This window comes from Paenibacillus pseudetheri, assembly GCF_924513355.1.
GTDB lineage: Bacteria > Bacillota > Bacilli > Paenibacillales > Paenibacillaceae > Paenibacillus_AQ > Paenibacillus_AQ pseudetheri.
In genome coordinates this window covers 115,344-172,825 of sequence record NZ_CAKMAB010000011.1, presented here as the reverse complement: position 1 = coordinate 172,825, position 57,482 = coordinate 115,344, and the positions used below count along the sequence as shown (strand labels likewise).

58 protein-coding genes and 2 riboswitches (2 of these 60 cut by a window edge) are annotated in these 57,482 nt (G+C 45.5%); of the genes, 42 read left to right on the top strand and 16 right to left on the bottom strand.

What is annotated here, in order from left to right:
- Both L1028_RS13005 and L1028_RS13000 read right to left on the bottom strand, forming a co-directional pair.
- Positions 1-1,156, bottom strand: the 5' portion of a protein-coding gene (locus tag L1028_RS13005; RefSeq protein ID WP_234534418.1) for an FAD-dependent oxidoreductase. Its footprint begins 725 nt before the window's first position; 1,156 of the gene's 1,881 nt are visible here — the first part of the coding sequence; the start codon lies at positions 1,154-1,156; its stop codon lies off the left edge, out of view.
- 48 nt (positions 1,157-1,204) lie between these two features.
- Positions 1,205-2,095 carry an FMN-binding protein gene (locus L1028_RS13000; protein ID WP_234534416.1) on the bottom strand — a complete coding sequence of 297 codons (891 nt, stop codon included), beginning with the start codon at positions 2,093-2,095 and terminating at the stop codon, positions 1,205-1,207.
- Between the two features lie 447 nt (positions 2,096-2,542).
- Between L1028_RS13000 and L1028_RS12995 the strand changes: the two genes are divergently transcribed.
- From L1028_RS12995 to L1028_RS12975, 5 genes are all read left to right on the top strand, one after another.
- Positions 2,543-2,746, top strand: coding sequence for a CsbD family protein (locus L1028_RS12995; RefSeq protein WP_234534413.1), 204 nt, complete (start codon positions 2,543-2,545; stop codon positions 2,744-2,746).
- A 169-nt stretch (positions 2,747-2,915) separates the two neighbouring features.
- A complete protein-coding gene (locus tag L1028_RS12990) occupies positions 2,916-4,328 on the top strand; it encodes an ATP-binding protein (RefSeq protein WP_234534411.1) in 1,413 nt (470 codons plus the stop codon).
- 95 nt (positions 4,329-4,423) lie between these two features.
- Positions 4,424-5,698, top strand: a complete 1,275-nt coding sequence (locus L1028_RS12985) for an MFS transporter (RefSeq protein ID WP_341482537.1) — start codon at positions 4,424-4,426, stop codon at positions 5,696-5,698.
- 19 nt (positions 5,699-5,717) lie between these two features.
- Positions 5,718-6,383 (top strand): oxidoreductase, encoded by a 666-nt coding sequence (locus L1028_RS12980; RefSeq protein ID WP_234534409.1) that lies wholly within the window; start codon positions 5,718-5,720, stop codon positions 6,381-6,383.
- 93 nt (positions 6,384-6,476) lie between these two features.
- Positions 6,477-6,857, top strand: a complete 381-nt coding sequence (locus tag L1028_RS12975) for a RidA family protein (protein WP_076285938.1) — start codon at positions 6,477-6,479, stop codon at positions 6,855-6,857.
- Positions 6,858-6,942: 85 nt separating this feature from the next.
- Here the strand turns inward: L1028_RS12975 and L1028_RS12970 are convergent, their stop codons facing one another.
- Positions 6,943-7,719 (bottom strand): TspO/MBR family protein, encoded by a 777-nt coding sequence (locus L1028_RS12970; protein WP_234534407.1) that lies wholly within the window; start codon positions 7,717-7,719, stop codon positions 6,943-6,945.
- Positions 7,720-8,315: 596 nt separating this feature from the next.
- Here L1028_RS12970 and L1028_RS12965 point away from each other — a divergent pair.
- Both L1028_RS12965 and L1028_RS12960 read left to right on the top strand, forming a co-directional pair.
- Positions 8,316-11,402: a DEAD/DEAH box helicase gene (locus L1028_RS12965; RefSeq protein ID WP_234534405.1), complete on the top strand. Its 3,087-nt coding sequence runs from the start codon at positions 8,316-8,318 to the stop codon at positions 11,400-11,402.
- Between the two features lie 32 nt (positions 11,403-11,434).
- Positions 11,435-12,238, top strand: a complete 804-nt coding sequence (locus L1028_RS12960; RefSeq protein ID WP_234534403.1) for a hypothetical protein — start codon at positions 11,435-11,437, stop codon at positions 12,236-12,238.
- 100 nt (positions 12,239-12,338) lie between these two features.
- Here L1028_RS12960 and L1028_RS12955 read toward each other — a convergent pair whose 3' ends face one another.
- On the bottom strand, positions 12,339-13,013 hold the full coding sequence (locus L1028_RS12955) for a GTP pyrophosphokinase (RefSeq protein ID WP_234534437.1): 675 nt from the start codon (positions 13,011-13,013) through the stop codon (positions 12,339-12,341).
- A 305-nt stretch (positions 13,014-13,318) separates the two neighbouring features.
- Here L1028_RS12955 and L1028_RS12950 point away from each other — a divergent pair, with 305 nt between their 5' ends.
- The 4 genes from L1028_RS12950 to L1028_RS12935 are packed head-to-tail and all read left to right on the top strand — an operon-like array spanning position 13,319 to position 15,914.
- Complete coding sequence (locus L1028_RS12950) at positions 13,319-14,101, top strand: zinc ribbon domain-containing protein (protein WP_234534401.1); 783 nt, start codon at positions 13,319-13,321, stop codon at positions 14,099-14,101.
- A gap of 33 nt (positions 14,102-14,134) precedes the next feature.
- The gene (locus L1028_RS12945; RefSeq protein WP_234534400.1) at positions 14,135-14,953 is read left to right on the top strand and encodes a TrmB family transcriptional regulator; all 819 of its coding nucleotides are present in this window, start codon (positions 14,135-14,137) and stop codon (positions 14,951-14,953) included.
- A 22-nt stretch (positions 14,954-14,975) separates the two neighbouring features.
- Positions 14,976-15,278 (top strand): hypothetical protein, encoded by a 303-nt coding sequence (locus L1028_RS12940; protein WP_234534397.1) that lies wholly within the window; start codon positions 14,976-14,978, stop codon positions 15,276-15,278.
- A 42-nt stretch (positions 15,279-15,320) separates the two neighbouring features.
- On the top strand, positions 15,321-15,914 hold the full coding sequence (locus L1028_RS12935) for a xanthine phosphoribosyltransferase (RefSeq protein ID WP_042123794.1): 594 nt from the start codon (positions 15,321-15,323) through the stop codon (positions 15,912-15,914).
- Between the two features lie 100 nt (positions 15,915-16,014).
- On the opposite strand, the gene L1028_RS12930 is transcribed toward L1028_RS12935, so the two are convergent.
- The 3 genes from L1028_RS12930 to L1028_RS12920 all read right to left on the bottom strand — a co-directional run bounded on the left by L1028_RS12930 (position 16,015) and on the right by L1028_RS12920 (position 18,530).
- Positions 16,015-16,971, bottom strand: a complete 957-nt coding sequence (locus L1028_RS12930; protein WP_234534395.1) for a diacylglycerol/lipid kinase family protein — start codon at positions 16,969-16,971, stop codon at positions 16,015-16,017.
- Positions 16,972-17,082: 111 nt separating this feature from the next.
- Positions 17,083-17,421, bottom strand: a complete 339-nt coding sequence (locus L1028_RS12925; protein ID WP_234534393.1) for a DUF4870 domain-containing protein — start codon at positions 17,419-17,421, stop codon at positions 17,083-17,085.
- A gap of 92 nt (positions 17,422-17,513) precedes the next feature.
- Positions 17,514-18,530 carry a serine hydrolase domain-containing protein gene (locus L1028_RS12920; protein WP_234534391.1) on the bottom strand — a complete coding sequence of 339 codons (1,017 nt, stop codon included), beginning with the start codon at positions 18,528-18,530 and terminating at the stop codon, positions 17,514-17,516.
- A 469-nt stretch (positions 18,531-18,999) separates the two neighbouring features.
- Between L1028_RS12920 and L1028_RS12915 the strand changes: the two genes are divergently transcribed.
- The 7 genes from L1028_RS12915 (at position 19,000) to L1028_RS12885 (ending at position 25,055) form a co-directional block, all read left to right on the top strand.
- Entirely contained in the window at positions 19,000-19,188 is a 189-nt protein-coding gene (locus tag L1028_RS12915) for a hypothetical protein (protein ID WP_042123803.1), read from the top strand.
- Positions 19,189-19,586: 398 nt separating this feature from the next.
- Positions 19,587-20,633 carry a cytochrome c oxidase subunit II gene (gene coxB / locus L1028_RS12910; RefSeq protein ID WP_042123804.1) on the top strand — a complete coding sequence of 349 codons (1,047 nt, stop codon included), beginning with the start codon at positions 19,587-19,589 and terminating at the stop codon, positions 20,631-20,633.
- Between the two features lie 127 nt (positions 20,634-20,760).
- Positions 20,761-22,608 (top strand): cytochrome c oxidase subunit I, encoded by a 1,848-nt coding sequence (ctaD, locus tag L1028_RS12905; RefSeq protein ID WP_234534435.1) that lies wholly within the window; start codon positions 20,761-20,763, stop codon positions 22,606-22,608.
- On the top strand, positions 22,605-23,231 hold the full coding sequence (locus L1028_RS12900) for a cytochrome (ubi)quinol oxidase subunit III (RefSeq protein WP_234534389.1): 627 nt from the start codon (positions 22,605-22,607) through the stop codon (positions 23,229-23,231). Before ctaD ends, L1028_RS12900 begins: the two co-directional genes overlap by 4 nt.
- A gap of 5 nt (positions 23,232-23,236) precedes the next feature.
- Positions 23,237-23,563: a cytochrome C oxidase subunit IV family protein gene (locus tag L1028_RS12895; protein WP_234534387.1), complete on the top strand. Its 327-nt coding sequence runs from the start codon at positions 23,237-23,239 to the stop codon at positions 23,561-23,563.
- A gap of 80 nt (positions 23,564-23,643) precedes the next feature.
- A complete protein-coding gene (gene ctaG, locus L1028_RS12890) occupies positions 23,644-24,564 on the top strand; it encodes a cytochrome c oxidase assembly factor CtaG (protein ID WP_234534384.1) in 921 nt (306 codons plus the stop codon).
- 26 nt (positions 24,565-24,590) lie between these two features.
- Positions 24,591-25,055, top strand: coding sequence for a DUF420 domain-containing protein (locus L1028_RS12885; protein WP_060626772.1), 465 nt, complete (start codon positions 24,591-24,593; stop codon positions 25,053-25,055).
- A gap of 429 nt (positions 25,056-25,484) precedes the next feature.
- Here the strand turns inward: L1028_RS12885 and L1028_RS12880 are convergent, their stop codons facing one another.
- Positions 25,485-25,706 (bottom strand): hypothetical protein, encoded by a 222-nt coding sequence (locus L1028_RS12880; RefSeq protein ID WP_234534382.1) that lies wholly within the window; start codon positions 25,704-25,706, stop codon positions 25,485-25,487.
- 260 nt (positions 25,707-25,966) lie between these two features.
- Here L1028_RS12880 and L1028_RS12875 point away from each other — a divergent pair, with 260 nt between their 5' ends.
- The 5 genes from L1028_RS12875 to L1028_RS12855 are packed head-to-tail and all read left to right on the top strand — an operon-like array spanning position 25,967 to position 30,289.
- Positions 25,967-26,695 carry a hypothetical protein gene (locus L1028_RS12875; RefSeq protein WP_234534380.1) on the top strand — a complete coding sequence of 243 codons (729 nt, stop codon included), beginning with the start codon at positions 25,967-25,969 and terminating at the stop codon, positions 26,693-26,695.
- Between the two features lie 60 nt (positions 26,696-26,755).
- Entirely contained in the window at positions 26,756-27,151 is a 396-nt protein-coding gene (locus tag L1028_RS12870) for a GntR family transcriptional regulator (protein ID WP_234534379.1), read from the top strand.
- Between the two features lie 19 nt (positions 27,152-27,170).
- Positions 27,171-28,100 carry an ATP-binding cassette domain-containing protein gene (locus L1028_RS12865; protein WP_234534375.1) on the top strand — a complete coding sequence of 310 codons (930 nt, stop codon included), beginning with the start codon at positions 27,171-27,173 and terminating at the stop codon, positions 28,098-28,100.
- A gap of 4 nt (positions 28,101-28,104) precedes the next feature.
- Positions 28,105-29,007 carry an ABC transporter ATP-binding protein gene (locus L1028_RS12860; RefSeq protein ID WP_234534374.1) on the top strand — a complete coding sequence of 301 codons (903 nt, stop codon included), beginning with the start codon at positions 28,105-28,107 and terminating at the stop codon, positions 29,005-29,007.
- On the top strand, positions 29,000-30,289 hold the full coding sequence (locus tag L1028_RS12855) for an ABC transporter permease (RefSeq protein ID WP_234534372.1): 1,290 nt from the start codon (positions 29,000-29,002) through the stop codon (positions 30,287-30,289). Before L1028_RS12860 ends, L1028_RS12855 begins: the two co-directional genes overlap by 8 nt.
- A 703-nt stretch (positions 30,290-30,992) precedes the next feature.
- Here L1028_RS12855 and L1028_RS12850 read toward each other — a convergent pair.
- Positions 30,993-32,783, bottom strand: a complete 1,791-nt coding sequence (locus tag L1028_RS12850) for a flavocytochrome c (RefSeq protein ID WP_234534369.1) — start codon at positions 32,781-32,783, stop codon at positions 30,993-30,995.
- A 223-nt stretch (positions 32,784-33,006) separates the two neighbouring features.
- Here L1028_RS12850 and L1028_RS12845 point away from each other — a divergent pair, with 223 nt between their 5' ends.
- The 3 genes from L1028_RS12845 to L1028_RS31290 all read left to right on the top strand — a co-directional run bounded on the left by L1028_RS12845 (position 33,007) and on the right by L1028_RS31290 (position 35,626).
- Positions 33,007-34,641, top strand: a complete 1,635-nt coding sequence (locus tag L1028_RS12845) for a histidine kinase (RefSeq protein ID WP_234534367.1) — start codon at positions 33,007-33,009, stop codon at positions 34,639-34,641.
- On the top strand, positions 34,610-35,398 hold the full coding sequence (locus L1028_RS12840) for a response regulator transcription factor (RefSeq protein WP_234534365.1): 789 nt from the start codon (positions 34,610-34,612) through the stop codon (positions 35,396-35,398). Before L1028_RS12845 ends, L1028_RS12840 begins: the two co-directional genes overlap by 32 nt.
- Before the next feature lie 99 nt (positions 35,399-35,497).
- The gene (locus tag L1028_RS31290) at positions 35,498-35,626 is read left to right on the top strand and encodes a hypothetical protein (protein WP_279306861.1); all 129 of its coding nucleotides are present in this window, start codon (positions 35,498-35,500) and stop codon (positions 35,624-35,626) included.
- A gap of 124 nt (positions 35,627-35,750) precedes the next feature.
- On the opposite strand, the gene L1028_RS12835 is transcribed toward L1028_RS31290, so the two are convergent.
- The 3 genes from L1028_RS12835 to L1028_RS12825 are packed head-to-tail and all read right to left on the bottom strand — an operon-like array spanning position 35,751 to position 37,281.
- The gene (locus L1028_RS12835; protein WP_234534364.1) at positions 35,751-36,203 is read right to left on the bottom strand and encodes a hypothetical protein; all 453 of its coding nucleotides are present in this window, start codon (positions 36,201-36,203) and stop codon (positions 35,751-35,753) included.
- A 39-nt stretch (positions 36,204-36,242) separates the two neighbouring features.
- Complete coding sequence (locus L1028_RS12830) at positions 36,243-36,752, bottom strand: hypothetical protein (protein ID WP_234534362.1); 510 nt, start codon at positions 36,750-36,752, stop codon at positions 36,243-36,245.
- A gap of 16 nt (positions 36,753-36,768) precedes the next feature.
- Positions 36,769-37,281 carry a hypothetical protein gene (locus tag L1028_RS12825; RefSeq protein ID WP_234534360.1) on the bottom strand — a complete coding sequence of 171 codons (513 nt, stop codon included), beginning with the start codon at positions 37,279-37,281 and terminating at the stop codon, positions 36,769-36,771.
- Positions 37,282-37,391: 110 nt separating this feature from the next.
- A riboswitch (cyclic di-AMP (ydaO/yuaA leader) is annotated at positions 37,392-37,557 on the bottom strand.
- Positions 37,558-37,977: 420 nt separating this feature from the next.
- A riboswitch (cyclic di-AMP (ydaO/yuaA leader) is annotated at positions 37,978-38,167 on the top strand.
- A 190-nt stretch (positions 38,168-38,357) separates the two neighbouring features.
- On the opposite strand from L1028_RS12825, the gene L1028_RS12820 reads away from it, so the two are divergent.
- From L1028_RS12820 to L1028_RS12800, 6 genes are all read left to right on the top strand, one after another.
- Positions 38,358-38,774 carry a hypothetical protein gene (locus L1028_RS12820; protein ID WP_234534359.1) on the top strand — a complete coding sequence of 139 codons (417 nt, stop codon included), beginning with the start codon at positions 38,358-38,360 and terminating at the stop codon, positions 38,772-38,774.
- Positions 38,775-38,900: 126 nt separating this feature from the next.
- A complete protein-coding gene (gene kdpF / locus L1028_RS31665; RefSeq protein WP_076116927.1) occupies positions 38,901-38,978 on the top strand; it encodes a K(+)-transporting ATPase subunit F in 78 nt (25 codons plus the stop codon).
- 12 nt (positions 38,979-38,990) lie between these two features.
- Entirely contained in the window at positions 38,991-40,667 is a 1,677-nt protein-coding gene (gene kdpA, locus L1028_RS12815; protein ID WP_234534357.1) for a potassium-transporting ATPase subunit KdpA, read from the top strand.
- A 16-nt stretch (positions 40,668-40,683) separates the two neighbouring features.
- A complete protein-coding gene (gene kdpB, locus L1028_RS12810) occupies positions 40,684-42,717 on the top strand; it encodes a potassium-transporting ATPase subunit KdpB (RefSeq protein ID WP_234534355.1) in 2,034 nt (677 codons plus the stop codon).
- A 55-nt stretch (positions 42,718-42,772) separates the two neighbouring features.
- Positions 42,773-43,381 carry a potassium-transporting ATPase subunit KdpC gene (gene kdpC / locus L1028_RS12805; RefSeq protein WP_234534433.1) on the top strand — a complete coding sequence of 203 codons (609 nt, stop codon included), beginning with the start codon at positions 42,773-42,775 and terminating at the stop codon, positions 43,379-43,381.
- A gap of 90 nt (positions 43,382-43,471) precedes the next feature.
- Positions 43,472-45,796 carry a histidine kinase gene (locus tag L1028_RS12800; RefSeq protein WP_234534353.1) on the top strand — a complete coding sequence of 775 codons (2,325 nt, stop codon included), beginning with the start codon at positions 43,472-43,474 and terminating at the stop codon, positions 45,794-45,796.
- 202 nt (positions 45,797-45,998) lie between these two features.
- Here L1028_RS12800 and L1028_RS12795 read toward each other — a convergent pair whose 3' ends face one another.
- A complete protein-coding gene (locus L1028_RS12795) occupies positions 45,999-46,238 on the bottom strand; it encodes a glutaredoxin family protein (protein WP_060626802.1) in 240 nt (79 codons plus the stop codon).
- Entirely contained in the window at positions 46,235-46,561 is a 327-nt protein-coding gene (ytxJ, locus tag L1028_RS12790) for a bacillithiol system redox-active protein YtxJ (RefSeq protein WP_234534351.1), read from the bottom strand. Before ytxJ ends, L1028_RS12795 begins: the two co-directional genes overlap by 4 nt.
- A gap of 324 nt (positions 46,562-46,885) precedes the next feature.
- Between ytxJ and L1028_RS12785 the strand changes: the two genes are divergently transcribed.
- The 9 genes from L1028_RS12785 to L1028_RS12745 all read left to right on the top strand — a co-directional run bounded on the left by L1028_RS12785 (position 46,886) and on the right by L1028_RS12745 (position 55,096).
- Positions 46,886-47,608, top strand: coding sequence for an SDR family NAD(P)-dependent oxidoreductase (locus L1028_RS12785; protein WP_234534349.1), 723 nt, complete (start codon positions 46,886-46,888; stop codon positions 47,606-47,608).
- Positions 47,609-47,650: 42 nt separating this feature from the next.
- Complete coding sequence (locus L1028_RS12780) at positions 47,651-48,286, top strand: ThuA domain-containing protein (protein WP_234534346.1); 636 nt, start codon at positions 47,651-47,653, stop codon at positions 48,284-48,286.
- A gap of 144 nt (positions 48,287-48,430) precedes the next feature.
- Positions 48,431-48,823: a MerR family transcriptional regulator gene (locus L1028_RS12775; protein WP_234534343.1), complete on the top strand. Its 393-nt coding sequence runs from the start codon at positions 48,431-48,433 to the stop codon at positions 48,821-48,823.
- A gap of 38 nt (positions 48,824-48,861) precedes the next feature.
- Positions 48,862-49,197: a thioredoxin family protein gene (locus L1028_RS12770; RefSeq protein ID WP_234534341.1), complete on the top strand. Its 336-nt coding sequence runs from the start codon at positions 48,862-48,864 to the stop codon at positions 49,195-49,197.
- Between the two features lie 206 nt (positions 49,198-49,403).
- A complete protein-coding gene (gene sigJ, locus L1028_RS12765; RefSeq protein WP_234534339.1) occupies positions 49,404-50,279 on the top strand; it encodes an RNA polymerase sigma factor SigJ in 876 nt (291 codons plus the stop codon).
- Between the two features lie 85 nt (positions 50,280-50,364).
- A complete protein-coding gene (locus L1028_RS12760; protein ID WP_234534337.1) occupies positions 50,365-50,802 on the top strand; it encodes a carboxymuconolactone decarboxylase family protein in 438 nt (145 codons plus the stop codon).
- A 227-nt stretch (positions 50,803-51,029) separates the two neighbouring features.
- Complete coding sequence (locus L1028_RS12755) at positions 51,030-52,772, top strand: spore germination protein (RefSeq protein WP_234534335.1); 1,743 nt, start codon at positions 51,030-51,032, stop codon at positions 52,770-52,772.
- 27 nt (positions 52,773-52,799) lie between these two features.
- A complete protein-coding gene (locus L1028_RS12750; protein ID WP_234534333.1) occupies positions 52,800-53,891 on the top strand; it encodes a GerAB/ArcD/ProY family transporter in 1,092 nt (363 codons plus the stop codon).
- Positions 53,888-55,096 (top strand): Ger(x)C family spore germination protein, encoded by a 1,209-nt coding sequence (locus L1028_RS12745; protein WP_234534331.1) that lies wholly within the window; start codon positions 53,888-53,890, stop codon positions 55,094-55,096. Before L1028_RS12750 ends, L1028_RS12745 begins: the two co-directional genes overlap by 4 nt.
- A gap of 22 nt (positions 55,097-55,118) precedes the next feature.
- On the opposite strand, the gene L1028_RS12740 is transcribed toward L1028_RS12745, so the two are convergent.
- Entirely contained in the window at positions 55,119-56,003 is an 885-nt protein-coding gene (locus L1028_RS12740) for a CHAD domain-containing protein (protein WP_234534329.1), read from the bottom strand.
- A gap of 178 nt (positions 56,004-56,181) precedes the next feature.
- Here L1028_RS12740 and L1028_RS12735 point away from each other — a divergent pair, with 178 nt between their 5' ends.
- Complete coding sequence (locus tag L1028_RS12735; RefSeq protein WP_234534327.1) at positions 56,182-57,111, top strand: lipoate--protein ligase family protein; 930 nt, start codon at positions 56,182-56,184, stop codon at positions 57,109-57,111.
- A 71-nt stretch (positions 57,112-57,182) separates the two neighbouring features.
- On the opposite strand, the gene L1028_RS12730 is transcribed toward L1028_RS12735, so the two are convergent.
- Positions 57,183-57,482, bottom strand: partial view of a carbon-nitrogen family hydrolase gene (locus tag L1028_RS12730; protein WP_234534325.1) — the 3' end only. The gene runs 480 nt beyond the window's last position; 300 of the gene's 780 nt are visible here — the last part of the coding sequence; its start codon lies beyond the right edge, outside the window; its stop codon occupies positions 57,183-57,185.

Here is a 57,482-nt window from a genome sequence, read left to right as displayed (position 1 = left end):
ACATATTGATAAAGTGTTTGGATAACATTGCCATAAAACCAGTAAGCATAAAGAACTTGCCTGGCAAACCAACGTTTGCTACACCGTAGCGGCTACCGATAGATACCATGGTACCGTGGAAACCTGGTTTGTAAGCTTTTTTAGCAGTATTCTGAATGTCAGCTGCAATGTTGCCAGCAACGATCGGAGCTGCTTGTTCAGCATTCTCAACCATTTGTGGTACAGGACGAGTTTCACCTTCAGGAATGAAGAAAATGTTGTCCCCTACTACATATACGTTCTTATGATCTACACTTTCAAGGTTCTCATTCGTAACAATACGTTTGCGTCCTTGTTGTTGTACTTCAAGTCCACCCACGATTTCAGAACCTTCAACACCTGCAGTCCAAACGATGGTTTGTGAAGCGACAACGTTTTTCTCACCAAGGGCAACACTACCTTCGCCTACTTCAGTGATCTTGGCGCCTGTAACAATTTCCACGTTCAGCTTGCGAAGGTGAGCTTCAGCTTTTTGAATCAGCTTATCTGGAAGGATAGGCAGAATCTTCGGAGCCATATCAGCCACAATCAATCTTACTTCGGATGGGTCGATATAGAACTCCTTGCATAATTCCTCGCGTTGCTCAGCCATTTCCCCGACAAGCTCGACACCTGTAAAGCCGGCACCAATGATAACGAAAGTTAGCATTGCACGACGTACAGTTGGATTTTTCTCCATAGCGGCTTTGGTATACATGTCGCGGATTTGACGTTTCAATGCTACCGCATCATCGTAAGACCAGAAGGAGAAAGTATTCTCTTCTGCACCTGGAATGCCGAAGAAGGTTGGTTTGCTACCTGTACCGATTACAAGGTAATCGTACGCATAGGTAGTTTTATTGGATTTGAGTTTCTTACCCTTGAAATCAATATTGCTGATTTCGTCAAGAACAACATTCACTTTAAGGCCAGCAAAGATTTTCTTTAGATCGATCTTGATTGAATCCTCTGGAGCACGGTTCGCGGCAACCTCATGCAGCTCAGTCAATAGAGTGTGATATGGATTCCGGTCGATCAGTGTGATTTCAACATCTTTGTTTTTCTTAAATTTCTTTGCCAGTTTCTTAGCCGTGAGTACGCCGCCGTAGCCGCCGCCCAAAATGACTATTTTTTTCAAAAGAAATTCACCTCATTCGTCTGATTAACTGCAGAAGGTTATGCGAAATTATTTCGCGCCTTCGAGTGCTTTTTCAGCAAGTGTAAAATATTCACCAACATGAATACTCACGCCGGAAATTGCATCAGTTTTACCTTCAGCTGTAAGTTCTGGAGCAGTGCCTTTTTCAAGGTAGTATTGCTCAACTTTTGCGATCTCTTCATGCCATTCAGCTTGAGCGCCGCCAGCTTTCATACCGTATTTACCATCAACGGAGAATTGTTTTTTGTCGTCGCCAGCAGCATTTACACCGCTGAATTTAACAGCCACGATATTTCCGTTAGCAACAGTCAAGTCAACAGTGGATTTCCAACCGGATTCTTTATCCATTTCGCCTTCAGCATGGTAGCCTCCGTCTTTGTATTGGCCAGCTTCCACAGGGCCAGCGGCCAGAGCAGCTTCAGCAGCTTTTACAAAGTCAGTAACGTGTACGGATACTCCCGAGATTGCATCAGTTTTCCCCTCAGCGTCTAAAGTTATAGCTGCTGGATCTTGTTTTTCAATCAGGAACGCTTCAGCTTTAGCTGCTTGTTCGTGCCATTCAGAAGAAGCGCCGCCAGCTTTCATGCCATACTTACCATCTTCAGATACTTTTTTCTTCAGGTCGCCTGCACTATTAACGTTAAAAGCATTCCAATCAGCTTTAGTGATTTTTCCGCCTTCTACAGTCAAAAGTGCATAAGTTTGCCAGCCGGTTTTAGCATCGGCTTCAACAGTAGCGTAGTAAGTTCCGTCCTTGTACTTCGCTGCTTCAGTTCCAGTATTACTGGAATTAGCTGCTGCATTGGTTTCAGTTGGAGCGTTAGTAGCCGCCGGGGCGTTGTCTGTGTTGTTGCCACAACCTGCGAGCAAACCACCAAGGATAAGGGCAGTCGACAAGATTACTGTTGTTTTTTTCATTTGTAATGACCTCCAAAAATATAGTTTAAAATATATATATTAAAATGTAAAACATTTTAATAGTAATGCGAAGTGATAAAAATCACTTTATAAATGATATTTGTCACTTTAATCTTGGGGTGAAGTGCCAAACTCTAACAGTATCATGACATATATCGGCATACAATAGAAAAAAATTTAATAATATTGTTTCAGCTCCGAGGGCATTCTAGCACATGGAGCAGATAACTCATGTGAAAAAAATCACTTAAAAAATTAAATGTTTAATTTATACATGGATTATATCAAATTTTAAAGGATTTGAATACCTCTTTTTAAACTATTATTTTACAAATTGTGACTTTCTATAGGTTAGGTAAGATTCATAGGGAATGGTACAGGGTAATTTAACGATAACACAGGATAGTATTCTACCCTACTTAATCTAGCTAAGGAGATGAACATATAATGGACAACAACGTGTTTAAAGGAAAATGGAAGCAGCTCAAAGGCGAGGCCAAAAAGCAATGGGGCAAGCTTACAGATGATGATCTTGATGTGATCGATGGTGAAAAGGATAAATTGGTAGGTAAACTACAAGAGCGTTATGGTCATTCGAAAGACGACGCGGAAAAAGAATATCAAAGCTGGGGACGTTCCTACCGCGATTAATTCAAATTAACTTATACTCTAAACACCCAAATATAAAGTGTATAGGAAGAGCGCAAATCGTATACGATTTGCGCTCTTCCTATACAACAATTAGGTGGACGGAGGTTAAGCTATGGTAATATCGTGAGATGAAATTTGTAATTTATCTTGTGCAGGTAGGGGCGTATCTATGGGGTATCTTAAAATATTTTTCGGGAATACCGCAATTCTTATAGCGGTGGCCTATTTGGCTAATCTGATCTATAAACATACCATTTCAAATGCAACTGTAGGGATAAAGAAGGCGAGCTGGGTGATCCTGGCGATCTTTGCTGGTTGGATCAGTACTCTTTTTGGTTATAATCTGGACGACCATGTGATCTTTGATTTGCGGTTTGTACCCCTAATCATCTCGACACTGGCGTATCCTAGACCCATCACACTTATATTGATCGGTATAGGGACGGGGCTTACAAGGTTAACTTTTGGAGTGACAGAGGCAGCGGTAGCAGGAATGCTTAATCTTTTTATTTTAGGAGTTATTTGCGCGGCGCTTAGCTACTGGGTCAGACGCTCAATCCTCAGTATTGTGAATCAAGGTTTGATCGTTATTCTAATCGTTAATCTAATGAATGCCATAAACATTATGGCGTTAGGCGTTATCCCTGTGGAAGAGTACATAAGAGAGATTATGCCAATTACGTTCCCTGCGGGGCTAATCTTAAGTATTTTGTTCTCCTTAATTATCCGTGATTTTCAACTCGGTCTTCTAAGGAATGAGCAGATCCAGCATGCTAACGAACAGTTGTCTGCTCAGACTGAAGAATTACATAAGAACAAGCTTGATCTTGAAGAGCGTGCTAATCAGTTAATGATGGCGTCTCAATTCAAATCGGAATTTCTAGCCAACATGTCACATGAGCTTAGAACTCCACTGAATAGCATCATTAATTTATCGCAATTAATTGAAGAGAATGATGATTCGCTTGCGGAAGCAGAAATTAGAGAGTATGCAGCCATTATCCATCGTTCGGGTGATGAATTATTGATGATCATCAGCGATATTCTGGATTTATCCAAGGTGGAAGCAGGTCGATTAGATATTATAAATGAAGAATTAAATGTTAGCGAGATCCCAGATTTGCTGGCAATGCAGTTCGCTGTGACCGCCAAACAAAAAGGACTGGATTTTAATATCTCTATGGATGAGAATGTCCCTCCAATGATCCATTCCGATCCACATCGAGTGCAACAGATTCTGCGCAATTTGCTCTCTAACGCTATTAAATTTACAAAGACAGGTTACGTATGGCTGCATATCCACGAGCAGGAATGTGGGGAAGGGGATGCCGTGCAACATTGGCTTGTGTTTGATGTGAAGGACAGTGGCATAGGAATCGCACCGGAGAAGCATGCCATGATCTTTGAAGCCTTTCAACAGGCAGACAGAACGACTACCCGGAAATATGGTGGAACAGGACTAGGGCTTTCTATTAGTAATGACTTGGCCAGATTGCTCGGCGGGTTCATTTCTATGGAGAGTAAGGAAGAGAAGGGGAGTCGATTTTCACTTTATTTGCCCCTTGAAGTGGATAGTGAGTAAAGCTCCAATATTATTTGGCGATTTGGCGTATTGACAGTAGATTGATGCGGAGTAGAATGAAGCCAATGCCGCATCAAAGGAGTGTTACCGCCTCTATGGACAACATGGAAAATAAGCATAAGGTTACGGTTTCAAAACGTGTTCGTAAACCTTCAGTGCATCGTAGAAATTTGCGTATTGCTACGCTGGAAGGTGTGCCATCAACTATTTTTCAGGTACTGCTGCAAGGGCAGTTCCTAACAGGATTCCTGCTATATTTAGGAGCCTCCTCTAGTCAAATTGGATTTGTGCTAGCGCTTACTACATTAGTTAATGTGGCACAGATTGGTGTAGCTTTTCTGATTCAGAAGCTGCCAAGTCGCAAATGGGCCATGGTTACTTTTATCGGTCTGCATAGGATACTTTGGGGTTCTACGGGACTAATCCCGTTTATTTTTCCTAAAGAATATTGGGTCATCGCATTTATTGCTTTATATACTACTGCTTTTATTGCCAATACTGCTGGTGGTGTGCTGTGGAGCTCTGTGATTAGTGATCTAGTTCCCGCACGGGTACGTGGACGTTATTTTGGGATTCGTAACACTGTCCTGAATGCACTTGGAAGTTTGGTTATGTATGGCGGAGGAATTATTCTGGACCGTTATCCCGGGGGTCATGGTTTTCTGATTCTATATATTGTTGTGTGGATCTTCTCGATATCGAATGTCGTAGTATTCTTTTTTTATCCGGATGTACCGTTCGAGAAATCAGAAGAACATAAATTTTTGCCCATGTTTAAGAAACCGCTTAAAGATACATTATTTATGAAGTCAACCTTGTTTCTGGCTGCTTGGCTGTTGTTGCAAAACCTAACGGTTCCGCTATACTCTTATGTCATGCTGCGGTTACTTCATATTAATTATGAAACGTTGTCATTGCTTAATGTGTCCCAGACCGTATTTATGATGGCTAGCTTCTACGTTTGGGGAAATCTAAATGCGAAATACAGCAATAAGCGACTGTTATTCTTTACTTTGCCGATTATTGCGTTGTCCTCATTGATGTGGGGACTCTTGTCTGTGATGCCGATGCTGCTGGTCTTATTTGCGGCCCATATCGTTTTTGGTGTTGGTGTAGGGGGTTTCAACCAGCTGGCCTTTAACTTTATTATTGGAGACACTCCGAAAAAAGAAAGACCGATGTATATGGCCACATATGCGGCGCTTACCGGGTTATCATCCTTTTTTGGTCCGCTTATTGGCGGACAGCTCTATGAAAAAATTGCGCACTGGCCGCAATGGACTCAGGTATACGGTATGCAGCTAGTGGTAGGAACGCTGATGATTGCACTTGCGTTTTTGCTAGGTCGTCGTATTCTAAAGGACGAATAGAAGTAAAGGGGGTTATTCCTTGTTAAGAATAGCGATGGTATTAGGTGCCACCGGATTGGTAGGCAAAGCGGTTACGGAGGAATTGTTAAATCGTGATAGCTGGGAAGAAGTAAGGGTGCTTGTACGGACACCGTTAGCCATAGAACATCCTAAACTTAAACAAATCGTTGTAGATTGGGAGAACTTAAGAAACTATACAGAGTCGTTCGAAGGGGTACATTCCATCTTCTGTTGTTTAGGGACTACGATAAAAAGGGCGGGTTCACAAGAAAAGTTTGAACGAGTCGATCTACACTATCCGCTTGATGCTGCAGCCATAGCGAGAGAACAGGATGTTAAACAGTTTTTGGTCGTCTCTTCAATAGGGGCAAATGCGAAGTCGCGTAATTTCTACAGTCGGACTAAGGGAAGAGCGGAAGAAGGTTTAACCGCTATTGGATTTCAAGGTATGCATATATTTCGCCCCTCCCTGCTACTGGGCCAACGTGAAGAATTCAGATTAGGGGAGAGAATCGGAGCTGGTTTGATGAAAGCGCTGGATTTTGTAATGGTGGGTAAGGCGGCTAAATATCGTGCCATACCTGGTACGACAGTCGCAAGAGCTATGGTTAACATTGCGTCTGCGGATACCCGTGGATTACATATTTACACGAATGAAGTGATACATGTGATTGGGAAACACTAAGCATTCTGGGTCTCTAATAAATTTGCATTAAGATGAGAACAGGACTTACAATGGACAATAAATGATCAGCGCATAATGGAGAGGGGTAGTAAGATGAGCAAAAAACAAGTAGCTACAACAAAAGCACCCGGAGCAATCGGTCCTTATAGTCAAGCTATAACCACGGGTAGTTGGGTATACACTTCAGGACAACTTGGCCTGAATCCGGAAACAGGTAATTTGGCTGAGGGCGTACAAGAACAAGCGCGTCAAGCGCTTAACAATGTGCAAGCCATTCTTGAAGAAGCTGGTGCAACGCTAGACCATGTAGTAAAGACAACCGTATTCTTAAAGGATATGAATGATTTCGCGGCCGTTAATGAGGTTTATAGCACCTTCTTTAAGGAACCTTATCCTGCCCGCAGTGCTATTGAGGTTGCGCGTCTGCCTAAAGACGGACTTGTTGAGATTGAAGCGGTAGCTCGTAAGAAATAAGAAGTTATCCTTTGCACTTTTATTATTTTACCAAAATGGCAGGCTAAGGTGGGCAACCCTAGCCTGCCATTTTTTTATATTAGAATTAGTAACTTCTGTATCTCCGATACCTGCTACGGCGGGGTTTGAACAGTAACCAGATGCTGTAAAGCAGCAGGAGACCTGCTGAAATCAGTCCCGTTAAATAGACGTTGCTGGTCTCTTTGTGTTCCAAGGCAACCGCAATGAAGGCCCACGCGAATACGAGTGGATAAATGCTATCTCGGTAAGGATAGCTGACCACAATTGCAAGCAGAGTTCCCACGCAGAGCATGATAACGCCCCAAGTACTACCGCTAAGCCCCAAACCTTCCCAATGATTCTTTTCTAGAACAACGCTGATATTCACGATAGTAGCCACAGAGATCCAGCCAAGGTATATACTAAAGGGTAGCTTCAGCAGCCATTTCTCGCCTGAGGTAGGGTTTGTGATCAAACGTGTTTTCCGGTAAATGACAATCAGTGTGATTAACATCAGCACCATAGCAACCAGAGAGAGCTCAATGTATAAATATTGCCAAAGGAAGAGCCAACTCATATTAAAAATACAGCTCAGAACAAACCAGAACTGAATCGCCCGCACAGAATCTCTAGAGGCAGTATAGGAGCGGAATTGATAAAAAACGAAGCCGGCTAACAGTAGATAAATCAAAGACCAGATGGAAAACGCGTAACCGGCAGGTGTGATGTAGGTCTGATATTTATCAGAGATTTCTCCAGTGCTGTGCCCGCCTAATGGTAAAGTGACCGAGAGCACATTCACGATAATCACACCTAAAAAGAACAGAAGATTCCACCATTTATAAGGATTATAACGTCTCAAACAATTCACTCCCTAGCTTTTTAATAGGGTGATGCTTACTTAGAATATACCCGCTTTCGGCACAATTAAGACTATAAACAAGAAAAAGCGCCTTCGGCGTCCCTTGAGGACGGTAAGCGTTTATGCGAGAAATAGAAGGATAATGTATAACGTGAAATTTATACTTTCTTATATTTTAGAAAAGAAGTGACTAGTGAGTCATAATGTTCATGGATAGCATGGTGGTGGTGAAGGGTATTTTACGATAGTGGCTAGAACATTTATTAAAAATATGCTGAAATGAATCAAATTCACGGGTGTTTCTATGTACTTCAACTTTATTTGCATAAAAATCTGCAGAAAATATGCAGAAACGTTTTTAAATCAGCGCTTTTTCGTATAAGATGAAGAGATGAAGATTCAAGAGCAGATAAGTTTTATCCTAGTTCTTTATCCTTATATTTCTTACAGGAGTGTATCTCATCTCTAAAAGGATGGAGAGACTACTTCTACTTGTATAGCTTCAAAATTTATTTCTCGCGAAAAAGGTTGCAGTTACCACCTGATGGTGGCGGACTGGTTCTTTTTTTGCTTGCTTAAAAGACAGGAGATCACCGATGACTAAGCATCTTTATGCAATATGGTTGGGGGATGTGTTATTTTGCTTCTCTGGCGAAACTTCGGAGCCGAAGGTTGACGCTTGGACCCGAGTGGTGAAGCGCCTGGAGCTGCAGGGAGGAGTTCGCCCTTTTGCGAGTGCTGCTCTGCGGCTCGCAGAAGTGAAATATCCGGCTCCTCCTGTAGAGGGGAAGCCAGCACGCCGTGGATTGCCTGGAAGAACATTCGAAGGGCTCGCCTTAGTCCCTAGCGATGCATTTGAACTGCTTCTGGCATGGGATGAGACATTATGCCGAGATCAGGGAGTAGAGCCTGGCGGCGAATTGCGCTATTGGGCGGCAGCAGCCCGCTTTGCACTGGAACTTATGGGTACAGGAGGCGTTACGCCAGGAGCCTTGCCCCCACGTCCGGTAGGTTCACGTCGTCGTGGTGGTGAACAGGCAGCAACGGTCTGCTGGTCTCCAGCTTTTCGAAAGCAGGAGGATAAGGAGATCTTTCTGCAACTGGCGGCGTCCATGCCGGTATTGGCCTTAGGAACGCATATAGCTGAAGCGGGGGATTTATCTTCGAGGGATGAGGCTGGCGCCTATGTGCTTTACTCCTTTATGCAGGCGGTAATGACTGCAGAGATAAAGAAAGTGATTGCGGGTATTGAAAGTGAACTTACTCCTTACAAAGCAAGTTATCGCCGGGGTTACTCCCCTTTAACTGAGCTGTGGTGGAATAGTCTTCTTACAGGCAGCCGGGATATACCGGTACAGGGAACTCAAGCAGAGGTGACAGATCTTCTGGCTACCGTGAATGAGACGGCTGGAAGTGATGTGCCCCAATCGGAACCTGAAGAAGCGCGGAGTGGACAGCTGGGTCTTGGGCTACGTCTGGAGCCCCCTGGAGATAATGACGAAATCTGGAGGTTAACCTTCTGGGCGGAGAACAAGGAAGAAGGGGAATTCTGGATTCCGGCAAAATCGATTTGGAGCAGTAAGGAACGAGAGTTTACGTTATGGGGGAAACGCTATCGTAATATACAGCAGCAGCTTCTTATAGCGCTGGGCCGAGCGGCAAGAATCTCTCCAGACATAGAGCGCGCTCTTTCTATGCCTGCACCTAGGGGAGCGGATTTGGAACCAGAGCGTCTTTATTTCTTTTTGAAGGAGACGGTGCAGCAGCTGCGTGAGCGTGGAATAACCGTGCAGATGCCATCGCGCTGGAGCCGAGAGGGACGCCGCCGAATTGGCATGAAGATGAAAATGCAGCCGGTAGTGAGTGGGATTGATAGTCCTGCTCCAGTGGCTCTTGGGATGGAAGAGCTGATTTCATTTCGCATTGAAGCCTCACTTGGGGAGAGTACAATCAGCGAAGAAGAACTAAACGCACTAGTGGAGGCGGGCGTGCCATTTGTACGTTTCCGCGGAGAATGGATTGAGGTAGATCCTAAAGAAATTCGCCAGGTTCTTAGATATATGAAACGCCACGAAAATGGGGAAATGACAGCAGCTGATTGGATGCGTCTAGAGGCTGAGGATGGTGAAGATCGGCTCTGGAAAGGGATGTCGGTCACGGGGATGGAAACATCCGGACTATTGTCATCGCTGATGCGGGGCGACATATTGCGGAATCTTCCAGTGCGTTCCGTACCTGAAGGTCTGCACGGAACCCTGAGACCTTATCAGGAGCGCGGCTATCAATGGCTCTCCGTTCTCAGTGGTCTGGGATTTGGGGTGTGTCTGGCCGATGATATGGGTCTTGGTAAGACGGTGCAGGTCATTACCTGCCTGCTGGACCGCGCTTTAAGTGCTCCACCTGAAGAGAAGCAGGAGCCTGTGCTGATTCTATGTCCAACCTCACTTTTGGGGAACTGGCAGCGGGAATTGCAGCGCTTTGCGCCTTCGCTTAAAGTTCACATTCATCATGGTGGACGCCGCGTGCGGGGGGATAGCTTTTTAGAACTGGCTGCCAGTCATGATATTGTATTGACGACCTATCATTTAGCAGGTCGTGACAGCGAGGATTTAGCGAATGTTCGGTGGTCCACTGTGGTGCTGGATGAAGCTCAGTATATTAAGAATCATCGGACAAAACAGGCGCAGAGTGTGATGAAGTTATCAGCGCCGCATCGCATAGCTATGACGGGGACACCAGTAGAGAACAGATTAGGCGAGTTATGGTCTATTTTTCACTTTTTAAACCCGGGCTATTTAGGGACCTACCATTCCTTCCGGCAGCGTTATGTATCTGGAGAGGGTGGAGAACGGCTGCGGGAATTGCATCGCTTGGTATCGCCATTCTTGTTGCGCCGCTTGAAAAGCGATCCGGATATCTCTAAAGATTTACCGGAGAAGCTGGAGCTGAAGTCTTATTGTCCGCTGACGGAAACACAGGCAGCCCTATATCAGGGTGTCGTGGATGAAATGCTTGGCGTGATCGGAGAGAGTAGCGGGATGGCTCGCAGAGGACTCGTGCTGTCTTCTCTAACGAAATTGAAGCAGATTTGTAATCATCCTCAGCTATTCCGCAAAGAAGAAGGCAGGGGTCCACGAAGTGAACATTCCGGTAAAATGGAGGTCATGTTCGAGATTCTGGATAGCATTGCGGAGGTCGGAGAATCTGTGTTGATCTTTACTCAATATGTAGCGATGGGAGAACTCTTGGTTAGCAAGCTGACTAAGCGTTATGGAACAGCACCGCTGTTCTTGCACGGCGGAATTCCAAAACGAGAGCGCGACGAGATGGTTCATGATTTTCAAGAGGGAAAAGGGCCATCCTTCTTCGTACTTTCTTTAAAAGCGGGTGGCGTAGGGTTGAACCTTACAAGAGCTAATCATGTCATCCATTACGACCGTTGGTGGAATCCAGCAGTTGAGAATCAGGCGACAGACCGGGCATTCCGAATTGGTCAGGATAAAAATGTTCAAGTGCATAAGTTGATTTGCCAAGGAACGTTGGAAGAACGTATTGATGAATTGATTGAGCGTAAGAAAAATCTTTCCGAGCAGGTTGTTGGCTCTGGCGAAACATGGTTGACTGAGATGTCCAATCATGAGCTGAAGGAACTTATTGAACTGCAGGATCAGGACTGGATGTAAGACAGATATGAGTGTTACGGAGGGATCAAACAATGAGTGAACGGTTAGAGATGCGGCTGGAAGTTGTGCCTGGATTAGTAAAAGCAGCATGGACGGTGCTACCCGGGAAAGTGACGGGAGGGTCTCGGTCAAAGGGTGAATGGAACGCCAGCGCGCCTGCTCAGGAACAACAAGCGGATCAACCTCTCTCTCTGAAGGTTCCGGTATGGCATGCTGCCCGAAGAAAAGAAATATTACGAAGTCTGGCACTAAGTCCTGGGGAAGTGTTTGCCTTGCTGCAAGGGCGTTTAACGGGTGAGCTGGCAGAGCTTGAGCTTCTACCTACGGATAATGAGCTGGAGCAAGCCCTTTTTGAGGGTGAGGGTGTGGAGCATAAGGCGGAGACTCTGAAGCTTATTAAAGAACGTCTTGCTGAAGAGCCACTGCTGGCACTTTCGCTGAGAGGATTTACTAAAGGAGAGCTCTTGGACGGGATTTTTGCCCTTTGGGCTGAAGGGGATATTTCTAGCGACGAAGCTGAAACAGACGAAGAAGAAGTCTCGGTTAGTGATCTTTCTACGGAATTGGCTCGACTTGAACGCAAGGGACCGGCCATTTCCTCTGGAGAATGGCTGGCAGAAGCGGCTGCTGAAGGTTCGTTACATCAGCCTGGGCCACAGTTCCATGAGATTGCGGCTAGACCGTTTCCTTCGCCGGTAGTAGTAGCTGAAGTTACAGAAGACTGGGGAACGTTGCTACCGCAGACACCTAAAGCCATTGAGGGATTAACTTTGATTATGCAGCGGGTTGCAGAAGCGTCTGCACGTCGAGCGAATAAGGGTCTGATTAAACGGTAAGTGAAAATACGAAAGAGACTGTCTCAAGAGTAGGGAGTGCTACTCTTGAAACAGCCTCTTTTTTTGCCTAATTATCTGACAGAGTTTCTGGTTAGTTATTCTAATGCTGCCCAGCAGGAGGCGATTCTCCTTCTGAAAGCTCTAGAATTTCGCGGCGAAGACGCAGCATTTTTTGATCTAGTTCGTCAGCGGCGCGCGCGGCTTCTTTCAGTTCGTCAGCGACATGCGAAGGCAACTGTTTATCGAATTTATAATACAGAATATGTTCCATGCTTGCCCAAAAATCCATAGCAAGAGTGCGCAGCTGGATCTCAGCCTTGATCCAGCGTGTTCCTTCCAGCAGGACCAGTGGGATACCGACTATAAGATGAAGGCTTTGATAACCATTTGGTTTAGGATGAGCTATATAATCTTTAATCTCAAGCACGCGGATGTCTTCGCGTGTACTAAGATGATCAACTAAACGGTATATATCTTTAACGAAGGCACATACAATCCGCATTCCGGCAATATCGTGAATGTATTGCTCCATATTTTCCAAGCTGAAACCGTAGCCTTTGCGTTCCATCTTTTGAAGAATGCTCTTTGGTTCTTTGATCCTACATTTGACATGTTCGATGGGACTGAAGCCGTCGCGGGATTGCCATTCCGTCTTGATCACATCAATTTTATTCTGAAGATCATTTAACGCATGGCGATAGAGTGCCGGTAAGGCTTCGAACTCGTTAACCAGTTTGGCGAAATCCTCGTTGCTGTTACCTTGCCACTGTTGCAGATCCTTTACGTGTACCTGTAGCTGACTAAGCGTAAGCTGTGTGCTCTCATGTTCTTCCACTGAAACTCTCCCGATTTCATTATTTGTGATAATTCTATTTTAACCGATGTAGAACCCCTGACGCAAAATTACATTCAAATTCAGGAAATATAATCCATAAGTGTAAGAGTGAAGTGGCTTAAATCAATTAGTATGGATTTTATAGGAACATTCTCCTCTAAATCGCGTATTAAAGCACATTAATGAATCTACTCGATACATTTGGTATGATAGAAACACGTATCGCTGGAGAGGGAGGAACTGTAATGAGTTTTATCAAAAAAATTAAAGATAGCGCGAGCCGGGTTACCGAAAAAGCCCAAAACTCAGTAGAGATCGGCAAGCTGAACGGACTTATTTCCGATGTTGAACAAGAGATGGAAGTTGAATTTACGAAAATGGGCAGACTTTTTTATGAAGGATATCGTTCAAAGGATATGTCGGTAGCTGAAGGTAAAATGGTGGAGCTGTCCCGTAACTGTTCCAAACTTCAGGAAAAAATCGAGGTCCTGCGGACACGAATTGCTGAACTGAAAAATGAGCGTTTATGTTCATGTGGTCATATTGTGGCGCTTGATGCAAACTTTTGTCCGAAATGCGGAAGTAAGCTGGAGCCATTGTCCGCTTCGAGAAGGGTGCCTTCTGCACCGGTATTTGTTCAATCTGTGAATGAAGATGATGAAGATCAATATTATGGCGAAGATGAGCTTACGGATGAAGAGAAAGAAATTGCAATGAAGCTGCACCCGCAGAGTATCGTATATGCTGAAGTTCAGCATCCGGATGATGAGCGGCCACTTGAAGAATATAAGACGAGCGAGCAAGATATTGAGCGGGAACGTAAACAAGCCGAGCAGCTGGAACGGGAAAGAAAAAGACAACTTGAACTAGACCGTCGCTTTGGCGAATGGCATAAGAATGAGCATCAGGAGGAATCTGCAGTCACTGAGGACAATGGTGTACGAGATATGATCCAGTGTCAAATCTGTCGGAACGAACTACCTAAGGGCTCCTTATGGTGTCCGCGATGTGGATCAGAGCAAATATAGAACGGATTTCAGTCAGCTTAGGGGGACAACAAGATGGAACAGCTGCTGCTGCACCTGCGCAATCTGGGCTTCACGGAGATGGAGTCCAAAATTATGGTAGAGCTTGCCACAAAGGGTCAGGCTTCTGGCTATGAGGTTGCCAAACAGCTCGGAGTTTCAAGATCGAATGTGTATGCGGCGTTACAACGCCTTACGCAGCAGGGATATGTACGATGTGGCGAAGGAGAACCTGCGCGGTACAGTGTACTCAATCCAGAGGAGCTTGCGACCATGATCTCGGGACGGGTTCAAGCTTCACTGGCTTATATGGAAAGTGAGATGCCTCGCGGTGGACCTGTTAGCCCTTCGTTTTATAACGTGGAAGGTGACCGCAATGTATTGGGCGCACTTATTCGCCAACTTAATATGGCTGAGCAGGAGATCGTAGTGGATATGTGGCGCGAGGAAGCGTCACTTCTGCGGAGTGAGCTTGAACAGGCGGAGCTGCGTGGCGTTAGACTCCTATGGGCGTTTGACGGTGGCAATGCTGCTCCTGCCACCTATCCGGTATGGCCGCCTCTCGGAAGAGATTCAAAGCGAACAGATGGACGGAAGTTCTCATTTGTGATCGATCGGAGCTGGTGTATGCTCGGGATGCGCTATGAAGATGGATCAGCGCAAGCGGTTGTAACCGAGCACCCGGTGTTAGTAGATCTGCTATTGAATCATTTTGCGCAGGAAATGGTACTGTTCGAGCTGGAGCAGGATATGGGCGCAGAATTAGAAGAACGTTATGGTGAACGTTACAGCAAAATTAACAGTAAATATGTGATGCATGATCCAGTTGATGATGGGGAAGAACAGGCGCAGTAGCTATTACAGGGAGGTGAAAAGCATGGAATGTATCGTACATTTTGAAGTAGTGCATGAGGATGGTCCTAAGAAATTGCGTGGACTGCTGTTTCTGGATAAGGGAGCAATTCCCGGAGAAGCAGAGCTAGTTGAAATGTTCAAGGACATGAAATTTAACGTGAGACTGGAAGATCGCGAGAAATTGATCTTCAAGCCGGTAAATCCGGGCGATTTCTTGGAGATTCGAATTACGGGTTATGATAACGGGCAAGAAAAGAGCAAAGATGATCATAACTTAAAATCTATTGTTGGAAATTTATTACCACAGAAACCGACAGGTCTATAAAGTGGGGAGAAAGGATTCATTGATGGGAGAAGGAGAAGCACAATGGAGCTGTTGAGACAAAAAGTTTTAAAAGAAGGTATTGTACTCGGGCAAGGCGTGCTCAAAGTGGATTCTTTTCTGAATCATCAGATGGACCCCTTTCTAATGCGTGAGGTTGGCCGTGAGTTTACCCGCCGTTTTTCCGGCGAAGAGATTACGAAGGTACTGACGATTGAGTCTTCGGGAATTGCTCCGGGGATTATGACGGCATTAGAGCTGGAGGTTCCGCTGATTTTTGCCCGTAAGCAGAAATCGTTGACGCTGACAGAGGATATTTATGTAGAAAAGGTTTACTCCTTCACGAAGAAAGAAACGAATGAAATTACCGTTTCCAAGAAGTTTATTGCTCCGGGTGAGCGAGTTCTGATTGTCGATGATTTCTTGGCGAATGGCGAAGCCGCCTTCGGACTTGCTCGTATTGTTGAGCAGGCAGGAGGAAGTGTGGTTGGGATTGGTATCGTGATCGAAAAAGCGTTCCAGCCAGGAAATCGGTTACTGCAGGAAGCTGGTTACCGAGTAGAATCACTCGTGCGGATCGCTTCACTGGAGGACGGAAGAATCTCTTTCGTGGAAGAAGAGGAAGGGCTGCTTAGCTAAGACTCTTTAGTGTAGATTCGGACGAAGTTAACATTAAAACAGCAAGAGACAGGTTTATAAGCCTGTCTCTTGCTGTTTTTTTTGTGATGCACAGGTATGCTTACCCGTTGCTACCGCATGCCGCTGCAGGATCGGCGCGGCGCTGCGCGCTAACCGCCGCCAGCGGCGAAAGCACCCGCAGCGACCCTGGCTCGCAGCGCACGGCAAGCGGCCCTTTGCCGAAGCTCTCGCCATCGCCGATCGCCGGCCGGGCCTCTGCGAAGTTGACGGCTACGCTACGTCCACGCAGCATCGACACGAAGGGCAACGCTACATGCTTGCCCTTCAGTACCGTTGGGAACAGCCGCAGCAGTTGCCCGCGGCTGCACTCGTGCACGACGCAGACGTCGAGCTGGCCGTCATCGGCCTTCGCCTGCGGGCAGATCAAGAGCCCGCCGCCGTAGCTGGGCAGGTTGCAGACCGAGACCAGCCATGCCTTCTCAAAGACGTGCTCCGTCCCGTCGCACGCAACACTCACCCGGCATGGCTTAAACGTCATCAGCGTATGCAATATGCCGATGATATAAGCCAGTTGGCCTGCGCCAATGGCATTGCACAGCCGTTTGTAACGGCTGGCATTCACATTCTCGGCCACCTGAGCATCAAAGCCGTTGGCAACGGCTGTTAAAGTCAGTCCGTTTGCGCCTGAGATCAGATCGGCTTCGATATACCGTTCGCTAAGTGCAGCTTCCAGCGCGGCTTCTGTCGAAAGTGGAATGCCGAAGCCGCGTGCAGAGTCGTTACCGGAGCCAGCAGGGATGATTGCCATGGGAATGTCTTTGCCACGAAGGGCACCCAAAATGCTGTGCAGCGTGCCATCACCGCCGATTACAATCGCGGCTTTCCAATCCTCGCGGTGTTTAAGTGTATTTAGAAGGAGGGCTTCTGCACCCTCTGCACTATGCGTAAACAAGGTCATATATGGCAGCATCCGCTCTTTCATGAGCGTCTCTACAGTATGCCAGGTCCGCCCGCCTGCACCCCCGCCGGAACGTGGGTTTATGATGAATAGATACATTTAAATTCCTCCAGCCTGTAGAATTCCGTTGATGCCCGTCTTTCCATTGTAAGGAGTGAATGGGCAAAAGGGAATACTTTTCAGCGATAAGAGGTGTTAGTTCATCGGTGTTTATAGATGCCTAATCTGACTTTCTGCGATATCCCCAACCCAAGGAAGTTTATACCATCTGCTGCTTAAAGCCTGATAGATCATAAGTAGCCATATAGCAAAGCTGCAAAGAGAAAGGATTGCACTCAACAGGGAACCGAGAAAAGGGATAAATCCGGTTAGAACATGGAGAATCATCAGCACGCCGAACGTAAGCAGTGATTGCAACGCGTGGAACAGCACGAAGCGGTTGTGTTTCTCCAGAGCGAGAAAGACCACGCCGCCGATAAAAGGGAAAAAATAGCACAGCGCGCCCGCAATATTATCGGGCAATCCGGTGGATGATTTGAAAGGGGACAAAGGGCTCACTCTCCTTCTACTTGGAGAAGAAGGGGGGTAGTTCGCTACTCCTTCTTCCTTAAAAGCCTATGACTTGTCAGGAAAAAGTATGTTTAGCTCATTGTGGGTATAATATACTTTTCCAACAGCTTGCGGGGGCTCTTCCAATTGTTTGTCTTACTCTCTGCTGTAAAGACCACAACCGCATCTAACTTGGGTAGGAGAAGGATTTGCTGTCCGCCATGACCGTGGGCAAGCTTGTAGGGTTGGCCACTCATCGTACCCATCCAGAACTGATATCCGTAATCTCCAAAAGCCGGATATCCCGTAGTCTGTGCGGTGAGTGCTTCTTGTAGCCAATGCTTCGGAATGATCTGCTGGTTCGCAAATACACCGTTATTAAGCAGACAGATACCGAATTTAGCCATATCTCTTGAGTTCAAGTACAGACCAATATGTCCCATACTGTGTCCTTCGGGACTCGGTAACCAAGCGGTGTGAGCCATTCGGAGGGGGCTAAATAAATGCTCAGCAGCATAGGTGAATGCATCGAAACCTGTAGATTCACTAAGGATCATCGAAATCAGATGTGAGTCGATACTACGGTACTGAAATTGACCGATATGTTCCGGGATAATGTTCATACTAAGGGCAAAGGATCCCCAGCGGCGACTGCGGTGCAGGTTCCGGACGAAAGGCTCACCTAGCTTCTTGCCCGTGATCCAACTAAATCCGGAAGTCATGGTGAGCAGATGACGGAGAGTGATTGTTGATAAATGAGGGGAATGTAAGTATGGAACGTGTTTACGAAGTACCTTGGAAACCGAGACATTAATATCAGGGATATCTCCCCGATCGATAGCGATTCCGGTAATTGCACCGATAAAACTTTTAGTTGCAGATCGAAGATCATTTAATGCCCCGGCATGATGGTTGCCGTAATAACGTTCAAAGATGAGTTTGCCATGCCGAACAATAAGCATACTATGCATCTTTTGGTATTCTTTCTGAATAGCGTAATGAGCTTGTTCAAGACCCTCCCGGCACGTTGCAGTTTCCTCAGGTAGCGCGGTAGTCATTGCGGGAACTACGTTATAAGATGAAGTCAGTAATGGTGTAGGTTGGCCCATAGAGATCTCCTTTTCCTGCTGTGGTAAGTGCTAGGTGTGGCCTGCTATAGAGCATATTGTATTTTAACCCGACACGAGCAATATGACTTACGAAGAGCATAATAAAAAATAAAAATTTTCCAATTAGCACATTTTACAAGGAAAGGTGGAAGTTGGACCCGAATATGATACAATATAACGATAAGGCCCGAAAGGGGTGATTCAGTAAGTGGCTCTTCGGGTAATAAAAGTGTCAAGGAGCTTTCGTTCAACAGGCGTCCTTACTCTCAGCCCAAATCACGACGAACCTGCTTCACCGGCGAACTAGTATCTCAAGGCTTTGAAGCTTTGAATTTTACGTTTTGGCGGATAATGCAAGCCACGTATGTGTAATGGTTACTTCACTTGCATTCGAGGTTACGGCGTACTTTTCATCATGCATTCTCTACAACGGAGCATTCATTTTCAATGTTTTGGGAGGGAACTGATCATGGCAAGTAAAGGTCATAACGAAGTCAAGGAAAGTTTACGGGAAATGACACGCATTTTCCGGCCCAAAGATCCCAAGAAATTCGTAAAGGAGTACGTCCGAAAATATCGGATTACCGGAGGCTATGAAGAAGAACTGACCATGGTCGTGGAGCATGAGCTGGTAAAGATGAACTCATCGGTCTCCTAGCTAACAGATACGAGTGTCACTTACTTTTGACATCATTTTGAGTAATAACATCCACGAGGATTCTTATAAACCGTGCCCGAGCAACGTTTGTTGCAGGAATCGGTTTTTTTTGTATGTACATTTATGAATAAGAAATATTATCTCTCATAAAATAGTCAAATGAATTAATAGACACATTTCACAATGAATGCGCTTTAATGATCATTTTTTATTTGATTGCGTTTTCAAAAAAATCGCATGAATGCAGATGGGACAAGGGATTATTATGTCGAAAATTACAATGTGAACTAGTTGTGAACGATTGACAAAACTTTCCCTTAAACTTATATTAATAGTGATTGTTATAATTGACAGAAAAAAACAGGAACCTACGAAATCGGGAAAAGCGGGGTAGATCAATGATGAAAACGTGGCAGGCTGTAAAGCGACTCCTTCCCATGACCGCTATGTTTGGACTCTTTCTTGCCGGGTGCGGCCGTGAGGACTTGTCAGTGCTCAGACCGCAGGGACCTCAGGCGGAAATGTCTTACGGATTAATGGAGCTGTCGATCAGTATTATGATCGTCGTGTTGCTGATTGTCTTTACGATTGCAGCTTATGTACTGATCCGTTTCCGTCGAAAGCCGGGTCAGAATGAAATCCCTGAGCAGGTTGAGGGTAGCATTAAGCTTGAGATTCTCTGGACGGTCATTCCGCTTATCCTCGTAGTGGTACTGGCAGTTCCAACGGTGAAAGCAGTGTTCGCCGCAGGAGATGATCATGCCAATGATAAGGACGCGATCAAGGTTAAAGTAACCGGCCACCAATATTGGTGGGAGTTTGAGTATACCGATTACAAGGTGACTACAGCGCAGGATCTGATTATTCCAGTGGGCAAGGATATTGCTTTTGAACTGGAGACTAAAGACGTGCTGCACTCCTTCTGGGTCCCTTCCCTTTCCGGTAAAATCGACACTAACCCAGCCGGAACGATTAACCGCTTCAGCTTCAGTGCACCTAATGAAGGCGTTTACCGTGGCAAATGTGCGGAGCTATGCGGACCGTCTCATGGATTCATGGAGTTTAAGGTGAAATCGGTTAGTGAACAAGATTTTCAGAAGTGGATAGATTCGATGAAAGCACCCGTAGCTGTGCTGCCAGAGGATCCTGCTTTAGCTGAGAAGTTCAAAGCGGCGTGTCTGACTTGCCACGCTGTAGGTGATCAAGGGATTAATAATGCGCCGAACTTGACCGGAATTGGTTCTCGGGAGTCGATTGCAGGGATCCTACTCAACGATGACACGAGGGAAGATGGTGCGCCAATTGAGGAGAATCTCAAAACTTGGCTGCATGATCCACAATCCGTAAAACCGGGCAATCTGATGCCTAACCCCAAAGATCTAGGCCTAAGTGATGCGGAGATTGATGGCATTGCTGAGTATCTGGCCAACTATAAGCTGGACTAATGCCTTAGCCTAAAGGCGGGCGGAACTTTCGAAAAAGGGGGTACGAACTTTGGCTCAAGCAGCGCATACCTTGAATTCATCCAAGCCTCTGGGGCATGGCCACAGTGTGAAGCGCCATACAGGACTTATGGATTGGCTAACAACCGTCGATCACAAAAAAATCGCAGTTTTGTACCTATGGGCCGGAGGGTTATTTTTTGGCATCGGCGGAATTGAAGCACTTCTTATTCGCTGGCAACTCATCAAGCCCATGAATGACTTTTTGGATGCACAAACGTTTAATGAACTCATAACTATGCATGGTACGACGATGATCTTCCTCGGCGTCATGCCAGTCATCTTCGCACTAATGAATGCCGTCATTCCACTACAAATCGGTGCACGTGACGTAGCCTTTCCTTTTCTAAATGCACTTGGCTTCTGGACCTTCCTGTTCGGCGGGATTCTACTGAATCTCAGCTGGGTAATGGGTGGCGCTCCTGATGCCGGTTGGACCGCCTACACCCCACTTTCATCAAGTACATACAGCACTACACACGGTGTAGACTTTTATACAATTGGACTTCAAATTGCCGGATTAGGTACCCTTATCGGGGGGATTAACTTTCTAGCCACGATCATTACGATGCGCGCGCCGGGAATGACCTACATGCGGATGCCGATGTTTGCTTGGACTACATTTATTACTTCCGCAATTATTTTGTTTGCATTTCCAGCAGTTACAGTAGGTTTAGTACTGCTGACATTCGACCGGATTCTTGGAGCCAATTTCTTCGTGGTTGGGGCTGGGGGTAATCCGGTGCTCTGGCAACATATCTTCTGGATATTTGGTCATCCGGAAGTATATATCCTCATTCTGCCTGCCTTCGGAATTATATCGGAGGTCATCCCGACTTTTTCACGGAAGCGACTGTTCGGGTATAGCTCGATGGTATTTGCTACCATTTTGATTGCCTTCTTGGGCTTCATGGTTTGGGCTCACCATATGTTCACTACCGGACTTGGGCCGGTGGCTAACGCGTTGTTCTCTGTATCGACGATGCTGATTGCGGTTCCGACAGGAATCAAGATTTTTAACTGGTTGTTCACGATGTGGGGCGGGCAAGTGCGTTTCACGACACCGAACCTGTTCGCGGCAGGATTCATTCCTACCTTTACGATGGGTGGCGTCACCGGCGTCATGCTGGCTTCTGCGCCTGCTGACTTTCAGTTCCATGATACGTATTTTGTTGTAGCGCATTTTCACTACGTTATTGTGGGCGGCTTGGTGCTTGGCCTGTTTGCAGGTCTGCATTACTGGTGGCCGAAGATGTTTGGTCGGATGCTAAGTGAAAAGCTGGGCAAATGGACCTTCTGGACGTTTATCATCGGATTCCATCTGACATTCTTTGTACAGCATTTCCTTGGGCTTATGGGGATGCAGCGCCGAGTATTCACGTATTTGCCGAATCAGCAATTCGATTTGCTGAATTTAGTCAGTACAATTGGTGCTGGGCTGATGGCAGTCGGTACGATTATTTTCTTAGTCAATGTCTTCCTAACTTCAAGAAAGCCAATGGATGCAGCTGATGATCCGTGGGAGGATGGACGTACACTAGAATGGACGATTCCTTCGCCACCGCCAGAATATAACTTCAAGCAAACCCCACTTATCCGTGGAATTGATGCATTCTGGAAAGAAAAAATGGCAGGAAATAAAGGTATGACTCCGGCTGAACCGGTCGGTTCGATTCATATGCCGTCTGCAACCATATTGCCGTTCACTATGTCTGTTGGGATTTTCATCGCTGGACTTGGCTTTATGTTTAGTCGGGATGACTTCGGCAACGCCTTTATGAGCTTTATGTTTAATAATTATATCGTTACAGCCATCGGTCTTATCATTACGTTTGGATCTATGCTGTTGCGTTCGCTGTATGATGATCATGGTTGGCATATTGAACCTGAAGAGCTGGAAGGAAGTGAGCGGACATGACAACGGCACATGCAGAAGCTTCTAAGGAAGAATTTCCTCACGAGCCGGAAAAAGCTACGCTCGAAGGACGAAACAAGGTTCTTGCCTTTTGGTTGTTTCTAGCTGGGGAAGCGGTATTGTTCGGCACGTTGTTCGCAACGTTCCTCGCATTGCGTAATCAGACGAATGAGGGGCCATCGGCGAATGAACTGTTTCACCTGCCGCTTGTAGCTGCTGCAACATTCATTCTTTTGGTAAGCAGTCTGACGAGTGTATTCGCTATCCAAGCGATGCATAGGAACCGTCCGGCTGTGCTTCGTAACTGGCTTTTGGTAACTGTAGTCTTAGGGCTTGGCTTCCTGATTCTGGAGATCTATGAGTTTACTCAATATGTGAGACATGAAGACTTCGGAATGACTACAAGTGCATTTAGTTCGGCATTCTATACATTAGTAGGGTTCCACGGTGCGCACGTAGCTTTCGGGATTGCGTGGATCTCCATCCTGATTGGGCAACTCATGCGTAAAGGATTGACCGTAGTTACTGCACCAAAAGTGTATGTGTCAGCCATGTACTGGCATTTTATTGATGTAGTTTGGGTCTTCATCTTTACGGTTGTATACCTACTTGGAAAGGTGGGCTAGACACTATGACGACAGATCAGCATCTGCCAGAGAACGACGGGTATAAACATCGTCATCGGCATGAAGGGCCACAGAGGCATATTGTTGTCTTTATACTGTCCATTGTCTTGACCTTAATTGCTTTCGCCGCTGTTGCGGCTGGAGGTGTGAATGCCACCTTTGCGATTATTCTACTACTGGTGATGGCAGTCATTCAGGTCATTGTACAGATGGGCTTCTGGATGCACCTGAAAGATAAAGGACATCTAATACCGATTATCTTCATGCTGGGTGGTTTTTTTGCCGCCGGTACCTGTATTATTATGTCGCTGTACTGGGTTTGGTGGAATTAACGGACAATAAAGAAAGAGGTGGGCTGAGATGCCCCCTCTTTTTGATGTTTCGATAGATCCTGCGTTAGGGGGTTAGGGTTATGCTAGGATTACAATATTTTAGCTTTGCAGAACTATGGAGCCCGCTTTTTTTGGCGGTTATGCTGCTGCTGACGGCGGGTTACTTCGTTTGGATTGGTCCGATTGCTGGACGTTATGCCGATTCAGTTCCGGTTCCGTTCTGGCGAAGAATACTATTTGTGTGCGGTATGCTTGCACTTTATCTGGCACAAGGGGGCCCCGTTAGTCTATTAGGGCATATGATGTTTTCCTTCCACATGGTCAGTATGGCCTTGTCATACCTAGTGGCGGTGCCGCTGATTATGTTGGGGATTCCAGATTTTATCTGGCGTAGTATATTGAAAGTAAATCCATTTCGGCGGCTGTCTTTTTTAGCTCGACCGGTGGTAGCTGCTCTAATGTTTAATGGATTATTTTCCTTGTACCATATTCCTGTTATCCATGATTATGTGATGCTGCATTTTACCGTTCACAGAATCTATTATATTGTTTTGTTCCTAACAGCTGCCTTAATGTGGTGGACATTGATCAATCCGCTACCGGAGCGACGAATGGCGAGTGGACTGGGCAAGATTGGGTTTATTTTTCTAAACATGGTATTGCTGACCCCGGCCTGTGGACTAATTATTTTTGCAGATCAACCGCTCTATGCCACTTACAGTGATCCAGAGACTTGGGCACTTGCCATGGGCTATTGCATTTCGGGTGATCCTTCTGCCTTACTTCAGAATTTTGGTGGTCCTGCGTTCTTTGAATTGATGTCACCAAAGGTAGATCAGCAAGTGGGAGGCATCGCGATGAAGTTCATTCAGGAATTTATTTTTGCCTCTATGCTTGCTTATGTGTTCTATCATTGGTATAAAAAAGAGAACGGACAAGAGGGCGATGAATTATCGACGCCATCCTCAACGCTTGAGGAGAGCACCTTGACCCGTGCATAACTGGTAGACTGCCAAGGGGGAGAATCATGGATATTTTCACACTGTTTCCAACCATTAGTACTTCATTCATCGCGCTCAGCGCAGTGCTCGTAGCTATTGGCTGGTGGCTCATCATTAAGGGCAAACGCGAAGCGCACAAGAAGACGATGATTGCTGCCGCTATCGCCGCGATCCTGTTTTTTATTGTTTACGTGTCCAGAACGTTGTTCGTGGGAAATACCTCATGGGGCGGTCCGGATGAACTGAAGACAATTTATCAAGTGTTTCTAATCTTTCATATCGTGCTGGCAACGGTAGCTGCGGTATTCGGACTTACTACGTTAACTCTTGGATTTAAGGCGAAGTACTCCAAGCACCGTAAGTGGGGCAGAGTGACTTCTATAATCTGGTTCATTACTGCGATTACTGGTGTTATGGTGTATGTGTTGCTTTATGTTCTGTATCCAGGTGGACACACCAAGCCGGTGTGGGAAGTTATTTTGGGCGCGTAAGATAGTTGCGTGAATAGAGCATGTGATTGGCGTGAGAAAAGAGCATGTATATATGCGTGAGATTAACATGTGATTTTATGTGAATAGTATTGAAATAAGCCTGTGCATCTGCTTGTTCCTAAATAGGGATGATAGATGACGGGCTTATTTTAGTTTATGGAGTTGGGGGAGTGCTGAAATCGTGAAATTGTACTGTGAAATCACTCGTGATCTGAATAGTACGTGATGTGAAGTATTCTATTTGCTTATTTGAGGGAAAACATCCCTGAAAAACGATAATTTTTGAGCCTTAAAACGAAAATCAGGGAATTTCTCCCTGTATTTTAACCGTTTTAGCTCTAAAACGTAGAAATGGTTTGATTTATAGGGAGGAATTCCCTAAAAACGATGATTTCAGGCTAAATCCAAGTGATTTGAGGGAGATTTTCCCTAATTGTTGATTCTACTAGCAGTTACACCCACCGAGCGATCAAATCCACTCAGCAATAGCGCACGCCGAGCCTTCGCATCCATTGAGTGGTCACTCCCACCGAGCAGACGCTCCCAACCCTCAGTCACTCCCACCGAGGAGCAACAGTCCCCGCACCCTACATCTACAACACATTGGCGAAGCAACAATAAGGCTGACCTCACTCCGCGTCCTTCAAACACCTACAACCTCTCCACACAAGCACTACTTAATCCTCTGATTAGTTAATCCTAATAATGATCAGCATCCCATGCGTGCCAAGCCTTCTCCAAAGGGGGAGAAGAGTGTGCCTCCTAATGACCTTGAATATTTTCCATTTACAGGATTGACAGTGGTAAATTAAGGACATATACTGTGTATATAGATATATACAGTAAGCACAGGGATATGAACACCTACTTCGGCAAGACGCTGAGGACATTGTAAAGCGAGGTTAGCATTAATGAGAACAATAAGGGATTCGTGGTTTATCATTCGCTCTGATTTTAGAGGAGACAAATTAAAAGTATTAGGAACGTTCGTGACTACGATTATTTTTGTGGGTTATCTGGCAGGAATGACTAGTTTGGTAACAAATGACGTACTAGCTGATCAAGATCGGACAATGATAGCGGATTTTTTATTCCTTTCTTTTATACCATTATTGGGATTTTCATTCTCCCGCCGTTCCATGAAATATTGGAGTGAGGACTCCTACACCAGAATGTTGGCTTACTTGCGATCCTTACCGATTCCTATCACTGTGGTTTTAACTCGGAGAAAGTTTCAGGCGATAGGCTCCTTTGCGCTAAATGGTACGTTGTTCTTCGGTATTGTCTACTTGCTCGGTGAGAATTTCCGAAAAGAGCTGGCGTTACCCTCGTTTATTGCTTTTGCTATAACTTGGATCGGCGTAGGACTTATTGTTTCTGGACTATACATTTTCATTGAATATCTATTTAGCGGTAAAGCATATCTAGCGCTTACAGTACTAATCGTAGTGGTATCTTGGGGAATATCGTTCCTAGTTTTGTTAGGGGGAGGCAACTTGTTCTTGTATAGCATCTCCATTTCCAAGGAGTGGGGGCTGTTATCTCCGATCATGTGGGGGTCACTTCTGCTGGGGACAATATCTGTGCAGTTATTCTCTAAATGGACTATACATCGACTGAAGAGTCGTAATCTCGTATGAAAAATCGGAATGGCAAGGACTGCGCTCTAGCACGCTAGAGTGGAAGGCGAGGTGTAAATAATGTGGATACCGGTACAAATCAACGAAAATAGTGCAGAGCCCCTCTATCATCAAATAGAGACTCAGCTTAGATCATTAATCATTAGCGGAGTCATTACAGAAGGTACGCTACTGCCCTCGATTCGTGAGTTCGCAGGAGACCTGAAATGCAGTGTGATTACAGTGCGGCGCGTATATCAGGATCTGGAGAACGAAGGTTTGCTGCGAACGAGACAAGGAACAGGTACCTTTGTATCCCACGTAGGCGACGGAGCAATGGAAGAATACAAACGAGGCACGGTAGGCAAAGCACTTGAAAGTGCTGTGGATATCGGCCGATCGATACATTGCAGCAAGGATGAACTTGAGCAGATTTTTATGGAGATTGTAGAACGCAAGTATAGAGAAAAGGAATGAAAGGGGGGCGCATACTTATATGGTACAGATGGCTATAGAATTGCGGAATGTACTTAAACAGCGGCGAAACAAGACGATAGGACCGCTGACCATTAATCTGCCTAAAGGATATATTACAGCCTTGGTAGGTCAGAATGGATCTGGCAAAAGCACGCTGCTGAATCTACTGATGCAGCTGACCAATCCAGAGGAAGGCGAGATATATTGGTTTGAGAACAGGTATGATAGCGGGTTGCCTCTGGAGCTGCGGCAGACCGTTGCCTATGTTCCTGAGACATCGATTACTGAGGAGAACCACTGGAATGCAGAAGAGGCAGCTCAATTTCGACAGCATTGGTATCCGAACTGGGATGAGTCGTATTTTCAGGATCTAATGGATCGCTTTGAGGTTCCATATCATATGAGGCTTTCTAAGATGTCTAAGGGTGAACGTCGGAAATTCGAAATTGCCGCAGCGCTTGCATCACGCCCAAGTCTGCTGCTATTGGATGAACCTTCATCAGGTCTTGATCCCTTTGCCTGGAAGATTATGATCGAGACGCTTCTTAAATATATGGATGAGAACAACGCTACGATCATCATCTCCACACACATTGTGGAAGAGGTGCGGCGGTTGGCCGATTACATCGTGCTTATGCATAGAGGTGAACTGCTGGGTATGGCCGAGAAAGACAGTTTATTCGGTACTTGGACTGAGGTGTGGGTACAGGTTGCAGATGAAGAGGAGCTTGCTGAGTTATCAGAGGAATTACCTGGAGCTATACACTTTACCATGGATACACCGGGTGTAGCTTCTTTTATCATAGAACAATTTTCTAAGAACGAGAAACGCATTCAGGACTTGGGCGTAAAGGTTATCAAGAGTCGCAGTTTAGAATTGGATGAAATATTGAGTTTATGGACACAGGGACACCGTCCTATCCTGATTGATCACAAGAGAGGGGACTAGAGAAATGGAAGCCTTAAAGCTGGAAAGTGTAATGAAGCAATATGGAGAAAAAACCGCTGTAAACGGAATTAATCTAACGGTAGGCAAGGGGGAAATTTACGGATTACTGGGGGCAAATGGTGCAGGAAAAACAACCACAATGCGCATGGTGCTTGGCCTGATTTACCCTGATGGTGGGAATATTTTGTATAATGGAAAGCCGTATAACAGCGAACTTCAGCAAATCATGGGCTATCTTCCCGAAGAAAGAGGATTATATCCAAAGATAAAGGTAAGCGATCAAATCGTTTACTTGGCACGTCTGCGCGGGATGTCAGCTAGTGATGCAGATAAGAGCCTTCGCTATTGGCTTGATCGGTTTGAGGTTCCGGATTATTACAATAAGAAGATCGAAGAGCTCTCCAAAGGGAATCAGCAGAAAATGGGCTTTATCGCTGCAGTCGTTCATAAGCCGCAAATTCTCATCCTTGATGAAGCCTTCAGTGGTTTGGACCCTGTTAACGTGGAACTACTGAAAGATACGGTAAAAGAATTGCGTGAGCAAGGAACGAGTATCCTATTCTCTACTCACCGCATGGAGCATGTTGAAGAACTTTGCCGCAATATTACGATTTTGGATCGTTCCAATACTGTCGTGCAGGGCGATATTCGTACGATTAAGAGTGGGTATCCTCGTGAACAAGTATTGTTGCGTACGGATAACGAAGTGACCGGTCTAGAATCAATCACAGGTGTAACAGCAGTACAGCGACAGGAGCGAGGTTATCTGTTGTCGATCAGTGAGATCGGCGCAGCACAACGTATTCTACAGCAGGCTATGGCGCAGGGTGAAGTGGAGCATTTTGAAATTAAGGAACCGACGTTAAATCAAATCTTTATCAGAGCGGTGGGTGAATCTCATGAATAAGATGGGGACAATTATTGGCTTTACCTTTAAAAATAAAGTAAGAACGAAATCATTCATGATTACTACGTTAATTCTAGTGTTGCTGCTCAGCATTGGGATGAATCTTCCGTACATCATCGATCAGTTTAAGGGTGATTCTACAACAAACGCAGAGACTCAAATTGCTGTGATTGCGGAAGATGGAAATCAGGCTGCAGAATTGTTGAAGGCATATACTTCACCTGAAGGAATGCCGCAGGCAAAAGTTGTGCAATATACTTCTGCCGATGATGCGGAGCTAAAGAAAGCTTTAGATGAAGGGACTGTAGAAGGGTATGTTACTTTTGCAGAACCGACTGGTGCAGGACTTCCACCCGTTACTTATCATAGTGAAAATGGTGAATTGAAGGGCGATGTACAAATCTATCTCCAAAATGCCCTTCAGCAGGCCAACACCCAGTTCGTCGTTGGCGACAAGCTGACGCAGGAGCAGATTGCTGCTATGTCAACACCGGTGCAGATAGCAACTCAGCAGCTAAACCCTGACGGGACTGCGGGAGATAAAGATGCGTCGCAGGAATCCACTCCAGCTATTAATTACGTCATTGTGTACGCCATGCTTATGCTGTTCTTCATGTCTATCATGATGACCGGTAATATGATCGCAGCTGAGATTACTTCGGAGAAGAGCTCACGGATCATGGAGATTCTGATTACAAGTGCGTCGCCTTTAGCGCAAATGTTCGGTAAAGTTATCGGTGTCTTCTTGGTAGGATTATTACAAATTGGCGTCATTGTCGCAGCGGTTGTCGTCAATCTCAAGCTTCCGCATAATGCAACGATTTTGAAAGATTTAGACCTGGATTTAGGCCAGCTTAATATTAACTTATTGCTTTATGGGATTGTTCTTTATATACTAGGTTATTTCCTCTATGCCTTGATGTATGCAGCTGTAGGTTCGATTGTCAGCCGTACAGAGGATCTTGGCCAAGCGGTTATGCCAATTATGATGTTAGGCTTCGTAGCATTCTATGTTCCACTATTCAGTATCTCCAATCCGGATACTCTACTGGTTAAGGTAGCGAGTTATGTGCCGTTCACCTCTCCATTGACCATGCTGCTCCGAATTGGTGTTGGTGAAGTAGCGATCTGGCAAGTTATTGTGTCATTAGCCATCCTGCTTGTTACCACGTTCATCTTTGGATGGTTGGCTGCCAAGATCTATCGCACGGGCGTATTGATGTACGGTAAACGCCCTAGTATTAAAGAGATCAGAAAAGCGATGAAGGCTTACAAGATCTAAGTGGCTTCATATCTGTGGGTAATACGTGATGTTGTCACACGCAGGACGTACTAATGTCATAGAGAATCTGAAGATTTGTCATAGAAACTACAACGATAATTCAGAGAAACGTTGATAAATCAAGGTATGTGGTTGTTTATTGCTTTGGATTTCAAGTATTCGGAAAGTGTCTTTTCATAAGATTGAAAATCCTAACGGTTGAATATGGAATAGCACTTTCCGAATCAGAAATTTGGGGGAGTTATGTACAAAATTGGAGAAAACGTTAGGTTCTTAAGAAGACGGATAGGGTTCACCCAAATTGATTTTTCCATAAAAGGGATCTGAGGATGATCAATCGTCGAAGTTACATTGAAAGACAGAAGAAATAATGAGTGTTTTAGCCCTTCCAATCACAGGATTGCTGTCAGAAGGGTTTGGATTACGTAACGCTTACTTCCCCATTCATATTCATATTCATTACTATTTAATAGTCAGTCTACTAATAGCTATTATTTTGTCTTTAATCATGATATATTTTAATGTTTTTTTCATGACGATGACACGAATACATAAATAAACCGCCCTGTTCGCAATGTTGCTGACAGGGCGGTTTGCTATGTTATAGAGGCAGCTTGAAAGTTAGCAGTCAACTGCACTCAACAAACTATCTTGCACGGTTTTAAGGCTAACTTATTAATAGAACAGTTACACAAAAATAAGATTACTCTGCTACAACTTGTTTGCCTGCAATCCGGCCGAATGTGAAGATATCAGCGATGGCATTACCGCCAAGACGGTTTGCACCATGAATGACCCCTGTTACTTCACCTGCAGCGAACAGCCCAGGGATGACTTCGCCTTTTTCATTCAATACGCGAGTCTTCTCGTCGATCACCAAGCCGCCCATTGTATGGTGAACGGATGGTACAGCTTTTTCGATGTAGTAAGGGCCTTTTTCAAGAGATTTCAATCCACCGCGATGTTTGAAATCAAGGTCTTTACCTGTTTTCGCATAATCATTTACTTTATTAATCGTTTCTTTCAAAGTGTTCACGTCAATTTTGAAGAAATCAGCCGCCTCTTCAATCGTATCGGCTTTAAAGAGCAAGCCTTGTTTAACGAGTTGATCGTATTCGTCTTGATGAACTTCGATCGTTTTACCGATATCCGCAATGCCTTGATTCCATAATTGATACGTATATCCGCCCGTTTGGGCAAGAATTGCTTTAGAAATAACGTCACGACGTTCTAATTCCTCAACGAAGCGCTTGCCTTCTTGGTTAATCAGGATCGCACCATCGAAGCGGGAGTCTGCAACTAGGGAAATAACACCTGTCTCAGGATTACAGATTGGATACGTTTGAATATTCTCCATGTTTGTCAGCTTGGCGCCAATCGTTTCTGCCATAACGATACCGTCACCTGTAGATCCTGGTGTATCGGTAGACATATATTTTTCATCCATTTTAGGGTTATACTTTTTACGCATCTCTACATTGGATCCAAAACCACCGGTAGCGATGATGACGCCTTTGTTCGCATGGAATGTGATCTTGTCGCCAGTACCCGAAGTCGCAGTTACACCTGTTATTTTGCCGCTTTCGTCCTTCAGCAAGGTTTCGGCTTTCATATTCGTTTTGATCGTGATTTGATCAGCGTCTGTTTTGGCTTTTAACTTAGTAATCAATTCAACACCTGTATGACCTACAGGAATCAACGCACGTTTTCTGGAATGGCCTCCAAATTGGAACAGATGATCAGGTAAGAACTCTACCTTGATATCATCGCGCAGCCATTCGGCAGATGTTAGAGCATTGTCGGCAAGAATACGAACCATCTTTGGATCCCCGAGGTTGTCTCCGCCTTTCATCGTATCATTATAGAATAATTCAGCCGTGTCATCTGTGATACCAAGAGCACGTTCAACCCAGTTGTCAGGCGCATTCATCTCACCACCTGAGATCAATGTGTTGCCGCCAACAGCTGGCATTTTCTCGAGCAGAACTACATTAGCTCCAGCGCTCTTCGCTTCGATAGCCGCACTAAAGCCAGCACCCCCGGCACCGATGACGACAACATCATAGGTTTGCTCGGCTTCTTCTTTGTCTTTGCTTCCACTGACTGCAGCGCCAGCGACAAGGGTAAGTCCAGACTTCGTAATGGCATCTTGAATGGCTTCGAGATATCCTTTGCTTGTAACCGTAGATCCGCTAATGGCATCAACTTTTGCGCTGTTAGTTGCCATGACATCTTGCTTGAGCTGCGTATAAACAGGTTCTGCAAGTACTTCATTTTCCTTATGTTCTGTTACTTTAATGTCAGTGATCTTGTTATCTAATAAGGAAACTTGTACTTTAATATCGCCATGTTTACCTTGCCCAACTCCTTCAAAGACTTGAACTCCGTTTGCATCTGCAGCGGGTGCTGCATCTTTACCGCCGCAGGCAGCAAGCGTGAACATAAGACTGAGGACCAATAGAATAGATAACAGCTTTTTCGTGTGAGTTCGCATAATATCTCCTTCATTCTGTTGTGAATTGGTTACATACACTAGGGAGAGAAAGATTTGCTAGCAAATCCTTTATCTCTAGCCTAGACATGAATGGTGTTTCATGTGAAAATATGCACAAGACCTATTATAGATTTAGTACAGTATTATGTATTTGCACAGATTAGCGTTTTTTTGTCTTTTTCGGGCATGTAAGAAACGGATATTGTGAAAGGCTATGATTACAATGAAATCAATTCACTTAAAAATAACGTTAATCGCAGGAGGCTGCTTCTTGCTGCTGTTCATTGCATTGCTTGTAACGATATATTTGGAGATGAACCATACGGTTGTCCCTTTGAATAAGAACTTAACGCAGCAAGTGGTTACTGCACGCAGCGACCAGATCGATTATTGGTTTAATCAGCGCATCGGTGAGATAGACATGCTTGCTTCTCTAGCTTCGGACCATCAGTGGACACGAGATGAATTGCTGCAAGAGATCGATAAGTTCGAGGCGAAGAAGCAAGTAGAGTACGAATCCATACGCGTGGTGGATATTCACGGAAATTCCTGGTCAGCAAGAGACAAGCCTTTTTCGATACTAAACCGACCCTACTATCGAAAACTATTGAAGTCAGATTCCAATTATGTGGTGAGCAATCCGATCGTATCCAAAGCGAATGCAGCCGAAATCGTCGTCATTCTCTATCGCGTGAATCCATCGGTGAATGATGAGGTAGCTTATATTGCCGCAGCCGTCTCCGTCAAGAAGATGAAGGAAATTGCTCAAGATGTAATGCTATATGACCAGTCAGGCCAGCTTATCATCGATTGTAGAGAGCTGGGTGAAGGAGCTGGAGCAGAGGATGCAGCAGATAAGAAGAAAATGAGTGTATTTGAGGCTCCAATTCAAAATGTGGAAGGCTGGAAGCTCGTACTCGAAGTACCGAATTCAAGTCTATCGCTAGCGGTAATCAAAACCCAGCGGACTGCATTGCTGGTAGGCGTTCTTATCGGTAGTGTGTTTTTCGTCTTGCTGCTGCTGCTCGCTTCTTCCATTATTCGTCCAATTCAGTCGCTTCGCCAGGTAATGGAAACTGTGCAGAGCGGTAACCAAACCATACGAGCAGATGTTACGCGCTCGGATGAGATCGGCGATCTTGGGCGAAGCTTCAATGACATGCTTGTTCAATTGTACGCTGTGGAACAGGACCGAAAGGAGATGGAACTCAGACTGATTCATGAGCAGATCAAGCCGCACTTTTTATACAACACATTGGATACGATCCAGTGGATGGCAACGGAACATGGAGCAGACAATGTGGTGGAGATGGTGGAAGCGCTTAGCGCTTATTTCCGATTAGGGCTTGGCACAGGCAGTCCCTACATTCTGCTTGATCAGGAGTTGTACCATGTCGAGAGTTATCTTCATATTCAAGGCGTGCGATATGAGGAGATTCTGGACTACGAGCTTCGATATGATGAAAAGCTTGCTCAGTGCCAAGTCGTTCGCTTCATGCTGCAGCCGTTGGTGGAAAATGCGATTTATCACGGGATTAAGCCACTTGGGGATCAAAAGCGCAAAATTTCGATTACAGCATATAAACAGGTCGATTATTTGGTCATTAAGGTTGAAAATAATGGGGTTATGATTCCTGAAGAGAAGCTTGAACAGATGAATCAAGCCCTTCTTGATGATAAATATGATCGTTCTGCGACAGGCTTTGGGCTATACAGTGTAAACCATCGCATTCGACTAGCTTACGGGGTGCCATATGGCCTTGCAGTGAAGAGCGAAGATGGCATTACCGTTATGGTCATTCGCATACCTTTGGAAGGGGAGAGGAATGAAGATGTGGAAGATTGTCATCGTGGATGATGAAACGATCATTCGCAAAGGCTTGCGACAATACATTGAGGAGAGTCCGTATCTTTTTGAGGTTGCAGGAGAAGCGAAAAGTGCAAATGAAGCATTGAATATGGTGGAGGAAGCCCCACCACATGTATGTCTTGTGGACATCAACATGCCGAATATGAATGGGCTCGATCTGATGAATATATTGCGCGAACGCTGCCCGTCGGTTCTGGTTGTCATCATCAGCGGCTACGATAACTTTGAATATGCGCGTCAAGCCGTGCAACTGCAAGCATTCGATTATGTATTGAAACCTGTGCCGAAGAGTGATCTGAACAAGCTGCTTCATCGGATCGATGAGCATCTTCAGGCAAAATATCCTTTGCATTCACATGAAAGCAGGATGGATAAGGAGCGGGAGCTTCCCGGGTTTACAGGGGATGGAACAGTGCTTATCCAAAAAGTGACCGAGTATATTGACAGTCATTATCAGGATCCGGAGCTGTCTATTGCTCGAGTAGCAGCGCTATTTCATATCAATCAAACCTATCTTAGCAAGCGTATGAAGCAAGAAATCGGTGCTTCATTCCTTGACTATGTCACCGAGCTTCGGATATCGAAGGCGAAGGAGATTCTGGATGACGTAATGCCGAATATCAAGATCGGGGATCTGGCCGTGAAGGTAGGGTATAAGAGCCAATACTATTTTAGTCGTGTGTTCAAAAATAGAGTCGGCTCAAGCCCCTTAGAGTACAAGAAGCATCCGTTCGGTTATGGATAGGAGGGCCATTCTCATCCTGTTGTATAAACTTACCTTATAATAAGATTGAAGCCCTCTGCAGCACGCCATGGATGCTATGCTCGGAGCTGCCTTCTATCAATGAGGTTGGACGGAATCTATTTGCCGCTTGCCAAGCTGCTGCTGATGATGGCCGTTTTCTTCGGCGTGGGTATCAATTTAGTAGTGATTTCAGTTCTGGTTGTAGGAGAGAGGATGACTTTGCAGTAACTCATTTGCCCGAGTGCAGAAAGTACTTCGGTTGCGCTAGGTCAAATCGCATGGAGCTAAAAGGAGATCACAGCGGCGATGATTACGACATTATAGCAGCAAACTGGCTTTTTCCTTTAGGAGATTATACAACGGATAGATTACCACTAGGCAGCAAATCCTCTTGAGCTGTCAGTTGCTCCCGCACATGCCTAAGCTGCGCTTTTAGCACAGGAACACTCTTTTGCAGGATGATGCTTATTTGAGGTAAAGATAGCTTTAGGCCATACCACATCGTTTTTACAAGCTGCTCCTCCCAAGGCAATGCCTTGGCAGACAGGAGAGACCGGCGTGCGTAATAATCGGCGCATTGTCGGATACAAGAGCGGTAAGCTTCTATAGAGAATAGCTGGCTGTCGAAGCTTTTTTGACGGAATATTTTATGAAGCTCTTTAAAAGTGCGGATAGTTACCTTCTCGGCTTCTGTTGATTGTTGTAACAACATGGAACTGAGCTTATAGATATCATTCGTATACTTTTGAACACACTCTGCAAATATAGTTCTTCGGGGTGATCCGGCAGGTAAGGGGTCAGGCATGATAAACACGATCCTTTCAGAATGAGTTATGGGATAAACCTATAATATTGAAAAGTAAGAAATGGATTTGTTGATAAGCTCGGCAGTATCAGGTTCCGGATAGCTATGTTTTTGAAGTGCAACACTGGATGGTTTATAATATAGCCGCCCTCCCCTGGAATCTCTCCCACCGGCGACAGCTCTGTACAGGCGACCTTGCTCAATATGACCTGCTAAGGATTTACCCTGCAGCTTGGCTTTTAAATCCTGTAAAGCACCTTGCACTAGCTCAAACTGAGTCTGATCCCATTCTGAACCATGGGTACGCACTTTATCTATTGCTTCCTCAAGCCGGCAATGGTAAATCATTCTGAGAAAAGAACTCCATTTAATAAGGTCGAAAGTTTTGGTATTGGCAGAGATAAGACATGCCCCCCAGCTGCTGCCTCCTCTACAGGTAAGTTTCAGGATGCCATAACGGCTGCCTTGATCAGCCTCCATTCCATAGTGAATAGGCTCAGGTGAATCAAAGACGAATACTTCTATGCGAGATAGTCTTCGCTGGTCCATGACAGGGTTCTCCTCCTTAGGTTTCCAAAAGCTTAAGGTCTACATGGTGAATGACGTTAGCCTTCTCTATACAGGCGAGCATTTCAGCTTCATTCTCACAGACTGCGGCATGCTCCAGCCATAGTCGGAATTTCTGTTTGCGTATAACGGATAAATGTAAGGGAAAGGTGTTGCGGGATCTCATCACGTACCAACCGACAGCAACATCTTTCCAAGGTTCCTTAAAAGCGGTGAGCCACGGAAAACGTTGGTGTGCAGACCAATCCTGCAACTGCTGCTTTTCTCGGATATTTTTATATATTTCGTATATTATTCTTCGGTCCATACAGTGTTCACAGGTAGATGGGCTGCCGAAATGGCGCAGTGATTCAATCTGGTTCTGACCAAATGCGTAGCCGACAATCGTTCTGTGATGATCCTCTTCGAACCATAACGCTCCAAAGCAAACATAATTTAGACTTATCGGCTCAAGCAGCCCTTGCTGAGCTCCCCAATAATAGTGCTTCATTCCTTTCACCCCGTCCAGCATGCTATCACCCTATAGATTCAGGTAACGCAAAAACCGCAGCAAGAGGAGGACCTCTGCTGCGGTTTTGGAATACAGGTATACACACCTGTACCAAAGCGTGGCGGATCAAGGGTCTCTCTCTTTACGCTTACGAGGTTAGCTGTCGGATTCGGACGGTGAGAGTCGCCCTACCTATGTGAGACTTGAACAGTCTCCTTCGGATTCACCCCAAGTAGGCCATGTGGCCTGATGGTTCCCCCGTTCCCTGCAAATGCAGGAACTCAGCGTTGAATGTATTTCGTGAAATAGATTCAACCCGAATCATACTCTTTTCAAGGTGTTTCTGTAAAAACAGAAAGTGTTCTTTTGAGCGCAATTTAAACCATATCCTGCCGACTACGACGAAAAAGGGAACTAAATAGGTATTTATTGCGAGTTATCGAGCCTCTTCCTCGCTTAATCTCAGTTTCTCATTTTCTTACCTATAAAGGCGATTTTTGGAGATCTCTCCAAATGTGGTGAATAAAATCACATAGAATGACCGCTTTTCGCTAATTGAATCAAATTCGAGTAAACAGGAGATATAGAGAGATTGGATATCAAGTAAGCGCTATCCGATGCGAAAATAGTTTTTAATTTGCATTATTTTGGCATCAATCAGGTTTTACAATACTTCCTGCATAAGGGTATGATTACTCCTGTTTCAACAACAATCGAATATTTGATCCGCTTAATTTCCGATAAGGAAAGCGGGGGAACCAACAATCGGCAGACGATGTGAGAGTCGGAAGCCGGTTATGGGGTGAATCCTGTAGAGGGTGCGAGTGAGCTCGCATCCACACAGGTAGGGCGACTCTCACCGCCCGAATCCGACAGCTAACCTCGTAAGCGTATGGAGAGAGGATGAGTGCAATGTGACCGCTAGCGAGCCACAGAGGAGATCCTTTGTGGCTTTTTGCTGTGCTTTTTATTAGCAAAGCATATATGGAGACCCTCACGGAGAGGTCGTTAAATTCATCATTAGCGGTAGCTTTTCTTAAATGATCAGGGTGAACACTTTCTGATCTTACAAGTAAAGCATTTGAGGAGAATAAGAGATGACGGATCAGAATGAATATGTGCTTGTATGTGCGCCAACGAAGGCAGGAGAACATTTCATTAAACTACTGAAATTCAGAGGTATTAAGATGGCGGGATTGACCAACAATGTGGCTGAGAAAACCTTACTCGAGGAGATGGGTGTTGAGCAGGTCATTCTAGTAGATACCCGCCATCAGAACACTTGGTTTCGCCCACCGTTCCCGGTAGGCAGGGTATATCTATTCGAGAGCAGCTTTACGTTATGCTGCCGCTACATTCAAATGTGCCGCACCTGGACGACACAGCCGATTTTTGTAATCACAAGCTCAATAAATCCTAGATTGGTCTATAAAAGACTTGGCGCGAGTTATGTAATCTATTCCCACAGTGGTGATGCGGATTTTCTAGTAGATAAATCACCTCAACAAGGATAAAAGAAGGAGTGCGGGAGATATGATGGATCTGTATATGGTGGCTTCATTAGCTGTAATTTACGGGTTGTTTTATGGATTTATGCGCTGGTGCGCAGGTGTAGTTGAGGATACAGGGAGGGATAAGCTGTGATTCTAGTAATCGCTGTTACCCTACTGCTGTTTCTATATCTAGTTTACGCATTGATTCATCCGGAGAAATTTTAAGGAGGGGCATTCATGGGCATTTTGCAAATAGTTGCTGTAATCGTAATTCTTATCTTGCTGGTTAAGCCGATGGGCACGTATTTATATCATGTATTTTCTAATGAACCGAACCGTACGGATCGATGGTTTGGAGGCATGGAAAAAGGAATTTATAAGCTGATCGGCCTGAAAAAACGTGACGGAATGTCATGGAAGAAGTATGCGCTCAGCTTTGTGTTAACAAATATCGTATTGGTTACTTTCAGTTATATTGTTCTTAGATTGCAGCGGGGATTGCCGTTAAACCCAAATGGAATTACGGATATGGAACAGACGCTTTCATTCAATACAGTGATCAGCTTTATGACCAATACGAACCTGCAGCATTATAGCGGGGAGACGGGGCTTTCGTATTTTTCACAAATGGCTGTCATCACGATGATGATGTTCACATCTGCAGCGAGCGGATTTTCTGTTGCGGTTGCCTTTGTCAGAGGAATCACGGGACGGAAATCAGTCGGGAACTTCTTCGAGGATTTCGTCAAAGCACATATTCGTGTGTTCATTCCCCTAGCTTTGTTAGTTTCATTGGTGCTGGTAGGACTGCATGTGCCACAAACGCTCAAGCCATCACTTGAAGTCACTACACTAGAGGGCCAAACACAACAAATTGCTATCGGTCCAGTAGCTTCTTTGGAATCGATCAAACATCTGGGCACGAATGGTGGCGGCTTCTTCGGGGCCAATTCATCCCATCCTTTTGAGAACCCTAATCCACTTACGAACGTTCTGGAGATTCTTTCTATGTGGATGCTGCCAGCTTCGCTCCCTTATATGTACGGATTGTTTGCCAAGAACAAACGTCAGGGCTGGGTAATTTTTACCGCAATGATGACCTTGTTTGTTCTGCTATTAAGCCTAAACTTCTATGCTGAATCAAAGGGTAATCCGGCGATCAATGCACTAGGAATCGAATCTTCACAAGGTAGCATGGAAGGTAAAGAGGTACGCTTCGGCATACCGCAGTCTTCCTTGTTTACTTCGGTAACAACCGCAGCTACGACAGGTAGTGTTAACAATATGCATGATACGCTGACACCGCTGGGGGGGATTACGCCTCTAGCGCTGATGATGCTCAATAATGTCTTCGGTGGGAAAGGTGTCGGACTAATTAATATGCTGATGTATGCCATCATGGGGGTCTTCCTATGTGGATTGATGGTTGGTAGAACACCGGAGTTTCTCGGAAGGAAGATAGAGGCCAAGGAGATGAAGCTGATTGCCATTGCGATCCTTGTTCATCCTTTCATTATCCTTGTGCCAACCGCAGCTGCGTTCCTGACCGATTTGGGCCAAGGGGCAATTACGAACACTGGATTCCATGGGCTCAGCCAAGTGTTATATGAATATGTCTCTTCTGCTGCGAACAATGGCTCAGGATTTGAAGGACTTGCGGACAACACAACCTTCTGGAATGTTACAACCGGGATTGTTATGCTGCTAGGTCGTTATGTCTCTATGATCGCAATGCTGGCGGTAGCAGGTTCTTTGCTTCAGAAGAAGCCGGTTCCTGAGACGATTGGTACATTCCGCACAGACAATGGACTGTTTACGGGAATTCTGATTGGTACAGTAGTGATTATCGGTGCGCTGACGTTCCTGCCGGTCATTGTACTCGGACCCATTGCAGAATATCTAACCTTACGGTAGGAAGAGGGAGAATAAGATGAGTACTGTAAAAAGAAAAAAGCTGCTGACGGGACCCATACTCCTTAGCGCTGTAAAGGATAGTTTTATAAAACTTAACCCAGTAACGCTAATCAAAAATCCAGTCATGTTCGTGGTAGAGGTCGGTACGATCATTGTCCTCCTCATGGTGCTGGCTCCTGGATATTTTAATGCAGAGCAATCGATAGGCTTCAATATCACCGTGTTGTTCATTCTGCTATTTACAGTGCTGTTTGCGAACTTCGCTGAGGCACTGGCGGAAGGCCGCGGAAAAGCTCAGGCCGATTCACTCAAGAAAACGAAACAAGATATTACTGCCAACAAACTGGTTGGAGGGTCGGTAAAAACCGTATCTTCCTCCGAGTTGCGTAAAGGGGATATCGTCATCGTCAGTCAGGGAGAACTTATCCCTGGTGACGGGGAAGTGATTGAAGGGCTGGCTTCCGTAGATGAATCAGCGATTACAGGTGAATCTGCACCTGTAATCAAGGAAGCTGGCGGGGACTTTGGCTCCGTTACAGGCGGTACACGGGTCGTCAGTGATGAGATTAAAGTCAGTATTACTAGTGATCCTGGTGAATCGTTTCTAGATCGGATGATTTCCCTCGTTGAAGGGGCGAAACGTCAGAAGACACCGAATGAAATTGCGCTAAATACGCTTTTGATCAGTCTGACGCTGATTTTCTTGATTGTAGTAGTGACCTTACGGCCGATTGCAACATATTTAGGTGTTGATCTTGATATTCCGGTCATGATCGCCTTGCTGGTCTGTCTGATCCCGACAACCATCGGGGGACTGCTCTCCGCAATCGGGATAGCGGGTATGGACCGGGTGACACAATTTAATGTACTGGCAATGTCGGGGAAGGCGGTCGAGGCTGCTGGTGACATCAACACGATGATCCTAGATAAGACCGGTACGATTACCTTTGGGAACCGGATGGCTAGTGAATTTGTACCTGTCGGAAATGAAACGGAAGCTGAGCTTACGACATGGGCGGCCATTAGTTCCCTAAAGGATGAGACGCCTGAGGGACGTTCTGTGATTGAGCTGGCTAAGAAGCTGGAACGCAGCTATGACAGTAAGCTTGCTGAAGGTGGCCAATTCGTAGAATTTAAGGCCGAAACTCGGATGAGTGGTATTGATCTGCAAGATGGACGCTGCGTACGCAAAGGTGCGGTAGACTCCGTGAAGAAATGGGTACAGTCGAAAGGCGGTGTCATTCCCGCGAACCTCGACAGTAGTTCTGATGCTATCGCTCGGATGGGGGGAACCCCGTTAGCGGTTGCGGTAGACAATCGGATCTATGGACTTATTTACTTGAAGGATACAGTTAAGCCAGGCATGAAAGAGCGGTTTGATGAGCTGCGGAAAATGGGGATCAAGACCATCATGTGTACAGGTGACAATCCGCTGACCGCAGCTACAATTGCTCGCGAAGCGGGGGTAGATGATTTCATCGCTGAAAGTACACCTGAGGATAAAATAGCAGTCATTCGCCGCGAACAGAACGAGGGCAAGCTGGTTGCCATGACAGGGGATGGTACTAATGATGCCCCTGCCCTTGCCCAAGCTGATGTGGGCTTAGCCATGAACAGCGGTACTACAGCTGCTAAAGAAGCAGCGAACATGGTCGATTTGGACTCCGACCCTTCGAAGATTATTGAGGTCGTTGCGATTGGTAAACAGCTGCTGATGACGAGAGGCGCGTTGACAACTTTTAGTATTGCGAATGATATCGCGAAGTATTTCGCCATTATTCCAGCGATGTTCATGCTCGCCATTCCAGAAATGGAAGCCCTGAATGTAATGGGACTAGGCTCGCCAAGCTCGGCTATAATATCCGCATTAATATTTAATGCGATTATTATTCCGCTGCTCATCCCACTGGCTATGAAGGGTGTCTCTTATAAAGCTATGAGTTCTACGAAGCTGCTCGGACGTAATATTTTTATCTATGGGTTAGGCGGAGTGGTAGTTCCTTTTGCGGGCATCAAGCTCATTGATATGATCGTAAGTATATGGATTTAATGACGTGTTGATTAATTATTGAAAGGGTGAGAGCATCGTGAATAACGGAAACGCCATGGAGGACACTGAAGAGCAGTTATCATCATCGAAAGGTGCTTATTTCTTCATTATTGTACGACTAAGTCTAGTATTTATTGTTCTCTGCGGAGTGATCTATCCTCTGACGACTACAGCACTTGCCCAAGTTCTGATGCCGTCGCAAGCGAACGGTAGCTTACTTAAGAATGATGCTGGAGTAGTTGTAGGCTCGGAACTCATCGGGCAGAACTTTACGAATCCAGCTTTATTTCATGGTCGTGTGTCTAGTATTGAGTATAAAGCAGAAGCTTCAGGTTCCAATAACTACGCTCCATCCAATCCGGATATGCTTCAGCGGACAAAGGATTTCATTACGCAGTGGCAGCTCGATAACCCGGATGTGTCTGTGAACAAATTGCCAGTCGATTTGGTGACCAACTCGGGTTCGGGGCTTGATCCGCATATCACACCTGGTTCGGCTATCGTGCAGATTCCTCGGATTAGCAAATTAACGGGTATTTCTGCGTCTCAGCTGGAAGAGCTCGTGAATAAGCATACCGAGGGTCGTGATTTGGGGCTGTTCGGTGAAGAACGGGTAAATGTGTTGAAGCTGAACATGGATCTTCTGAAACTATCGAACAAATAAATATTGCAAATGTCCCTGCCAGATCTCTAAAATCGGGCAGGGATATCTTGCTTTCTAGTGCATGATCGGGGTTATTAAGGAGTGGTCTTGATGGGAACATACCGGAGGAAGACGCCGGAGGAGCTGCTGCTCTCTATCTATGAGCTGCATCGGGGACGTCTGAAGATCTATATCGGGCCGGTTAGTGGGTCGGGCAAAACGTATCAGATGCTGCGTGAGGGCCAAGCGCTAAAAGCGCAGGGAATCGATGTTGTGATCTGTGCGGTTTCGACGAATCAGAGTCCGGAAACTAAAGATCAGCTGGGCGATTTGGAACGGATTCCAAGTATTCATTGGTTTCAGAAGGATATCGAGAAGAAGGACCTTGATGTGGAAGCTATTGTGGCACGTAATCCTGAAGTTGTGCTAACCGATGGCTTGGCCCACCAGAATTGCGAGGGTGCGGAGAGGTCTGGAAGGCTGGACGATATCAAATTTTTATTGAGCAATGGGATTAGTGTCATCACAACTGTAAATGTATACGAACTAGAAGGTGCTGCGGATCTGGCACGGAAATGGACCGGGATTGAGGTAGAGTATTCTCTTCCTGCTGAGGTGCTTACCCTTGCCGATGATATCGTTCTAATTGATGTGACTCCAGAAAAGATACTTCAGCGCTTGTCCGATGGACATTTAGGGAAGCGCCAGCAGAGATCGCTTTTTAACAAAGGTAATTTAAGCAAACTGCGGGAGCTGGCACTTCGGATGGTCGCTGAGGATGTTAATGATTCATTGGAGAAACACCGGGAAGAACAAGGGTTGCAGGGAGCTTCGGGGATCGCAGAAAAGGTGTTGGTGTCCGCACAGTATTATTGGAATGGCTCGATCCATATCCGACGTGGACAGCAGATTGCCAAGCGGTTAAATGGGGATCTTTCAGTAGTGACATTCTGGAAGCAGGGTCTCACCCTTTCTAAGGAAGCAGCTACCTTTAAGCGTTCCCTCTGGAAGCTGACCGAGAAGATTGGTGCCTCTATGGAGGAGATCACCTTTCGCTCGAAGCGGGAGATCCCACGTCTGTTGGTAAAATACGCGATCGAACACAATATTACCCGAATCGTTATGGGACACTCCAAGCAGAACGCTTGGCAGGAATTATGGAAAGGCTCAATCGCTAATTCGTTACTGAAGCAAATCAGAGGTGTGGATGTGTTCTTCGTGGCGGATCGCGCAGATCGTGAAGGAGAACGTGTACTTCCAACTCGGCAGAGTCGCAATGAACAGAAAGCGGATGCCTATCACAGGTTAAGCAGTCAGGAAGTAAAGGATAAAATCGATGCGATTCGCGGAGGAACCTTTAAGGTATACATTGGGGCAGCTCCCGGTGTGGGCAAGACTTACAAGATGCTGCGTGAAGGGAACGATCTCTTGAAGAGAGGGATCGATGTCGTGATTGGGCTTCTGGAGACACATGGCCGCAAAGAAACCCTTGAACAAATCGGCGATTTGGAGATCCTTCCACGTTTACGTATGGAGTACCGCGGGACTGTCCTTGAGGAAATGGATACGGCAGCTATTATTAAGCGCAATCCTGAAGTCGTACTAGTGGATGAACTCGCTCATACCAATATGCCAGGCAGCAAACATAAGAAGCGTTACATGGATGTTATGGAGCTGCTGGATGCGGGAATATCTGTGATCTCAACCGTGAACGTTCAGCATTTAGAAAGTCTGAATGATGCGGTAGAGCAAATTACAGGAGTTAGAGTAAGAGAGACTTTTCCAGACAGTATCCTGCAGCGAGCGAACGAGGTAGAGCTTATTGATGTATCCCCTAAGACGCTTCAAGAGCGGATGAAGGACGGAAAAATCTATGCCATGGCCAAGGTGGATCAGGCGCTGGGAGCTTTTTTCAAAATCGGGAATTTGATCGCCCTCCGGGAGTTGGCGCTGCGGGAAATTGCTGACGATGTAGATGAGCGGTTAGAAGCTTGGGAGCGTGTCGGTTCGCTACGGGGGCCTTGGAGGCGTCAGGAAGTCATTTATGTATGTATCACCTTGGGGGATCATGCGGAGCGCTTAATTCGGCGTGGTTTTCGGATTGCATATCGTCTAAAAGCTTGCTGGTATGTTACGTATGTGCAGGAACTTAAACAGAATGGACCCGTTTATGATAAACGTATAAATGATTTAAAGGAATTGACGGAACGACTGGGTGGAACGTTTAAAATGATTCCTAACGTACTCCCGGCACGAGTGGCGTCCTTACTGCTTGAGAGATCTCAAGCCTTGCAGAGCACTCAGATTATTATCGGTCAATCACAGCGCTCATGGCTGCGAAAAAGTCTTCGCGGCGATGTTACCAAGCAGATTCTGCGTTCTGCCAGAAACGTGGATGTGCTGGTCGTAGCAGATCTCATACGTGAGGAAGCATAGACAATGATTAACAAGTAGAAACGCCTTCGGCGGTCCCTAAAGGACGGTAAGCGTTTATGCGAGAAATATAAGGATAATGTATAGCGTGAAAATTATAGATTCTTATATTTTGAAAGAAGGTATCCACAAGCCGGTTGGCTATGAGGATACCCTTTTTTACAGCTATGAATTACATCATGTGCTGAATAGTTTAATGGCTGAATTATTGGGCAGCTTCGATGAGTGCTTGGAGCGCAGGAAGATTAAATCCCTTGATCGCTTGATCCCCTGCTACGGTGACCGGAACGCCCATGAATCCAAGCTTCTCAACTTCCTCTTGATAGACTGTGCTGGTCATAACATCTCTTACTTCAAAAGGGACACCCTGCTCCGTAAGATAATTTTTAACCAAATTACAGTCACTGCACCCTGCGGTTGAATAGACAATCACTGGCTCACTCATTGGTTCACAGCCTCTTTGATAGCATCTCTTGTGATCTTCCAGTGGGAAGTATTCCAGCGAACCTCATTGTCCTCAAGCAGGAAGAGTTGTGGAGATTCATGTTTGATGCCAAAATCCTCAGCAATCTGATTGGAAACGGAACGATCCTCGATGACTAAGACCACTGCTGCGGCAGTATCCGCATCCTTCAGATAAGCCTGAAACTCTTCATTAGCTTTAGCACTAATCGGGCAGGTGGTGCTGTGTTTGAACAGCAGCTTCTTGCCAGGCTTAGCTACATATTGCTCAAAATCCTCCAGCGTATGGAGTTGTTGAATAGACATAGATATCACCCTCCTGGGATCGTTATTTTGAAATATAAGAGAGTATAAGCTTCACGTTATACATTATCCTTATATTTCTCGCATAAACGCTTACCGTCCTAAAAGGACGCCGAAGGCGTTATTGCTTGCTAACAATTGTGTTATTAACAACCTGTAATCATGATTGTAACATATATCAAAATTAAAACAAAAAGGATTCTGAAAGGCTTGCACAAGAGGTGCTATACCTGGATCCAGTCGCGTTGAAAAAAAGAGTATCGCATGCTAAGGTGAAAAGAAGCAACATGCCTAACCATATCGCTACGAGATAGGAGTGTCAGAAGAATGAAGAGAGTTGCATGTGTAACTGGCGCTGATCGGGGGCTCGGACTGTCGCTTGTACGTTCGTTGTTGGCCAAACAGTTCTCAGTATTTGCAGGACAGTTTTTGAAAGAATCAGAAGATTTGAAAGCGCTTAAAGAGCAATATCCTGAACAGTTGGAGCTCATCCCCCTGGATATCAGCAATAAAGATAGTGTAAAGCAGGCTGCACGAGTAATATCCAGTAAAACTGGATATGTCGATATTATTATTAATAATGCAGGTATTATTCGTTCTGCTGATAATGCTACTGTGCTGGTGGAGCTGGATGATGAAGGCATGGCAGAAATATACAATGTAAATACACTTGGCGCGTTAAGAGTCAGCAATGCACTTATGGGACTGTTACTACAAAGTGAGGATAAATTAATCGTCAATATTTCATCGGAGGCAGGCAGTATTGCCCGAAATAGGCGTATCAACATGTATGGCTATTGTATGTCGAAGGCAGCACTGAATATGCAGTCCTCCTTGATGCATAATCATATGAAAACGCTTGGCGGTCAAGTGATGGTGTTCCATCCTGGCTGGCTGCAGACTTATATGCAAGGTAAGAAGGATGAGCAAGCGGAAATGACTCCTGAACAGTCTGCGGAGCAGATTATCGGCCTTGTTCTGGATTATAAAAAATTTCTAGGTGAGGAACCCGCCTATCTGGATACGGATGGCAGCTCTTGGCCTTGGTAGACGAATAACTCAAAATAGGATAAGAAGAAAGGCGCTGATAACATGTCAACACTAAAAGCACTCGCACTCGGAAGCTACTCGGAGGTTAAATATCACCCCTTTGCTGGCGTGGACCGGGAGATCGAGCAAATACTTGCTAATGACCTACAGGTTTTCTCTTCAGAGGATTATGGACTGCTTAATAAAGAAGCGTTGTCTGACTACAAGCTGGTAATCTCCTACACCGAATTTTCTGATGACAAAATCCCGGTGGAACAAAGCAGTGCTTTGCTCTCCTATGTGGCTGGCGGGGGTGGATTACTACTAGTACATAACGGAATCTCCCTACAGCGCAATCAGGAGCTTGGTGTTATGCTGGGCGCACATTTCACCCATCATCCAGAATACACTTCGCTGCAGATGTCCATACCCGCACGAGAGCATCCCATTATGCAGGGAATTGAAGAATTTGTGATTGAGGATGAGCCGTATTATTTTGAGATGCATCCTTATTTCGAAACGACGGTACTTGCAGAATATCCTCATGAGGGAGCTATGCACCAAGCGGCTTGGTGTCACGAATTCGGCTTGGGTCGGGTTGTTTATTTAATGCCAGGGCACCATTTAGCTTCATTCTCAGTAAAGCCATTCCGAGAAATGATTCGTAGAGGTGGGCTTTGGGCAGCAGGATTATTGTAGAATATAGGTGGATATACTTGTTGTAAGATTATAAATGAGTCCAACTGTGGGATAACTATGGTTGGATTTTTTTGTTGACTCTTACATTGATGTCAGGGTTTATACTGGTGTAGAACAATTCTCATGAACCCCGGGGAGAATGCTATGAAAATAGGTGAGCTTGCTAAACTGACGGGCGTTAGCGTCCGTTCAATTCGTTATTATGAGAGTCAGGGATTAATTTCGCCGATCCGTCAGGCCAACGGATATCGGGAGTACTCTCCGCTCGCTGTGGAGACGGTAGAAACGATAAAATTATATTTGAACCTGGGTCTGTCCACAGAGCAGATCGCGGGCTTTCTACATTGTGTCTTGAAGAACAAAGAAGCTTTCTGCGCAGAAGTGATGCCACTATACCGTAGCAAGCTTGAAGATATTGAACGTCAACTTGTAGAACTGAATCAGATCAAACGCAATTTGGAAGAAAGAATGGCCTCTATCTTGCAAGAGCAGAACGAGAGTAGCTTAGAGGCATGTACACTGGAGAATTTGGAGTAGGTACTGCTGGAGTTGAAAACTTTGAGGAGGAATGACAAATGTCTATTACAAATGCAGATAGCGCTGATTGGGTACGAGCAGAAATTCGCGGTGGTGGAACGGTATTAGTAGATTACGGTGCACCATGGTGTCCCCCTTGCAAGGTGCTGCTGCCTCTTTTGGAAGATCTTCATCAGGAATATGGAGATGATGTTTCTATTGTAAAGGTGAATTGTGACGAAATGCCGGATCTGGCTGGGGAAGCTGGTGTTATGGGGATGCCTACAGTCATTGTATATAAAGATGGGCAGCCAATGGAAAAGTTGGTTGGCTTACGTCCGAAAGCAGCCTACCAAGGGATATTGAATAAGGTTATTCAAACGATTGGAATTTAGTTGTATTTTGATGCTATATTGATCTCTCAAGCTGAGAAGGCATTAAGAAAGCCTCATCCGGATATTTTCCTGCGTGCGCTCGATAGGCTAGACGTGAGCCCTAGGAGAGCGTCTATATTGTTGATCATCTGTTGAACGATGTAGACGCCGCGGTTAGCCGTGACGGTATGAAAGGCACAGCTTTGGAAGGAAGGAGTCTAGCTCGTATGGATTTTCAGGTTGCATATACCAACTATCACTCTCTGCTGCAAGCAATCGCTTACCGTATGACCGGCTCTATAGCAGATGCAGAGGACCTCGTTCAAGACGTATTCATCGAGTACAGCAAGCTACAAACTATAGATATCACCCATCCGAAAGCTTACTTAATCCGTATGATAACAAACCGTTGCATCAACTATATGCAATCCGCCCGTATAAGGAGAGAGCAATATGTCGGCACATGGCTGCCGGAGCCGCTCGTCAGCTTTACGAATGGAGGCGGCGATAATCCTGCTGATCTCTTCGATCACGATGAAAATGTATCCTACGCCCTGCTCGTCATGCTGGAACATTTGTCGGCTGTTGAGAGAGCCGTCTTCATCTTGCGCCAATCCTTCGCTTTCGAATATAGCGAAATTGCCGATGTATTAGGAAAATCAGAAGCCAACTGTCGAAAAATATTTAGCCGCGCTAATGATAAGCTGCATCAACAATCGCCCGTTTTGCCAGGCAACACGGCTCAGGCGACACCTCTTGCGACAGCATTCCTCGCAGCTGCGCGAGGCGGCAACGTCGATGCGCTTGTCAGCCTGCTGACCGAGGACGCGTTGCTTACGTCGGACGGCGGCGGTAAAGTTCGCGCAGCGATCTTCACCATTACGGGCAGAGATCGTGTTCAAGCTTTCATTGAAGGCGTCATTACGAAGGGCTTCCTCGGAGATTCGCAAAGCATGGTGCTACTTAACGGCCAGCTGGGCATCGTCATCTATCGGGAGGGCCGGCCGCTTAAGGCGATCAGCTTCCAGCTTGATGCGGCCGGGGAGCGGATCGAGCATATTTATATCGTACTTAATCCCGATAAATTACAACGAATAGGGTAACCTGTCACAAACCGAGCTTCTGTATTGTCTTAGTAGTGAAACAATCAAAAGATAACCGGTTTACAGCCGGAGAGGAGCTATCCACATGGAACAAAGAATGGATCTGGCCGGTGAAATTCCAGCCGCATACAAAGCGATGATGGGTCTTGAATCGTTCGTACAATCGACAGGCATGGAGAAGTCGTTATTGGAGTTAATCAAAATCAGAGCGTCACAAATTAACGGCTGCGCCTTTTGTATCGATATGCATACGAAGGATGCCCGCAAGGCAGGCGTGTCGGAACAGCGCATCTACATGTTGAACGCATGGCGTGAAGCGCCGTTCTACAGCGATGAGGAGCGCGCAGTGCTTGCGCTGACCGAATCGGTTACGCTCGTGACGCAAGGACATGTACCGGACGATATCTATTCGGAAGCGGAGCGCCATTTCGATACTAAGCGACTTGGCGAGATCATCATGGCAATTGTTACAATCAATGCATGGAATCGCATCGCGATAACCACTCGCATGATGCCGCAATAAACTTTAATCACGTCAGCCGAGCGTCCAAGGCTAGCATCCGACACTTTACAGCATACGATATAGGTGTGTTATTTACTGGAAATACATGGACAATGAAGTCGGAAAACAATGCTTTAACAGAACCTTTGTCGAAGCCGGAGACCCCATATTGTGGGGTTTTTTTTGTATGCATGAATTACCCATCTTCGGTAAAAAATACGGTCACAGCTATAATGGAGGTGTTTGGGGTGTGGAATGAGGTAATAGAGTTAATTCCAAGTTGGGGTGTGGTTTTCCAAGGGATTATGATCTTCTGTGTCCCTTTCTTCCTACTTCGTACAATAAGCTGGGCTAAAGCCAAAGAAGACAGGATAACGACTAGAGCGGAAAAAGCTACTGGCAGCAAAGGTGGAGGCGTTTCATCCGGAGAAGACTCTGGAGGAATGAGCGTCGAAGAAGGGACTAAGGGGCAGAATAACTCGAATGAATTAACTAAGGATACTGATGCAGCAATAACATACAGTGGTCATTTAAAAGAGGATTTGCAGAAATTTAAAGAGATCAGCGCCGATATGCATGATGTGAACGTAAGGGAATTGCGAATCGGAAGCATAATGACCAGGGCAGCGCTATTGTACGTAGACGGGCTAACGGACAAAGATAAGATGGATCAGAATATATTGAAGCCGTTAATGAATGCGTATCAGCCATTTAAAGATATGAACTTAGTACCGGCAGCCAAGGATCTACAAGATATTCTCATCCATGAGATCCTGCTTATCTCGGAAGTTGAGCTTACGGATAGTGCATACCTCTCGCTTCAGAAGGTGTTATTTGGATCTGCTGTGCTGCTCGTGGAGGGGATATCCAAGGCTTTTGTGCTTAGTAGTCCGAAGGGGAACACAAGGGGGATTCAGGAGCCGGAATCTGAAGCAGTCCTGCGGGGCTCACGAAGCGGATTTAACGAGACATTAAGCGACAACACAGCAATGCTGCGTAGACACGGGCAGAGTACGGAGTTAGCTATGATTTCTTTTTCTGTAGGAAAGAGAATGCAGAAGGAACTCATCTTAACCTATATCAAGGATATTGCGAATGATGAGCTTGTAGAAGAGGTTAAACGAAGAATTAAAACGATAGATATAGATGATGTTCAAGAATCTGGTTATGTCGAGCAATTGATTGAGGATAATAGCTACAGTCCCTTCCAGCAGATTCAGAATACAGAAAGACCGGACCGTGTAATGGCAGCACTTCTGGAAGGAAGAGTAGCTATCTTAATTGATGGCACTCCCTTCGCCTTGATTATGCCGGTTACCTTTGGGATGTTACTGCAATCGCCAGAGGATTATAACGATCGCTGGATGGTAGGGTCGCTGCTGCGTCTTTTGCGTTTTTTCGCGGCAACAATATCACTTTTTGCGCCAGCACTATATATTTCCTTCCTCTCGTTCCAGCCAGGATTGATTCCAACGAAGTTGGCTATTTCCATTATCGCCTCCAGGCAAGGCGTTCCCTTCACTGTATTAATCGAAGCATTGATTATGGAGACCTCGATTGAAATCTTACGGGAGGCTGGACTTCGCTTGCCTAAACCTATCGGTCCGGCGATGGGGATTGTCGGCGGTTTGATCATTGGCCAAGCCGCGGTAGAAGCTGGGATCGTGAGTCCAATCCTAGTCATTGTAGTATCAATTACGGCTGTTTCTTCCTTCTCTATGCCAATGTATAGTGCGGGGATGACGCTTCGTATGCTCCGGTTTGCAGCTATGTTTTTTGCAGCAATCTTTGGATTATACGGAGTGGTACTGTTTTTTCTTTTGCTTAGTAGTCATTTAATTAAGCTGAAGAGCTTTGGGATTCCCTATCTTGGTCTGGCAGTCCCGAATAAGACAGTCAATTGGAAAGATTTTATATTCCGTATGCCTTTCCAATTTTTAACCGGGCGGCCTACGTTGTTGAAACCAAAAGACCCTTTGCGTAAAGGGTGAAAAGTCTAGGTGAAGGAGGAAGAGAACATGAGCCCCGATGTAAAGGACCGAATTACTGCTGTTCAAGCGACAGTCATTCTAGCCAATTATACGATTGCGGCAGGGGTGCTTACGCTTCCTCGGACCATTGTAGAGGCCAGTGGTAGTCCAGATGTATGGATAAGTATTTTGTTAGGGGGAGTAATCTCCTTTCTGTTCGGATTGATCATAGTGAAGCTTAGTCAACGCTTCCCAGGCCAAACTTTTTTTCAATATATCGGGAAGATCATCGGCAAGCCACTCGGAATGGTTCTCTCAATAGGAGTCATTGGATATTTTCTCAGTATCGCCGGCTTTGAGATACGTTCGGTGCAGGAAGTGACCTCTTTTTTTCTACTGGAAGGAACACCTCCTTGGGCGATAGTAGCTGCTTTTATATGGATTGCCTTCTATTTATGCAGAGGAGGAATTAATGCGATCACTAGCATGTGCAGACTTATTGTTCCGATCACCTGGACAGTGTTTCTAGGAGTTTGTCTGCTTAGTTTCGAAGTTTTCGACTTTAATAACCTGCTTCCCGTCCTTGGAAACGGATTGGAACCCGTGTGGAAAGGGATTAGGCCAACCATCCTTACCTTTACAGCTGGAGAAGCAATGCTGTTCGTTGTTGCATTTATGGACAAGCCCCAAAAAGCAGTGAAGGTAATAATAGCTGGAACTTGTATATCGACGGTATTTTATGTCCTGGCAGTTGTAGCGACTATAGGTGCCTTTTCTATAGATGGAGTTCTCACAAGAACCTGGCCGTTTCTCGATCTTGTACGAAGTTTTGAAGTGAACTATCTCATCTTTGAGAGGTTTGAGTCGTTGTTGTTGGTGATCTGGATTATGCAGATCTTTTGTACCTTTTGTATTGCGACTTATGCAGCGGCGTTAGGCTTGTCTCAAATCATTCATAGAAACTTCAAAAGCTGTTTATTGGCGTTACTTCCTGTTGTTTATATAGTTTCTAGGATTCCTCCCAATGTGAATGCTTTGTTTGCTTTAGGATCAGGCATCGGTGATTGTATGCTTATTTTATTCGGTTTGCTTCCCTTACCATTATTAATCATCACCTACTTCCGGAGGGCTGCTTCATGAAAAAATGGAGGTTGTGGATCGTACTCTCTGTACTGTGTTCTCTGTTATCAGGCTGCTGGAGCAGCACACCGATTGAGGAGTTAAACATGCAGATTGGGGTTGCACTGGACAGTGCGGAGGAGTCAGGAGGCGGGGAAATAGCTAAGTCTGAAGGGGAGAATCATACGAAACCTACAAAAATAATAAGCACCTATCAATTTACGATTCCGCAGGGGTCGGGAGGGGCTGTTATGAAGTCTTCTTCCAGTTCCTCTTCCTCCTTTAAGAATTACTATAATATGAGTGAAACTAGCGATTCTATCTTTGAAGCGATGCGGCAGCTTTCACTGCGTACTAGACGCACTCCGATTGGTCATCATTTAAAGGTTATTGTGATTAGTGAAAAACTCGCGCGTTCCAATAACCTTACTAAAATCATAGATTTCTTTACTCGGGATAATGATATTCGTCCGAGTGTTATGTTATTTGTCAGCAAGGGAATGGCTAAAGATGTATTGGAAAATGCACTGCCGGGTCAGACTCCTGCATTTGTACTTGAAGGCATCTTCAATAATAGAGACCGGAATATGGGGATATGGGAGCCGGTTACTTTGGCAAAAGTAGTTGGTCCGTTGCAAGGAAAGAAAAGCTTCTTATTGCAAAATGTTATCGCTATTAATCAGGAGACAAAGCTATCAGGAGCAGGCGTAATCAAAGGGACAACGGGGAAGCTTGTTGGATTTTTGGATGAGTCGGAGCTGGAGGGGATGGCTTGGCTGACCGGAAAGGGGTTAGGAGGAGTGCTTAAGACGTATAATCCGGATACCAATGACCTCTTAACCTATGAGGTGAAATCGATGCATAGCAAGATCAAAGCTAATGTGAACAATGGGCAAATCTCTTTTAACGTGAAAATAAAATCTACAGGTAGATACGCCGAGGTCTTTGCCGAGAAACCGAAGAAATTACATGACGGAATTGTAAAGAAGGATAAAGCCTTGCTGCAGAAACGTGTCCTAGAAATGGTGCAAACTACTGTAACAAAGATGCAGAAGGAACTGCATACCGAAGCTGCCGGTTTCGGCACCAGTCTACATAATCAGCATCCAGCCGTATGGCGGAGCGTCAAGGATAACTGGGACGAAACCTTCAGCCAAATTCCGATTACCTATGAAGTAAATGTGAATATAGAAGAATACGGCGCATCAGATACAACGGCTGAATAGAGAAATTGTAAAAGGTTCAGAGTTACTTCATTTGATGTGTGAGCGGTATGACATCATTTTGATGTAGTGCATCAAGTACCTCGGTTTTTAATTCTTTAGTAAAGGTAATCCATGTTTTTTTGCCGACATTCAGCTTTTCTCGCCCAATAGCATTTAGTATTTCCAGCCATAGGCGTTTATCGTTAATTAGCCCGAGTTGATCTTGGATCTGCTTATATATTTCCTCATGGGCATGAAATTTCTGATTTAGCGCAAAAGAGGCTGCACTAGCGGTATATCGAAGTTCCTTAGCAGCCATTCTCAGCTCATGCAGTGATTCGAAGGCTGCTTCTGATTCGGTATCTTGTCCACGAAATATAGCCTTGCAAGCTTTTTTCTTCTGCTCGTAAGCTACCTCAAGTTCGCGCATGACAACGTTGGCATCTTTTTTCGCTACCAGGGCCTCAAGCTGTTCACTTAGGAAGGCTTTCCACTTCTCATCCAGATCTTCATTGATTAGCTTAGGCAGCTCATCGGCCAGCTTCTTACGATAAGCTTTGCGCTTGTTCTTTTGGTGGTCGATCACTGCCTTCAACAATTCTGCGGTCTTTGTATCGCCGTTTTCCTTAGCCTGTTTGCGTTTAGACTTGAACGATTCGATGAGAACGTCTGTATCTCTGACTTTACCTAATCTCTTTTGGGCTTTCTCAAAAAGGGGGTATAACCCTAGAGTATGGCTCGGATCGAGAATGGATAGCAGTGTCAACAGCTTGCGGCAGTTCACTCTTGCCTGGTGAATGTCCTCGTCATCGAATTTGCTAAGTGCATCATGGCAGTAATCCCAGAAATCAATATACAGCAGGTTAAGTGCCTGTTCCCATTGTCTTGTCTTGGTTAACTGTCGTTCCTTCATCACTTCCACTGTCATGCGGCATCACTCCTTAACGTTGTGTATAGCATGAACCTAAGGCTACCCCCTTTTCGAGCTGGGGCTCGTTCGTATACTATAAGGATAGCGTTATCATAGCCTCATTTCAATTCTGATTTCGCACCAGCGAGGCAGATCGGTTACAATATCACGGATAATACGGGAAAGAGGAGAATCGGTGAATACTCGGGAGTACGATGCAATGATTAATGGATCTGTTAATAGAAGTAAAGAAGTCATCGGACTTCCTGCAGAAATGGGACTTTTTCAGCATCTAATCTTAAAGGATGACAGTATAGATGAGGAAGCCGGGGGCATCGGGGAGATGTTGATTCCGTTTGCCTTTGAAGAGACTCTTTGCAGGGATGTCGGAGCCGGGCTTGTTCCTCCTAGTTTGCACCTATGGAGTCATTCCCGGGGTGTTGCGCTCGGACTACGTGATAGTAAGCTTCCGTACGCGGCTCAAGCGATGGCTAAGTTGGAGCAGCAAGGAATTCGCACAGCGGTAAGACATTCCGGTGGTGCTGCGGTACCTCTGGATGATGGAATTGTTAATGTTTCGCTAGTTCTCCGCAAAGGACGCGGAAAGCTGGACTTTCATGATGACTTTAGGCTTCTGGCTTCTCTGATTACCGAGGCAGTGGCTATGAGTCACCCACAGGCTGCGGCTCAAATTGAGGCTGGTGAAATTGTTGGTTCTTACTGCCCGGGGGACTTCGATTTGGCGATCGGTGGGCGAAAATTTTGCGGCATTGCTCAGCGCAGACAAAATAATGCCTATTTCGTGCATGCATTTGTAGTGGTTTCGGGTTCGGGACAGGAACGTGGTGAACTCATTCATAAATTCTATGAGCAAGCCTCAGGAGGAGACTCAGCATTATCGTATCCACGGGTTCGTCCAGAGACGATCGCTGGGCTTGGTGAACTAGGTGGACCAAATGCTACTGAAGAATTTGCCGAAGGCATTAGACAAGCATTAGCCCACCGTGGAGTGATGCTTAAATCCTCTGACAGGCTACAGCGGGAGACCGGATATTTCTTGGACTATGAAGATCCGCGTGTTCTGGATGCTGCGCGAGTCCTGCATGAACGTTATGCCCAAGGATAAATGGATATTGAGCATCGTTAAGAAGGACGTAACAGAAATCTGGCGAGAGGCCAGCATCTGTTACGTCCTTTTTAATCATATAAGTCCGGACGTCTGTCTGCAAAAATCGGGATTTGTGCTCGAATTTCACGCACCATATGTAAATCGATATCCCCCGTTAGGATTTCTTCCCCTTCAGAAGCTTCACATAAAATATCTCCCCAAGGATCAATTATCATAGAATGTCCAGCAAAGGTATTGTTAGGATCGCTTCCTGCACGGTTGCAGGCTACTACATAACATTGGTTCTCGATCGCTCGGCTGATCAGTAGTGCACGCCAATGTGACAGCCTGGGTAATGGCCATTCTGCACTGACAAACAAGATTTCTGC

What these genes read in the sequence shown, in the direction of transcription:
- L1028_RS13000 (WP_234534416.1), bottom strand. Translation starts at nt 2,095, where the DNA reads ATGAAAAAAACAACAGTAATCTTGTCGACTGCCCTTATCCTTGGTGGT.
- L1028_RS12995 (WP_234534413.1), top strand. Translation starts at nt 2,543, where the DNA reads ATGGACAACAACGTGTTTAAAGGAAAATGGAAGCAGCTCAAAGGCGAG.
- L1028_RS12990 (WP_234534411.1), top strand. Translation starts at nt 2,916, where the DNA reads ATGGGGTATCTTAAAATATTTTTCGGGAATACCGCAATTCTTATAGCG.
- L1028_RS12985 (WP_341482537.1), top strand. Translation starts at nt 4,424, where the DNA reads ATGGACAACATGGAAAATAAGCATAAGGTTACGGTTTCAAAACGTGTT.
- L1028_RS12975 (WP_076285938.1), top strand. Translation starts at nt 6,477, where the DNA reads ATGAGCAAAAAACAAGTAGCTACAACAAAAGCACCCGGAGCAATCGGT.
- L1028_RS12965 (WP_234534405.1), top strand. Translation starts at nt 8,316, where the DNA reads ATGACTAAGCATCTTTATGCAATATGGTTGGGGGATGTGTTATTTTGC.
- L1028_RS12960 (WP_234534403.1), top strand. Translation starts at nt 11,435, where the DNA reads ATGAGTGAACGGTTAGAGATGCGGCTGGAAGTTGTGCCTGGATTAGTA.
- L1028_RS12950 (WP_234534401.1), top strand. Translation starts at nt 13,319, where the DNA reads ATGAGTTTTATCAAAAAAATTAAAGATAGCGCGAGCCGGGTTACCGAA.
- L1028_RS12945 (WP_234534400.1), top strand. Translation starts at nt 14,135, where the DNA reads ATGGAACAGCTGCTGCTGCACCTGCGCAATCTGGGCTTCACGGAGATG.
- L1028_RS12940 (WP_234534397.1), top strand. Translation starts at nt 14,976, where the DNA reads ATGGAATGTATCGTACATTTTGAAGTAGTGCATGAGGATGGTCCTAAG.
- L1028_RS12935 (WP_042123794.1), top strand. Translation starts at nt 15,321, where the DNA reads ATGGAGCTGTTGAGACAAAAAGTTTTAAAAGAAGGTATTGTACTCGGG.
- L1028_RS12930 (WP_234534395.1), bottom strand. Translation starts at nt 16,971, where the DNA reads ATGTATCTATTCATCATAAACCCACGTTCCGGCGGGGGTGCAGGCGGG.
- L1028_RS12920 (WP_234534391.1), bottom strand. Translation starts at nt 18,530, where the DNA reads ATGGGCCAACCTACACCATTACTGACTTCATCTTATAACGTAGTTCCC.
- L1028_RS12915 (WP_042123803.1), top strand. Translation starts at nt 19,000, where the DNA reads ATGGCAAGTAAAGGTCATAACGAAGTCAAGGAAAGTTTACGGGAAATG.
- coxB (WP_042123804.1), top strand. Translation starts at nt 19,587, where the DNA reads ATGATGAAAACGTGGCAGGCTGTAAAGCGACTCCTTCCCATGACCGCT.
- ctaD (WP_234534435.1), top strand. Translation starts at nt 20,761, where the DNA reads ATGGATTGGCTAACAACCGTCGATCACAAAAAAATCGCAGTTTTGTAC.
- L1028_RS12900 (WP_234534389.1), top strand. Translation starts at nt 22,605, where the DNA reads ATGACAACGGCACATGCAGAAGCTTCTAAGGAAGAATTTCCTCACGAG.
- L1028_RS12895 (WP_234534387.1), top strand. Translation starts at nt 23,237, where the DNA reads ATGACGACAGATCAGCATCTGCCAGAGAACGACGGGTATAAACATCGT.
- ctaG (WP_234534384.1), top strand. Translation starts at nt 23,644, where the DNA reads ATGCTAGGATTACAATATTTTAGCTTTGCAGAACTATGGAGCCCGCTT.
- L1028_RS12885 (WP_060626772.1), top strand. Translation starts at nt 24,591, where the DNA reads ATGGATATTTTCACACTGTTTCCAACCATTAGTACTTCATTCATCGCG.
- L1028_RS12875 (WP_234534380.1), top strand. Translation starts at nt 25,967, where the DNA reads ATGAGAACAATAAGGGATTCGTGGTTTATCATTCGCTCTGATTTTAGA.
- L1028_RS12870 (WP_234534379.1), top strand. Translation starts at nt 26,756, where the DNA reads ATGTGGATACCGGTACAAATCAACGAAAATAGTGCAGAGCCCCTCTAT.
- L1028_RS12865 (WP_234534375.1), top strand. Translation starts at nt 27,171, where the DNA reads ATGGTACAGATGGCTATAGAATTGCGGAATGTACTTAAACAGCGGCGA.
- L1028_RS12860 (WP_234534374.1), top strand. Translation starts at nt 28,105, where the DNA reads ATGGAAGCCTTAAAGCTGGAAAGTGTAATGAAGCAATATGGAGAAAAA.
- L1028_RS12855 (WP_234534372.1), top strand. Translation starts at nt 29,000, where the DNA reads ATGAATAAGATGGGGACAATTATTGGCTTTACCTTTAAAAATAAAGTA.
- L1028_RS12850 (WP_234534369.1), bottom strand. Translation starts at nt 32,783, where the DNA reads ATGCGAACTCACACGAAAAAGCTGTTATCTATTCTATTGGTCCTCAGT.
- L1028_RS12845 (WP_234534367.1), top strand. Translation starts at nt 33,007, where the DNA reads ATGAAATCAATTCACTTAAAAATAACGTTAATCGCAGGAGGCTGCTTC.
- L1028_RS12840 (WP_234534365.1), top strand. Translation starts at nt 34,610, where the DNA reads ATGAAGATGTGGAAGATTGTCATCGTGGATGATGAAACGATCATTCGC.
- L1028_RS31290 (WP_279306861.1), top strand. Translation starts at nt 35,498, where the DNA reads ATGAGGTTGGACGGAATCTATTTGCCGCTTGCCAAGCTGCTGCTGATG.
- L1028_RS12835 (WP_234534364.1), bottom strand. Translation starts at nt 36,203, where the DNA reads ATGCCTGACCCCTTACCTGCCGGATCACCCCGAAGAACTATATTTGCA.
- L1028_RS12830 (WP_234534362.1), bottom strand. Translation starts at nt 36,752, where the DNA reads ATGGACCAGCGAAGACTATCTCGCATAGAAGTATTCGTCTTTGATTCA.
- L1028_RS12825 (WP_234534360.1), bottom strand. Translation starts at nt 37,281, where the DNA reads ATGCTGGACGGGGTGAAAGGAATGAAGCACTATTATTGGGGAGCTCAG.
- L1028_RS12820 (WP_234534359.1), top strand. Translation starts at nt 38,358, where the DNA reads ATGACGGATCAGAATGAATATGTGCTTGTATGTGCGCCAACGAAGGCA.
- kdpA (WP_234534357.1), top strand. Translation starts at nt 38,991, where the DNA reads ATGGGCATTTTGCAAATAGTTGCTGTAATCGTAATTCTTATCTTGCTG.
- kdpB (WP_234534355.1), top strand. Translation starts at nt 40,684, where the DNA reads ATGAGTACTGTAAAAAGAAAAAAGCTGCTGACGGGACCCATACTCCTT.
- kdpC (WP_234534433.1), top strand. Translation starts at nt 42,773, where the DNA reads ATGGAGGACACTGAAGAGCAGTTATCATCATCGAAAGGTGCTTATTTC.
- L1028_RS12800 (WP_234534353.1), top strand. Translation starts at nt 43,472, where the DNA reads ATGGGAACATACCGGAGGAAGACGCCGGAGGAGCTGCTGCTCTCTATC.
- L1028_RS12795 (WP_060626802.1), bottom strand. Translation starts at nt 46,238, where the DNA reads ATGAGTGAGCCAGTGATTGTCTATTCAACCGCAGGGTGCAGTGACTGT.
- ytxJ (WP_234534351.1), bottom strand. Translation starts at nt 46,561, where the DNA reads ATGTCTATTCAACAACTCCATACGCTGGAGGATTTTGAGCAATATGTA.
- L1028_RS12785 (WP_234534349.1), top strand. Translation starts at nt 46,886, where the DNA reads ATGAAGAGAGTTGCATGTGTAACTGGCGCTGATCGGGGGCTCGGACTG.
- L1028_RS12780 (WP_234534346.1), top strand. Translation starts at nt 47,651, where the DNA reads ATGTCAACACTAAAAGCACTCGCACTCGGAAGCTACTCGGAGGTTAAA.
- L1028_RS12775 (WP_234534343.1), top strand. Translation starts at nt 48,431, where the DNA reads ATGAAAATAGGTGAGCTTGCTAAACTGACGGGCGTTAGCGTCCGTTCA.
- L1028_RS12770 (WP_234534341.1), top strand. Translation starts at nt 48,862, where the DNA reads ATGTCTATTACAAATGCAGATAGCGCTGATTGGGTACGAGCAGAAATT.
- sigJ (WP_234534339.1), top strand. Translation starts at nt 49,404, where the DNA reads ATGGATTTTCAGGTTGCATATACCAACTATCACTCTCTGCTGCAAGCA.
- L1028_RS12760 (WP_234534337.1), top strand. Translation starts at nt 50,365, where the DNA reads ATGGAACAAAGAATGGATCTGGCCGGTGAAATTCCAGCCGCATACAAA.
- L1028_RS12750 (WP_234534333.1), top strand. Translation starts at nt 52,800, where the DNA reads ATGAGCCCCGATGTAAAGGACCGAATTACTGCTGTTCAAGCGACAGTC.
- L1028_RS12745 (WP_234534331.1), top strand. Translation starts at nt 53,888, where the DNA reads ATGAAAAAATGGAGGTTGTGGATCGTACTCTCTGTACTGTGTTCTCTG.
- L1028_RS12740 (WP_234534329.1), bottom strand. Translation starts at nt 56,003, where the DNA reads ATGACAGTGGAAGTGATGAAGGAACGACAGTTAACCAAGACAAGACAA.